The sequence below is a fragment of the Acidimicrobiia bacterium genome (assembly GCA_035948415.1).
In the GTDB taxonomy this organism is placed as follows: domain Bacteria; phylum Actinomycetota; class Acidimicrobiia; order IMCC26256; family PALSA-555; genus PALSA-555.
The window spans coordinates 1-57042 of the sequence record DASZJD010000029.1; the positions used below are offsets into that span (position 1 = coordinate 1).

The 57042-nt window shown below is 73.4% G+C and carries 57 protein-coding genes (1 of these 57 only partly in view); 25 read left to right on the forward strand and 32 right to left on the reverse strand.

The window, feature by feature from the left end:
• The 4 genes from VG869_03935 to VG869_03950 all read right to left on the reverse strand — a co-directional run.
• The coding region (locus VG869_03935; GenBank protein ID HEV3450334.1) for a hypothetical protein at positions 1-367 on the reverse strand (367 nt) is incomplete at its 3' end.
• Positions 364-1152 (reverse strand): class II aldolase/adducin family protein, encoded by a 789-nt coding sequence (locus VG869_03940; protein ID HEV3450335.1) that lies wholly within the window; start codon positions 1150-1152, stop codon positions 364-366. The genes VG869_03940 and VG869_03935, both read right to left, overlap by 4 nt.
• A gap of 53 nt (positions 1153-1205) precedes the next feature.
• Positions 1206-1490 carry a hypothetical protein gene (locus VG869_03945; GenBank protein HEV3450336.1) on the reverse strand — a complete coding sequence of 95 codons (285 nt, stop codon included), beginning with the start codon at positions 1488-1490 and terminating at the stop codon, positions 1206-1208.
• Between the two features lie 4 nt (positions 1491-1494).
• Positions 1495-2970 carry an aldehyde dehydrogenase family protein gene (locus VG869_03950; protein ID HEV3450337.1) on the reverse strand — a complete coding sequence of 492 codons (1476 nt, stop codon included), beginning with the start codon at positions 2968-2970 and terminating at the stop codon, positions 1495-1497.
• 56 nt (positions 2971-3026) lie between these two features.
• Between VG869_03950 and VG869_03955 the strand changes: the two genes are divergently transcribed.
• Positions 3027-4598, forward strand: a complete 1572-nt coding sequence (locus VG869_03955) for a Ppx/GppA phosphatase family protein (GenBank protein HEV3450338.1) — start codon at positions 3027-3029, stop codon at positions 4596-4598.
• Here VG869_03955 and VG869_03960 read toward each other — a convergent pair.
• The 3 genes from VG869_03960 to VG869_03970 are packed head-to-tail and all read right to left on the reverse strand — an operon-like array spanning position 4574 to position 7150.
• Positions 4574-5197, reverse strand: coding sequence for a TetR family transcriptional regulator (locus tag VG869_03960; GenBank protein ID HEV3450339.1), 624 nt, complete (start codon positions 5195-5197; stop codon positions 4574-4576). The two genes, VG869_03955 and VG869_03960, sit on opposite strands and share 25 nt — an antisense overlap.
• Positions 5198-5213: 16 nt before the next feature.
• Positions 5214-6449: a CoA transferase gene (locus VG869_03965; protein ID HEV3450340.1), complete on the reverse strand. Its 1236-nt coding sequence runs from the start codon at positions 6447-6449 to the stop codon at positions 5214-5216.
• Entirely contained in the window at positions 6446-7150 is a 705-nt protein-coding gene (locus tag VG869_03970; GenBank protein ID HEV3450341.1) for a hypothetical protein, read from the reverse strand. Before VG869_03970 ends, VG869_03965 begins: the two co-directional genes overlap by 4 nt.
• 111 nt (positions 7151-7261) lie before the next feature.
• Here VG869_03970 and VG869_03975 point away from each other — a divergent pair, with 111 nt between their 5' ends.
• Genes VG869_03975 through VG869_04000 form a run of 6 tightly spaced genes read left to right on the forward strand, consistent with a single transcriptional unit; the run spans position 7262 to position 13464 of the window.
• Positions 7262-8167: a hypothetical protein gene (locus VG869_03975; protein HEV3450342.1), complete on the forward strand. Its 906-nt coding sequence runs from the start codon at positions 7262-7264 to the stop codon at positions 8165-8167.
• Positions 8168-8171: 4 nt separating this feature from the next.
• On the forward strand, positions 8172-8984 hold the full coding sequence (locus VG869_03980) for an SDR family oxidoreductase (GenBank protein ID HEV3450343.1): 813 nt from the start codon (positions 8172-8174) through the stop codon (positions 8982-8984).
• A gap of 50 nt (positions 8985-9034) precedes the next feature.
• The gene (locus tag VG869_03985) at positions 9035-10168 is read left to right on the forward strand and encodes an amidohydrolase family protein (protein HEV3450344.1); all 1134 of its coding nucleotides are present in this window, start codon (positions 9035-9037) and stop codon (positions 10166-10168) included.
• An 8-nt stretch (positions 10169-10176) separates the two neighbouring features.
• Positions 10177-11874: an amidohydrolase family protein gene (locus VG869_03990; GenBank protein HEV3450345.1), complete on the forward strand. Its 1698-nt coding sequence runs from the start codon at positions 10177-10179 to the stop codon at positions 11872-11874.
• A gap of 58 nt (positions 11875-11932) precedes the next feature.
• Positions 11933-13213, forward strand: a complete 1281-nt coding sequence (locus VG869_03995; protein ID HEV3450346.1) for an amidohydrolase family protein — start codon at positions 11933-11935, stop codon at positions 13211-13213.
• On the forward strand, positions 13210-13464 hold the full coding sequence (locus tag VG869_04000; protein ID HEV3450347.1) for a hypothetical protein: 255 nt from the start codon (positions 13210-13212) through the stop codon (positions 13462-13464). Before VG869_03995 ends, VG869_04000 begins: the two co-directional genes overlap by 4 nt.
• A gap of 13 nt (positions 13465-13477) precedes the next feature.
• Here VG869_04000 and VG869_04005 read toward each other — a convergent pair whose 3' ends face one another.
• On the reverse strand, positions 13478-14683 hold the full coding sequence (locus VG869_04005; GenBank protein HEV3450348.1) for an amidohydrolase family protein: 1206 nt from the start codon (positions 14681-14683) through the stop codon (positions 13478-13480).
• Positions 14684-14718: 35 nt separating this feature from the next.
• Here VG869_04005 and VG869_04010 point away from each other — a divergent pair, with 35 nt between their 5' ends.
• Genes VG869_04010 through VG869_04020 form a run of 3 tightly spaced genes read left to right on the forward strand, consistent with a single transcriptional unit; the run spans position 14719 to position 16587 of the window.
• Complete coding sequence (locus VG869_04010; protein ID HEV3450349.1) at positions 14719-15432, forward strand: alpha/beta hydrolase; 714 nt, start codon at positions 14719-14721, stop codon at positions 15430-15432.
• Between the two features lie 10 nt (positions 15433-15442).
• The gene (locus VG869_04015; protein ID HEV3450350.1) at positions 15443-15835 is read left to right on the forward strand and encodes a hypothetical protein; all 393 of its coding nucleotides are present in this window, start codon (positions 15443-15445) and stop codon (positions 15833-15835) included.
• Positions 15832-16587 carry a class I SAM-dependent methyltransferase gene (locus VG869_04020; GenBank protein HEV3450351.1) on the forward strand — a complete coding sequence of 252 codons (756 nt, stop codon included), beginning with the start codon at positions 15832-15834 and terminating at the stop codon, positions 16585-16587. The genes VG869_04015 and VG869_04020 overlap by 4 nt, the downstream gene beginning before the upstream one ends.
• A 3-nt stretch (positions 16588-16590) precedes the next feature.
• Here VG869_04020 and VG869_04025 read toward each other — a convergent pair whose 3' ends face one another.
• The 4 genes from VG869_04025 to VG869_04040 all read right to left on the reverse strand — a co-directional run bounded on the left by VG869_04025 (position 16591) and on the right by VG869_04040 (position 19887).
• The gene (locus VG869_04025; GenBank protein ID HEV3450352.1) at positions 16591-17397 is read right to left on the reverse strand and encodes a family 1 encapsulin nanocompartment shell protein; all 807 of its coding nucleotides are present in this window, start codon (positions 17395-17397) and stop codon (positions 16591-16593) included.
• Entirely contained in the window at positions 17394-17753 is a 360-nt protein-coding gene (locus tag VG869_04030) for a ferritin-like domain-containing protein (protein ID HEV3450353.1), read from the reverse strand. The genes VG869_04025 and VG869_04030 overlap by 4 nt, the downstream gene beginning before the upstream one ends.
• Positions 17754-17822: 69 nt before the next feature.
• Entirely contained in the window at positions 17823-19421 is a 1599-nt protein-coding gene (locus VG869_04035; protein HEV3450354.1) for an AMP-binding protein, read from the reverse strand.
• A gap of 10 nt (positions 19422-19431) precedes the next feature.
• Positions 19432-19887, reverse strand: a complete 456-nt coding sequence (locus VG869_04040; protein ID HEV3450355.1) for a VOC family protein — start codon at positions 19885-19887, stop codon at positions 19432-19434.
• Between the two features lie 37 nt (positions 19888-19924).
• Here VG869_04040 and VG869_04045 point away from each other — a divergent pair, with 37 nt between their 5' ends.
• A complete protein-coding gene (locus tag VG869_04045) occupies positions 19925-20389 on the forward strand; it encodes an OsmC family protein (GenBank protein HEV3450356.1) in 465 nt (154 codons plus the stop codon).
• A gap of 1 nt (position 20390) precedes the next feature.
• On the opposite strand, the gene VG869_04050 is transcribed toward VG869_04045, so the two are convergent.
• The 6 genes from VG869_04050 to VG869_04075 all read right to left on the reverse strand — a co-directional run bounded on the left by VG869_04050 (position 20391) and on the right by VG869_04075 (position 28112).
• Positions 20391-21905 carry a carboxyl transferase domain-containing protein gene (locus tag VG869_04050; protein ID HEV3450357.1) on the reverse strand — a complete coding sequence of 505 codons (1515 nt, stop codon included), beginning with the start codon at positions 21903-21905 and terminating at the stop codon, positions 20391-20393.
• Positions 21902-22816 carry an acyl-CoA dehydrogenase family protein gene (locus VG869_04055; protein ID HEV3450358.1) on the reverse strand — a complete coding sequence of 305 codons (915 nt, stop codon included), beginning with the start codon at positions 22814-22816 and terminating at the stop codon, positions 21902-21904. The genes VG869_04050 and VG869_04055 overlap by 4 nt, the downstream gene beginning before the upstream one ends.
• A 37-nt stretch (positions 22817-22853) precedes the next feature.
• Positions 22854-23990, reverse strand: a complete 1137-nt coding sequence (locus VG869_04060) for an acyl-CoA dehydrogenase family protein (GenBank protein HEV3450359.1) — start codon at positions 23988-23990, stop codon at positions 22854-22856.
• Between the two features lie 238 nt (positions 23991-24228).
• Positions 24229-24678 carry a hypothetical protein gene (locus tag VG869_04065; protein HEV3450360.1) on the reverse strand — a complete coding sequence of 150 codons (450 nt, stop codon included), beginning with the start codon at positions 24676-24678 and terminating at the stop codon, positions 24229-24231.
• A 1044-nt stretch (positions 24679-25722) separates the two neighbouring features.
• Positions 25723-27180, reverse strand: a complete 1458-nt coding sequence (locus tag VG869_04070) for an alpha/beta hydrolase (protein ID HEV3450361.1) — start codon at positions 27178-27180, stop codon at positions 25723-25725.
• 23 nt (positions 27181-27203) lie between these two features.
• Positions 27204-28112 carry a TIGR03619 family F420-dependent LLM class oxidoreductase gene (locus tag VG869_04075; protein ID HEV3450362.1) on the reverse strand — a complete coding sequence of 303 codons (909 nt, stop codon included), beginning with the start codon at positions 28110-28112 and terminating at the stop codon, positions 27204-27206.
• Between the two features lie 86 nt (positions 28113-28198).
• On the opposite strand from VG869_04075, the gene VG869_04080 reads away from it, so the two are divergent.
• Genes VG869_04080 through VG869_04090 form a run of 3 tightly spaced genes read left to right on the forward strand, consistent with a single transcriptional unit; the run spans position 28199 to position 32543 of the window.
• Entirely contained in the window at positions 28199-28987 is a 789-nt protein-coding gene (locus VG869_04080) for a glucose 1-dehydrogenase (GenBank protein HEV3450363.1), read from the forward strand.
• A gap of 54 nt (positions 28988-29041) precedes the next feature.
• On the forward strand, positions 29042-30415 hold the full coding sequence (locus VG869_04085) for a glutamine synthetase family protein (GenBank protein HEV3450364.1): 1374 nt from the start codon (positions 29042-29044) through the stop codon (positions 30413-30415).
• Position 30416: 1 nt separating this feature from the next.
• Positions 30417-32543, forward strand: coding sequence for an alpha-L-rhamnosidase C-terminal domain-containing protein (locus VG869_04090; protein ID HEV3450365.1), 2127 nt, complete (start codon positions 30417-30419; stop codon positions 32541-32543).
• Between the two features lie 19 nt (positions 32544-32562).
• On the opposite strand, the gene VG869_04095 is transcribed toward VG869_04090, so the two are convergent.
• The 4 genes from VG869_04095 to VG869_04110 all read right to left on the reverse strand — a co-directional run bounded on the left by VG869_04095 (position 32563) and on the right by VG869_04110 (position 37790).
• On the reverse strand, positions 32563-33207 hold the full coding sequence (locus VG869_04095; GenBank protein ID HEV3450366.1) for a class I SAM-dependent methyltransferase: 645 nt from the start codon (positions 33205-33207) through the stop codon (positions 32563-32565).
• Between the two features lie 85 nt (positions 33208-33292).
• A complete protein-coding gene (locus tag VG869_04100) occupies positions 33293-34834 on the reverse strand; it encodes an AMP-binding protein (protein ID HEV3450367.1) in 1542 nt (513 codons plus the stop codon).
• A gap of 24 nt (positions 34835-34858) precedes the next feature.
• Positions 34859-35611: an SDR family oxidoreductase gene (locus VG869_04105; protein ID HEV3450368.1), complete on the reverse strand. Its 753-nt coding sequence runs from the start codon at positions 35609-35611 to the stop codon at positions 34859-34861.
• A gap of 196 nt (positions 35612-35807) precedes the next feature.
• On the reverse strand, positions 35808-37790 hold the full coding sequence (locus tag VG869_04110; GenBank protein HEV3450369.1) for a spermidine synthase: 1983 nt from the start codon (positions 37788-37790) through the stop codon (positions 35808-35810).
• Positions 37791-38356: 566 nt separating this feature from the next.
• Here VG869_04110 and VG869_04115 point away from each other — a divergent pair.
• Together VG869_04115 and VG869_04120 are read left to right on the forward strand one after the other, a co-directional pair.
• Positions 38357-39874 (forward strand): AMP-binding protein, encoded by a 1518-nt coding sequence (locus tag VG869_04115; GenBank protein ID HEV3450370.1) that lies wholly within the window; start codon positions 38357-38359, stop codon positions 39872-39874.
• Positions 39861-40667, forward strand: coding sequence for a hypothetical protein (locus VG869_04120; GenBank protein HEV3450371.1), 807 nt, complete (start codon positions 39861-39863; stop codon positions 40665-40667). The genes VG869_04115 and VG869_04120 overlap by 14 nt, the downstream gene beginning before the upstream one ends.
• Positions 40668-40670: 3 nt before the next feature.
• Here the strand turns inward: VG869_04120 and VG869_04125 are convergent, their stop codons facing one another.
• A complete protein-coding gene (locus VG869_04125) occupies positions 40671-41051 on the reverse strand; it encodes an OB-fold domain-containing protein (protein ID HEV3450372.1) in 381 nt (126 codons plus the stop codon).
• 32 nt (positions 41052-41083) lie between these two features.
• On the reverse strand, positions 41084-42259 hold the full coding sequence (locus VG869_04130) for a transporter (GenBank protein ID HEV3450373.1): 1176 nt from the start codon (positions 42257-42259) through the stop codon (positions 41084-41086).
• A gap of 31 nt (positions 42260-42290) precedes the next feature.
• On the opposite strand from VG869_04130, the gene VG869_04135 reads away from it, so the two are divergent.
• Entirely contained in the window at positions 42291-43310 is a 1020-nt protein-coding gene (locus VG869_04135) for a TIGR03617 family F420-dependent LLM class oxidoreductase (protein ID HEV3450374.1), read from the forward strand.
• A 5-nt stretch (positions 43311-43315) separates the two neighbouring features.
• Entirely contained in the window at positions 43316-44062 is a 747-nt protein-coding gene (locus tag VG869_04140) for an SDR family NAD(P)-dependent oxidoreductase (GenBank protein HEV3450375.1), read from the forward strand.
• 39 nt (positions 44063-44101) lie between these two features.
• Here VG869_04140 and VG869_04145 read toward each other — a convergent pair whose 3' ends face one another.
• Genes VG869_04145 through VG869_04155 form a run of 3 tightly spaced genes read right to left on the reverse strand, consistent with a single transcriptional unit; the run spans position 44102 to position 46345 of the window.
• Positions 44102-44572, reverse strand: coding sequence for a cupin domain-containing protein (locus VG869_04145; GenBank protein ID HEV3450376.1), 471 nt, complete (start codon positions 44570-44572; stop codon positions 44102-44104).
• A gap of 25 nt (positions 44573-44597) precedes the next feature.
• Complete coding sequence (locus tag VG869_04150) at positions 44598-45518, reverse strand: TIGR03619 family F420-dependent LLM class oxidoreductase (GenBank protein HEV3450377.1); 921 nt, start codon at positions 45516-45518, stop codon at positions 44598-44600.
• On the reverse strand, positions 45515-46345 hold the full coding sequence (locus VG869_04155) for an NAD(P)-dependent oxidoreductase (GenBank protein HEV3450378.1): 831 nt from the start codon (positions 46343-46345) through the stop codon (positions 45515-45517). The genes VG869_04150 and VG869_04155 overlap by 4 nt, the downstream gene beginning before the upstream one ends.
• A 170-nt stretch (positions 46346-46515) precedes the next feature.
• On the opposite strand from VG869_04155, the gene VG869_04160 reads away from it, so the two are divergent.
• The 3 genes from VG869_04160 (at position 46516) to VG869_04170 (ending at position 49084) form a co-directional block, all read left to right on the forward strand.
• On the forward strand, positions 46516-46980 hold the full coding sequence (locus VG869_04160; protein ID HEV3450379.1) for a nuclear transport factor 2 family protein: 465 nt from the start codon (positions 46516-46518) through the stop codon (positions 46978-46980).
• Between the two features lie 68 nt (positions 46981-47048).
• Positions 47049-48239: an LLM class flavin-dependent oxidoreductase gene (locus VG869_04165; GenBank protein HEV3450380.1), complete on the forward strand. Its 1191-nt coding sequence runs from the start codon at positions 47049-47051 to the stop codon at positions 48237-48239.
• Positions 48240-48244: 5 nt separating this feature from the next.
• Positions 48245-49084: an SDR family NAD(P)-dependent oxidoreductase gene (locus VG869_04170; GenBank protein HEV3450381.1), complete on the forward strand. Its 840-nt coding sequence runs from the start codon at positions 48245-48247 to the stop codon at positions 49082-49084.
• A 15-nt stretch (positions 49085-49099) separates the two neighbouring features.
• Here VG869_04170 and VG869_04175 read toward each other — a convergent pair whose 3' ends face one another.
• The 3 genes from VG869_04175 to VG869_04185 form a co-directional block, all read right to left on the reverse strand.
• Positions 49100-49768, reverse strand: coding sequence for a hypothetical protein (locus VG869_04175; GenBank protein HEV3450382.1), 669 nt, complete (start codon positions 49766-49768; stop codon positions 49100-49102).
• 149 nt (positions 49769-49917) lie between these two features.
• On the reverse strand, positions 49918-50622 hold the full coding sequence (locus VG869_04180; protein HEV3450383.1) for an NUDIX domain-containing protein: 705 nt from the start codon (positions 50620-50622) through the stop codon (positions 49918-49920).
• Positions 50622-51629: a Gfo/Idh/MocA family oxidoreductase gene (locus VG869_04185; protein HEV3450384.1), complete on the reverse strand. Its 1008-nt coding sequence runs from the start codon at positions 51627-51629 to the stop codon at positions 50622-50624. Before VG869_04185 ends, VG869_04180 begins: the two co-directional genes overlap by 1 nt.
• Before the next feature lie 76 nt (positions 51630-51705).
• Here VG869_04185 and VG869_04190 point away from each other — a divergent pair, with 76 nt between their 5' ends.
• From VG869_04190 to VG869_04205, 4 genes are read left to right on the forward strand one after another with little or no spacing between them, the layout of a single operon-like run.
• Entirely contained in the window at positions 51706-54036 is a 2331-nt protein-coding gene (locus tag VG869_04190; protein ID HEV3450385.1) for a CoA transferase, read from the forward strand.
• Entirely contained in the window at positions 54036-55238 is a 1203-nt protein-coding gene (locus VG869_04195; GenBank protein ID HEV3450386.1) for a thiolase family protein, read from the forward strand. Before VG869_04190 ends, VG869_04195 begins: the two co-directional genes overlap by 1 nt.
• Positions 55239-55240: 2 nt before the next feature.
• Complete coding sequence (locus VG869_04200; protein ID HEV3450387.1) at positions 55241-55669, forward strand: OB-fold domain-containing protein; 429 nt, start codon at positions 55241-55243, stop codon at positions 55667-55669.
• A complete protein-coding gene (locus VG869_04205; GenBank protein ID HEV3450388.1) occupies positions 55666-55962 on the forward strand; it encodes a DUF4499 domain-containing protein in 297 nt (98 codons plus the stop codon). Before VG869_04200 ends, VG869_04205 begins: the two co-directional genes overlap by 4 nt.
• Here the strand turns inward: VG869_04205 and VG869_04210 are convergent.
• Together VG869_04210 and VG869_04215 are read right to left on the reverse strand one after the other, a co-directional pair.
• The gene (locus VG869_04210; protein HEV3450389.1) at positions 55956-56885 is read right to left on the reverse strand and encodes an NAD(P)-dependent oxidoreductase; all 930 of its coding nucleotides are present in this window, start codon (positions 56883-56885) and stop codon (positions 55956-55958) included. The genes VG869_04205 and VG869_04210 overlap by 7 nt on opposite strands.
• Positions 56882-57042: the final stretch of an amidohydrolase family protein gene (locus tag VG869_04215; GenBank protein ID HEV3450390.1), read on the reverse strand. It continues 652 nt past the right edge of the window; 161 of the gene's 813 nt are visible here — the last part of the coding sequence; its start codon lies off the right edge, out of view — the gene reads right to left on this strand; its stop codon occupies positions 56882-56884. Before VG869_04215 ends, VG869_04210 begins: the two co-directional genes overlap by 4 nt.

Sequence of the window (57042 nt, forward strand, 5' to 3'; positions counted from 1 at the left end):
CGAGCGTCGCAGGCGGCGTGCCCTTGAGCGTGCGCGTGACGGCGAGGCGCACGACCTGACAGCGCGCCGGCGGGATCGGCCCGGCGAAGCCCGCCGGTCGGTGCGGTGTCGCGGGGCGTGGCCCCTGGTACAGCACGGCGACGACGCGAGCGACGACCGCGGTCTGCGTGGCCGGGAGCAGGTCGGGCAGTGGCGTCGGCGGGAGTGCCGTGAGCGCTGTGTCAGGGCGTCCGAGCTGCTGGGCGGTGACGGTCGCGGCGCCCCGGCACGCCGCGGCATACGGCGCCCGGGATCCGGCACCGGCCGGCGCGGCGAGCAGCAAGGAGGCGGCGGCCGCGCCGCCCAGCGCGGCGAGCCGGCGCGTCACTCGAGCAGGTCGGGCTGCTCGCGCACAATCGAGTCGTAGAGCGGCGAGAAGCTGAACCAGCCGGCGACGTGCGAGCCGACCTGGGACGCGGTCAGCCGTGCGGCGTCGGGGCTGATGTGCACCGGCGTGCCGGCGGCCTCGGCGAGCAGCTGGGCCTGACACGACCGCTCCATCGTGATGAACCACCAGACGGCCTCGTCGACCGTGTGACCGACGGTGAGCAGCCCGTGGTTGCGGAGGATGAGCGCCTTGGCGTCGCCGAGGGCGTGGGCGAGCCGCTTCCCCTCCTCCAGGTCGAGCACGACCCCGGTGTAGTCGTCGAACAGGGCGTGGTCCTGGTAGAACGCGCAGGCGTCCTGGGTCAGCGGGTCGAGCAGCCGGCCCAGCGAGGACCAGGCCTTGCCGTGCAGCGAGTGGGCGTGCGCCGCCGCGACCACGTCGGGCCGCGCCTCGTGCACCTGGGAGTGGATGGCGAAGGCGGCCGCGTTCACGGGTCGTGAGCCCTCGACGACCTCGCCGTCCCGGTTGACGAGGAGCAGGTCCGACACCCGGATGTGCTTGAAGTTCATCCCGAACGGGTTCACCCAGAAGTGGTCCCGGTGCTCCGGGTCGCGGGCGGTGATGTGACCGGCCACGCCCTCGTCGAAGCCGAGCTTCCCGAACAGGCGGAAGCCGGCGGCGAGGCGCTCCTTGCGGTGCTGGCGCTCGGCCTCGACGGTGGCGAACTTCGGGAGGTAGTCCGCGTACGGCGCGAGCTGGTCCAGGTCGTTCTGCGTGGTCGCCATGGCGGTCCTCCTCGTCGGCCGACCCGACGACCCGATGGTACCCGCGGCCCGTTTCAGGCCCGATGGCCGGCCAGGTCCGCGGTGTCGCCCCCCAGGATGCGTCGCACGTCCCGCAGCAGGGCGCGCCGCCCGTCGGCGCGGTCCACGTCGTGGCGCAGCCAGTCGCCGCCGGCCTTCACGTCGGTGGCGAGGCCGGTCGAGAGGGCGTGGAAGTGGAGGAAGGCGCCGCCACCCCGGGTGAACGTGCCGGGGCTGCGCTCCCGCAGCGACGGGAGGCTCCGCAGCTCGGCCAGCAGCGGCGCCAGCCGCTCGAGGTCGCGAGGCCCGAGCCGGGCCACCGGGCTACGCGGCGTCGGCGGGCAGGCCGACCGTCTTCAGCTCGAGGTACTCCTCGAAGCCGGCGATCCCGTGCTCCCGGCCGATCCCGCTCTCCTTGTAGCCGCCGAACGGGGAGTCGGCGCCGAACCACTGCCCGCCGTTCACCGCGACGGTCCCCGTCCGGAGGCGCGACGCCACCGCCAGCGCCCGGTCGAGCGAGCCGCCGTTGACGGCGCCCGAGAGCCCGTACCGGGAGTTGTTGGCGATCCGAACCGCGTCGTCGTCGTCCTGGTATCGCAGCACCACGAGGACCGGCCCGAAGATCTCTTCCTGCGCGATCGCGGCGTCGGGGTCGACGTCGACGAAGAGCGTCGGCTCCACGAAGTATCCCTTCGGCAGCCGCTCCGGGACGCCGCCGCCGACGACGAGCCGGGCCCCCTCGGCCTTCCCCCGCTCGATGAAGCCGAGGACGCGGTCGCGCTGGCGGGCGTTGATGAGCGGGCCCATCAGGTTGGCCGGATCGGTCGGGTCCCCGTACGGGAAGCCCTCGAACGCGGCTTGGAGCAGCTCGACGCCCTCGTCGTACCGCGAGGCCGGGAGCAACATCCGGGTCGTGATCGCGCAGCCCTGGCCGGCGTGCATGCACGTCATCGAGCCGGCGGGGACGACCGCCGCGAAGTCGGCGTCGTCGAGGACGATGTTCGCCGACTTGCCGCCGAGCTCGAGGAAGACCCGCTTCAGGCTCTCCGAACCCCGGGCCATGATGTGCTTCCCCGTGGCCGACGATCCCGTGAAGCTGATCATGTCCACGCGAGGGTCGCCCGTCAGCACCTCACCGACCGCAGCCTTGTCGCCGGACGTCACGACGTTGACGACCCCCGGGGGCAGGTCGGTCTGCTCGGCCGCCAGCCGGCCGAGGAAGGTCGCGCTCCACGGCGTGTCCGGCGCCGGCTTCAGCACGACGGTGTTGCCGGCCGCGAGCGCCGGACCGAGCTTCGAGAGGTTGAGCATCAGGGGAAAGTTCCACGGCGTGATCGCGCCGACCACGCCGACCGGCTCCTTGTAGACGCGTCGTCCGCTGCGCATGCCCATGAACTCGCGGACGGGAAGGTCCTCCTGCCACGAGTAGGAGTCGACGACGTCGATGTCCCACTGCAGGTCGTCGATGCACGAGTCGAGCTGCACCGCGTAGGTGAGCATGATCGGGGTCCCGACCTCGGCGACGATCTGAGCTCGGAGCGTCTCGCGCTCGCGGTCCAGCGCGTCCTTGAGCTGCCGGAGGCAGCGTCGGCGCAGGGCCCGGTTCGTCGACCAGTCGCCGTCGTCGAAGGCGCGTCGCGCCGCCGCGATCGCCCGGTCCATGTCTTCGGGGCCGGCGTCGGCGACCTGCCCGATGACCTCCTCGGTGGCCGGGTTCACGTTGGGGAACGTCGCGCCCGACGTGGCATCGACGAGCTTCCCGTCGATGAGCATCCGCGGCTCGGCCTCGTACTCGACCATCAGCCCTCGCTTCGTCGATGACCCTGCGTCCGGGACTGTACCGCTACATTCGGCGCGTGCGGATCGCCGCGCTCGACCTCGGCACCAACTCGTTCCATCTCCTCGTCGCCGACGTCCACTCCGACGGGGAGTTCGAGGCGCTGACGCGCGAGAAGGCCATGATCCGCCTCGGGGACGTCGTCGCTCGCCGGGGCGCCATCTCGGACGGTGCCGCCGACGTCGCGGTCGAGACCGTGCGCCGGTTCAAGCTCCTCGCCGACGCCGCCGGCGCGACGGAGACGCACGCGTGTGCCACGAGCGCGATCCGCCAGGCGACGAACGGCGACGCGCTCGTCGACCGAATCGAGGCCGAGACCGGTGTGGCGGTCGAGGTGATCAGCGGCCGCCGGGAGGCCGAGCTGATCTTCGGGGCCATCCGGGCCAGCGTGATGCTCGACCCGGCGCCGGCGCTGTGCTTCGACCTGGGCGGCGGGAGCCTCGAGGTCATGGTCGGCGATGCCGCCGGGCTGCGATGGTCCGCCAGCGAGAACCTGGGGGTCGGGCGCCTCACCGCCGAGCTCGTGCACAGCGACCCGCTCTCAAAGGAGGACCGGCGGGCCTTGCAGGCGCGCACCACCGACGCGCTGGCGCCGCTGGCCGAGGAGGCGGCCGCGTACACGCCTCGGCTCGTGGTCGGCAGCAGCGGGACGCTCCTCGACCTCGCGCACATGGTCGCAGCCCGCCGCGCCGTCGACGTGCCGGTGTCCCTGAACCAGCTGCGGTTCACCCGCGACGAGTTCCTCGTCCTCCACAAGGAGATCCTGAGCTCGAAGGCGGGCGACCGCGTTCGGATGGAGGGGCTCGAGGCCCGCCGGGTCGACCTCATCCCCGCGGGGTCGATCGTGCTCGCCACGGCCATGGATCTGTTCGGCTTCGACGCCATGACCGTCAGCGAGTGGGCCCTGCGCGAGGGCATCGTGCTCGACGTGATCGGCCGCCACGACCCGAGCGACTGGTCCGACGACCCGCGGGCGATCCGCCGCGCCTCGGTGCAGGGCTTCGCTCGCCGCTGCGACGGATCCGAGCAGCACGCCCGTCAGGTCGCGCGGCTCGCGCTCGAGCTCTTCGACCAGACCGGCGACGTGCACCACCTCGCTCCGGAGGACCGCGAGCTGCTCGAGTACGCCGCGCGGCTGCACGACGTCGGGGAGCACGTCTCGACGAGCGGGCACCACAAGCACGGCGCCTACCTGATCCGGCACGCCCAGCTCCGGGGGTTCACCCCCGAGGAGGTGCAGCTGCTCGCGGCGCTGGCCCGCTGGCACCGACGGGGGGAGCCCAAGCTCGGCGACGAGTTCGGCATGGTCGAACGCGGGCGGCTCCGCCGTCTCGCCGCGATCCTGCGGCTCGCCGACGGCCTCGACCGGGGGCGCAGCCGGGCCGTGGACCACGTGGACGTGACGATCGGCCCGTCGCTCGTCGTGCTGCGGCTGCGGTCCACGCGCGACGTCGAACTCGAGCTGTGGGGCGCTCGAAGGAAGCGAGAGCTGTTCGAGAAGGTCTTCGGACGCGACGTCGAGCTCATCGCCCACGTCACCCACCCGACGCGGGCCGATCGGCAGCCTCAGGAGGGCCCGGTCACGGTCTGATCGATGATCCGAGCGGTGGTCGCCAGCAGGGCCTCGGGCCCGACGCCGAGCTCCTCGATCTCGCGGTGGAAGGCGGCCACCCGCTCGGTCATCGCCACCATCGCCGACGCGGCGGCGATCGGCGACACGTCCGAGCCGATCCGGCCGGCGCGCTGCGAATCGGCGACCCGCGCCGCGAGCGCCTCGGTGATCGGTCGCAGCGAGGCGTTCCGCACGGCGCGGAAGCGCTGGTCTCCCTCCTGAGCGGCGAGGTTCCGGACCCGCAGCACCGCCCGGTGCTCGTCCCACGAGACCACGAACGCCTCCACGATGCGACGCGCCGAGCGCTCGGTCCACGGCTCGGCGAGCAGGCGCGAGACCGCGCCGAGGTCCTCGGCCGCCTCCCCCGCCAGCGCGAGGACGGCGTCCTCCACGTCCCGGAAGTACTGGTAGAAGGTGGCCGGCGACGTCCCGACCGCGCGCGCGATGTCGACGACGCGCAGGTCGCGCAAGCCACCGGTCTCGAGCAGCCGCGCGGTCGCTTCCAGGAGCCGAGCGCGGGTCTGCTGGCCGCGGCGTCCGAGGGCGCGGCCGTCGAGGGCGACGGACTCGGAGCTCATGGCGCGGCGCGGCTCGTCATCCGAGCGCTCCGGCCTCACGCAGCGCGTCGGCGTGGCGATCGTCGTAGCCGAGCACGTCGCGGAGCACCTCGTCGGTGTGCTCCCCCACCTTCGGCGCCCGCGTCGGGGTCGGCAGCTCCTCACCCTCGAGCTTCACCGGCAGCGGGATCTCGTCGGCGCCGAGCCGGGCCGCGGGGATCCACGGGAAGCGGTCCTGGAACTGCGGGTCGTCGGCGATCGTCTTCGACGTGTTGACGGGCGCGATCGGGGTGTTCACCTGGTTGCCGAACTCGATCCACGCCTTCGACGTCCGGGTGCGGAAGATGTCACGCAGCTCGCGCTGCAGCTCGCGGTTGTGGCGCGCGTGGTCGGCGTACTCCTCGCCCGGCCAGCGCTCGAAGAGGTCCGGGCGGCCGACGCCCTCGCAGAAGTTCTTCCAGAAGGCGCGCTCGGACGCCATGAACAGCACCTGGCCGTCGGCGGAGTCGTACATCTGGTACCGGACGCCCTCTCGCATCCCCGCGGTGCCGGGAGCGCGGCGCTCGTAGTTGTCGCTGGCGTTGCCGGTGACCTCCGACTCGGGCCGCTCGTACGCGCGCCAGGTCTCGATCCGGTACCAGTCCATGTACGCGGCGGTGTCCGACTGCGCCAGCTCCATGGCGGAGCCCTCCCCGGTGGCCCGAGCCCGGGTGATGCCGGCGAGCACGGCGAGCGCGCCGAGCAGCGGGCCGGCGTGGATGCCCATCGAGGGGTGCTCGGGGAGGTAGCAGAAGCCGTCCTCGTCGTAGGCGGCCGGGACGAGCCCGGCCCAGGTGTCGAAGGCGATCCCGTGGGCGGGGAGGTCCCGGTAGGGGCCGGTGGCCCCGTACCCGGACAGCGAGCAGAACACGATGCGAGGGTTGACGAGGCGGAGCTGCTCGTACCCGAGGCCCCGCTTGGCGAGCGCGCCCGGCCGCATCGCCTCGACGACGGCGTCCGCCCGACGCACGAGGTCCAGGTACACCTCGACCGCCTCCGGGCGCCGGAGGTCCAGGACGACGCTGCGCTTGCCGCGGTGGATGTGCAGGTGCAGGAGCGATTCGCCCTCGACGATCGGCCACGTCATCCGTCGGATGTAGTCGCCCTGGGGCGGCTCGACCTTGATGACGTCGGCGCCGAGGTCGGCGAGGAACGACGTGAGCTCGCCCGGGCCGAGCAGCGAGCTCTCGATCACCCGCACGCCGCGGAGCGGGCCGCGGTCGGGCGCGCTCACAGCGAATCGCCGGCCGACAGCACGGTCCGGGGATGGGGGGTCATGAGCTCCTCACGCCAATCGGTGAGGAACTCCCGGGCGCGGGCCCGCCAGCGCGCGATCCGCTCGTCGTCGTGCTGCGCGCTCGCCCGTTGGAGCTCGCAGTGCCGGGCGGGGTCGGTCGCCCAGATCGTGAGCACCTCCCGGTCGGTCAGCAGCACCTCGTAGAGCCCGACGAGGGTGTGGCCGTAGTCGGCCAGGACGGGGCGCCACTCGTCGCGCACGACTGCGAGGTAGTCGAGGGCGGCGCCGGCCCGGCACCGGGACAGCTCGTGGACGAACACCGGCGCCCGGACATCGGCGGCGCGGAGCTCCGCGAGCGACGGGCACCCGGGCGCTCCCGCCATCAGCCGATCGACCCCGCCGGTTCGCACCTCGAGCGCCCGTCGCCACCACTCCTCGAGCTCGGGGGTGCGCGTGCGGCGCAGGTTGGTCCGCTCCATCAGGCGCCGCCACCCGTCCCACCCGTCGACGCACTCCCAGAGGTTGATGACCTGGGGCCAACGGCCGGTGGACCCCATCGTGTACCACGTGCCGACGAGCTCGAGCGTGCCGCCCGACGCGTCGCCGGCGCCTCGCGCCGCCGTGTGCTCCATGTACGGCATCGCGCCCTCACCCACGATGTCGATGTACTCATGGAGGTACACGTTCCGATCCGACACCGGCCGGATCGTATCGGCCGACGCCGACACTCGAGACCAAACGCGCACCCGGGCCGCGCGGTGCGGCCGCGAGGCCCGCCGGTCACGCGGATGGCGCGCGACGATGACCGCGTGGGGACACCGGGGGTGGCCGAGCGCAGGGGTCGCCTCGTGGTCCTGGCCGGGCCGGGCGTGATCGACCAGGGCGCGGTCGAAGGGCTGCGGGCGTTCGCGGCCGCCGGCGAGCTCGGCGTCGCAAACACCTGGGGCGCGAAGGGCGTGCTCGCGTGGGACAGCCCCTTCCACCTCGGGACGTGCGGCCTGCAGGACCGCGACTTCGAGCTCCTCGGCTTCGGGTCGGCGGACGCGATCGTCACCGTCGGCGCCGACCCGGTCGAGTCACCGTGGTCGCGCCTCGGGCCGGCGCCGCTCGTCGACGTGCGGCCGGCCGACCTCGCGGCCGCCGCCGGCCGCGTCGTGAACACCGGTCCCCCGCTGCCGAACGAGCTGTACCCCCGCCTCGCCGCCGTCGCCCAGCCCGGGTACGTCGACGACCGGGTGCCGCTCCACCCCGCCCGGGCCGTGGCTGACGTCGGCGCCGCGCTCCCGTCGGACGGCTTCGTCGCCGCCGAGCCCGGCCTCGCGGGCCTGTGGGTCGCGCGCACGTTCCCGACCCCCGCCCTGGTGCCCGGGGCGTCGCGGCGCGTCCAGGTGCCGGCGAGCAGGGACCCGGGTGTCGCGGTGCGGCTGGCGGCCGCGCAGGCGCGCGCGGGGCGGCCGGCGGTCGCGGTCACGACCGCGCCGCTCGACGCCGCCAGCGCCGACGCGGTCGACGACCTGCTCGGCACCGCGCTCCCCGTCGTCGTCGAGCTCTGGGGCGAGCGGGGAGACCTCGACCGCGCCGGCCAGCACGCCGAGCGGCTCGCCGACGCGCTCGCGGTACGTTCCCCTCGCGTGCTCGAGGTGCCCGTCGCCTTCGAGGCCACCGCCCTGCTCGTCGCCGCGGCCGGACCGGTGGTGGCGTGGGGAGGTCTCTAGCGTCGTGGCCGGGGAGGAGCGGACGATCGAGCGTCGCACGGCCGTCGTCACCGGGGCCTCCTCCGGCATCGGGCGCGCCATCGCCGTCCAGTTCGGCCGGGTGGGCTGGCGCGTCGCGCTCGGCGCCCGTCGGGCCGACCGGCTCGAGGCAACCGCCGACGAGGTTCGGGCGGCCGGCGGCCAGCCGCTCGCGCACCACCTCGACGTGACCGACCCCGATTCGATCGAGCGGTTCTTCGGTGCCGCCGAATCCGCCCTCGGGCCACTCGACGTGCTCGTGAACAACGCCGGGGTGGCGACGCCGGGCTGGCTCCACGAGCTCCCTGCCGACGCCCTGGCCCGCGAGGTCGCCACGAACCTCTTGGGTCCGCTGCTGACCACGCGGCTCGCCGTCGCGTCGATGCGCCGCCGCCAGCGCGGCGACATCGTGTTCATCACGTCCGACGCGACGCGGCACGCCCGGCCGCGGATGGCCGCCTACACCGCGACGAAGGCCGGGCTCGAGGCGCTGGCGCACGCGCTGGCGATGGAGCTCGAAGGCTCGGGGGTCCGGGCCACCACGGTGCGGGTCGGGCCGACCCTCAGCGAGTTCGGGTTCGGCTGGCCGCCGAACGAGCTCGAGGACCTGATGGGCTACTGGCCCCGGTTCGGCCTCCAGCGGCACGCCGGCGTGCTCGACGCCGCGGCCGTCGCCGCGGCGGTGCTCACCGTCGTCACCGCCCCCGCGGGCGTGCACTTCGACACCATCGAGGTCCAGCCCGAGGCCCCCGTGGGCGACACCGGTCCCGCCCCGCCCTTCGAGCACCCGCCCGAGTGAGCGCGACGCCCGCCGTTGACCGCCGGGCCCGAGCCCGCGATCCTGACCCCGTGCCCGAGCCCGACGAGTGCGTCCTCGACGCCGACGGCCACGTCTGCGAGCCGCCCGACCTCTGGACCCACGGCCTCCCGGCCCGCCTGCGGGACCGCGGGATCCGGCTGCGATGGAACGAGGCCACCGGCTACGACGAGTGCCTCGTCGAGGACCAGATCGCCACCGACCGCGGCCTCGTGGGCCTCGGCAACGCCGGCGAGTCGTTCGAGGACTTCGGCCGCGGCCGCCACTACGAGGACCTGAACCCGGCCGGCTTCGACGCCACCGAGCGCGTGAAGGTGCTCGACTCGGAGGGGATCGACCTCGCGGTCATCTACCCCGGCCTCGGCCTGAAGCTCGGCGGCATCCGGGACCCGGAGCTCGCGGTGTGGTCCTGTCGCGTCTACAACGACTGGCTGGCCGAGTGGACCGCGGCGGCGCCGACCCGGCTCCGCGGCGTCGGCGCGCTGCCCATGCAGGATCCAAACGCCGCCGCCGAGGAGGCCCACCGCATCCGCGAGCTGGGCCTCGTCGGCGGGTTCGCCCGGCCGAACGCGTACCTCGACCGGCCGTTCCACCACCCCGCCTACACCCCCGTGTGGGAGGCGCTCGAGGAGACCGGGCTGCCGCTCGCGCTGCACCCCGCCGGCCTGCCCGACATGCCCGGCGCCTCACGCTCGCTGCTCACGCTCATGGCGCCCGGCACCCACCACGCCCTGATCCTCCTGTTCGACCAGCAGATGACGCTCTCGAACCTCACCTACGGCGGCGTCCTCGAGCGTCATCCCGACCTGCGGGTCATCGTGCTCGAGTGCGGCGGCGGGTGGATCGCCCACTGGATGGACCGGCTGAACGAGTTCGAGGAGAGCTACGGCTGGGCCACCGCGGCCCTGTCGCTGACCCCCGAGGAGTACTTCCGGCGTCAGTGCTGGATCAGCTTCGACCCCGGCGAGCGGACACCGGCCGCGCTGGCACCGCTGGTCGGCGCCGACCGGTTCATCTGGGCGTCCGACTTCCCGCACAGCGACGCCAAGTTCCCCGGGGTCGTCGACGAGCTCCGGGAGCACAACGCCGGTCTCGAGCCGGCGGCGCGGGCCGGGCTCTTCGGCGGCAACGCCCTGGACCTGTACGGCCTCGCGCCGACCGTCTGACCGTCGCCGTGCCCGACGTCGACCTGCTGGTGCGAGGCGGCCGCGTCGTCGACGGGACCGGCGCCCCGGGCCGGGCCGCCGACGTCGCCGTGCGCGCCGGTCGGGTCGCCGACGTCGGCGAGCGGCTCGACGCCACGGCCGCGCGCGTCGTCGAGGCCGACGACCTCCTGGTGACGCCCGGCTTCGTCGACGTGCACACCCACTACGACGCCCAGCTGCACTGGGATCCCACCGCTTCACCCGCGTCCTGGCACGGCGTCACCACGGTCCTGACCGGCAACTGCGGCTTCACGCTCGCGCCCTCCCGGCTCGACGACCGGGACTGGCTGCTGCGCATGCTGAGCCGGGTCGAGGGGATGTCCTCCGACGCGCTCACCGCCGGCGTCGACTTCGCGGGCGGCTCGGTCGCCGACTTCCTCGACAACCTCGAGGGCCGGATCGGCGTCAACGTCGGCGTCAACGTCGGCCACTGCGCGCTCCGTCGACACGTCATGGGTGACGACGCCTCGGAGCGGGCGGCGACGGGCGACGAGGTCACGGCCATGCGGGACCTCCTCCGCGCCGCGATGGACGACGGCGCCGTCGGCTTCACCTCGTCACAGCTCGAGATCCACCAGGCCCACGACGGCCGGGGCGTGCCGTCGAACTACGCGGCCCCCGACGAGCTCGTCGCGCTGGCGTCGGTCCTCGGCGAGCTCGGGCGGGGCTCGATCGAGTTCATCCCGCGATCGTTCCTCGTGGGCTACGACGACGACGACCGAGCCCTGATCCGAGGCATGGCGGTGGCCTCGCGTCGGCCGATCCACCTCAACACGCTGACGATGATGCCGCACGCCCCCGACGGCTGGCGGCGCAGCCTCGAGTTCGCCCGCCAGCTCTCCGACGAAGGGCTCGCCCTCCACCCCATGTTCGCCAGCAACCGCCAGGGCGCCCACTTCCAGCTCGGCTCCACCTTCCTGTTCGACGAGATGCCCACGTTCCGGACCACCCTGACGCTCCCGGAGCCGGCGCGGGCCCGGCGGCTGCGCGAGGCGACGGTGCGCGAGCAGATGCGACGGGAGCTCGCCGACCCGACGGGGCGGTCGTTCGTCGTCCCGTGGTCGGTGCTGCGGGTGGAGAGCGTCCGCCGCGACGCCAACCGCCGGTGGCTCGACCGCAGCGTGAGCGAGATCGCGACCGAGCTCGGCGTGGACCCGCTCGACGCCTTCCTCGACCTCTCCCTCGAGGAGGACCTGGCGACCCAGTTCGTGCTCGCCGCGCCTCCCGACCCGAAACGGCGGGCCGCCACCGAGGCGATGATCCGCGAGCCCTTCGTGATGGCGGGCAGCAGCGACGGCGGCGCCCACCTCCTCTCGTTCTGCGGCGCCGACTACACCACCCGGCTCCTCACCGAGTGGGTGCCGGACGTGCTGAGCCTCGAGGCCGCCGTCGCTCGCCTCACCTCCATCCCCGCGGCCGCGGTCGGGGTCGGCGACCGGGGCCGCCTCGTCCCGGGGGCGCCGGCCGACCTGCTCCTCATCGACGAGGCGGCGCTCCGGACCCCCGACGCGCCGCGTTACGTCGAGGACTTCCCCGCGGGGAGCGGCCGCTTCGTGTGCGACGCCGACGGGTACCGCGCCGTCATCGTCAACGGTGAGGTCGTGCTCGACAACGGCGAGTGGACGGGCGCCACGCCCGGGCGGGTCCTGCGGGGCACCGGCCCCTGACGACGAGCCGGCCCGGCGGTACCCTGAGCGCCGGGAATCGAACGTGGAGGGCCGCCGCATGCGGGTCGACGATCTGATCCTGGTGAGCGTCGACGACCATATCGTCGAGCCGCCCGACCTCTTCGAGCGGCAGCTGCCGGCGAGGTATCGGGACCTGGCGCCGCGTGTGGTCCACCAGGACGACGGGACCGACGTGTGGGAGTTCCACGGCCTGCACGTGCCGAACGTCGGTCTCAACGCGGTCGCGGGCCGCCCGCCCGAGGAGTACGGGATCGACCCCACGTCGTTCGACGAGCTGCGCGAGGGCTGCTTCGACGTCGAGAAGCGGGTGCTCGACATGAGCGCCAACGGCGTCCTCGGGTCGATGAACTTCCCGTCGCTGCCCGGCTTCGCGGGCCGCCTGTTCGGGGCCCTCGACGACAAGGACGCGGCCCGGATCCTCACCGAGGCGTACAACGACTGGCACATCGACGAGTGGTGCGGGTACGCGCCCGAGCGCTTCATCCCGTTGGCCGTGCCGGCCATCTGGGACCCCGAGGTCACCGCGGCCGAGATCCGCCGCGTGGCCGCGAAGGGCTGTCACGCGATGACGTTCCCGGAGAACCCGACGCCGCTCGGGCTCCCGAGCCTGCACACCGACCACTGGGACCCCGTGTGGCGGGCCGCCTCCGACACCGGGACGGTCATCTGCATGCACATCGGATCCTCGTCGAGGCTCGTGGTGACGTCGACCGACGCGCCGATGGACGTGATGATCGTGCTGCAGCCGATGAACATCGTGCAGTGCGCCGCCGACCTCGTGTACTCGCCCATCTGGAAGCGGTTCCCCGACGTGAAGATGGCCCTCTCCGAGGGCGGGATCGGATGGGTGCCCTACTTCCTCGAGCGCCTCGACCACTCCTACCGGACCCACCGGGCGTGGACCGGTGCCGACTTCGGTGACCAGACCGCGAGCGAGTTCTTCCTCGACCACGTCATCCTGTGCTTCATCACCGACCCGGTGGGGCTCAAGCTGGTCCGCGACCACATCGGGGTCGAGCGCGTGACGGTCGAGATCGACTACCCGCACTCCGACACGACGTGGCCGAACGCCCCCGAGCGGCTCATGGCCGAGTTCGGTGAGACCGACCTCACCGACGCCGAGATCGACGCCATCACGCACGGGAACGCGATGCGGGACTTCCGCTACGACCCGTTCTCGGTCCGGCCTCGCGAGCGCTGCACGGTGGGCGCCCTCCGAGCCGAGGCCATCGGCGTCGACACCCGCCCGGTCTCGCGGGGCCGCCGGTTCCCCGAGCAGCACGGGATCACGATCGACAAGCTCACGCCGACGGCGTGACGGAGACGCCGGACCCGGTCGACGGCAGCGGGGGCGGGCCTCGCCGGCCGCTGCGGACGGAGCCCCGACCGCTCGTCGTGCACTGGGTCGTCGACACCGCGGTCGTGTTCCTCGCCACCATCATCGTGGGCCTGTTCCTCGGCGCGTCGTGGTGGGCCGTGCTCGTCGCCGCCGCCGTGATCGGCTCGATCGCGGCGCCGGTCACCCGGCGCGCCGACGAGCGCGCGATGGCCGCTCGACGGGCCTCCTGAGCCGCCCGTCGACTCAGGCCGGCGCGGGGAGCCGGTAAAGGCGGCGCGCGTTCTCGGAGGCGATGGCCTGCTGGTCGGGCAGGTCCATGCCGCCGATGTTCTCCAGGAGCTCGGCGACGGTCCCCGGGAACTTGGCGTCGGGATGCGGATAGTCCGACGCCCAGATGATGCGGTCCGCCCCGACGTAGCGGGACTGCGCCGCCAGCGGCAGCGTCTCCTCGTCGGCGTCGAACGACACGTAGCACTGCCGCCGGAAGTACTCGGAGGGAGCCATGCGCAGGTCCGGCACGTCGAACGGGAAGATCTTGTAGTGGTGGTCGAGGCGCTCCATCCACGGCGTGATCCACCCGCCGTTCGTCTCCAGCACGATGAGCGTCAGGTCCGGGAACCGCTCGCAAACGCCGCCGGCGAGGATGAAGGCCAGGCTCGTCATCATGTCGACCGGGTTCCCGATGCACTGGGTGTAGAAGATGTTGTCCATGTTCAGGCCGCCCTCGATCCGCATGCCGGTGCGGGCCCTGATCGTGTTGAGCCGGAGGCCGACCACGGCTCCCGGCACGTCGCCGGCGAGGAACGGGTGCAGCCCGAGGGGCCACCCGGTCTCGGACGCGGCCCGCCAGATGGGGTCCCACACCGGGTCGAGGAAGTGGCGCCACTCGACGACCGGGTTGGGGCGGATGAACGTCCCGACCAGGTTGGGCCGGCCGGCGGCCCGGCGGAGCTCGGCCGCCGCCGCCTCGGGGTCCTGCTGCGGGATGATGGCCACCCCGAACAGCCGGTCGGGCGCGGAGGCGCAGAAGTCGCTGAGCCAGTCGTTGTAGGCGCGGCACTGCGCGGTGGCGAAGTCGAGGTCCTGCACCCCGGCGATCCCGAGCAGCGTCGTCGGGTACAGGACGGTCTGGTCGATCCGCTCGGCGTCGAGGTCGGCGAGGCGCGGGCCCGGCTCGAAGGCCCCGGGGCGGATGTCGGCGTAGCGGATCTCGCCGGCGGCGGCGCGGGCCTGCTCGGCGGGTGTCAGGCCACCGGACCCGGCGTAGGCGAACACGTTGGCGGGGTTGCGCGAGCCATCGAAGACCACCCAGTCGTGCCCCTCCTCGTCGGTCTCGACGTGCCAGATGCGCTCCTGGTAGCGGCGCGGCGCGTAGTCGAGCATCGCGTTCGGGTGCTCGAGCACGTGCCCGTCGGCGTCGACGAACGTCTCGGGTGCGGTGACGGGCATGGCGCCTCCTCGGATGCGGTTCGTAGTCTGACGCAGTGGCGGCGACCGTGGTCCTGGTGCACGGGGCGTGGCACGGCGCCTGGTGCTGGGAGAAGGTCGTCGGTCGGCTGCGCGACGACGGGGTGCCGGTGCTGGCGGTCGACCTGCCCGGGCACGGCGACAGCCGCGAGGCGCTCGGCGACCTGGCGGTCGACGCCGCCGCGCTCCGGTCGACCCTCGACGGGCTCGACGAGGCCGTGGTCTGTGGCCACTCCTACGGCGGGGCCGTGGTCGGAGAGGCCGGCGTCCATCCGGCTGTCCGCCACCTCGTCTTCGTCAGCGCGATCGTGCTCGCCCCCGGCGAGTCGTGCCAAGGCTCGGTCACGCCCGCCGAGCCGGTGGAGCCGTCCCTGCTGGCCGACGGCCTGCGCGTCGGCGACGACGGCACCGTGACCGTGGACCCCGTGGTGGCGGTCCCGGCCTTCTACCACGACTGCTCGCCGGCAGACGTCGAGCGGGCGCTGCCGCGACTCGGCCCGCAACGCGTTGACTCGCTGCACACCCCGGCCCGGGGGGCGGCCTGGCGGGAGCGGCCCAGCACGTACGCGGTCTGCCGCGACGACCGCGCCCTCCCGCCGGGGCTCCAACGGGCCTTCGCGCGGCGCGCCACCGAGGTGGTCGAGTGGCCGACCAGCCACTCCCCCTTCCTCTCTCGCCCCGAGCTCGTCACGGCGCTGCTGGCCGCCCGAGCCCGGGCGGTCGAGTCCTAAGATCAGCCTCGTGGCCACCGTCGACGAGTACGTCGCGAAGGCGCGGGCCGCGCTCGACCAGCTCCGGCCCCAGCTCGACGAGCTGCGGGTCCAAGCCGACCTGGCCCAGGCCGAGGCCCGGGACCGGCTCCGCGCCGGCGTCGACGCGGTCCAGCACGCGCAGGCACGAGCCAAGGCGCAGCTCGACCAGGCCGCGCATGCGGGTCAGGACTCGTGGCAGACGACGGCGCGCCAGGCCGAGCAGACCGTGAACGACGTCGCCACCCAGCTGCAGTCCCTCGCGGACCAGGTCCAGAGCGCGGTCGGCGCCGCCGCCCCGGCGGCCCGGAAGGCCTGGACCACGTTCCTCGACGAGTGGAACCGGGGGCGCGGCGACCGCGAGCGCATCCTCGACGAGGGTTGACCGCCGCCGAGCGACGCAACCGGGAGTTCTGGGACGCCGACGCCGACGACTACCAGGCCGCCCACGCGCCCGACCTCGGCGGCGAGCAGGCCCGGGCGTGGGGGGTGTGGCGGATCCGCGAGTCGGACCTCCGCGTCCTCGGCGACGTCGCCGGGCTCGACGTCCTCGAGCTCGGGTGCGGGGCGGCGCAGTGGTCGCTCGCGCTCACCAGCGACGGGGCGGCGCCGATCGGTCTCGACCAGTCCCGGGCCCAGCTTCGGCACGCAAAGCGGCTCCAGGTCGAGCTGGGCGTCGAGTTTCCGCTCGTCGCCGCCAGCGCGACCGCGGCGCCGTTCCCGGCCGCCAGCTTCGACGTGGTGTTCTGCGACCACGGGGCCATGTCGTTCTGCGACCCGGCGGTCACCGTCCCCGAGGCGGCCCGGCTGCTCCGCCCCGGCGGGCGATTCGCGTTCTGCAAGACGGCGCCGCTGCTCTACCTGACCTACGACTGGGCCAAGGACCGGCAGGACCGCCGCCTCCACGCCGACTACTTCGGGATGCGGACCTTCGCGTCCGGCGAGGGGACCGTCGACTACCAGGTGCCGTACGGCGAGTGGGTGCGGACCTTCCGGCAGCACGGCCTGATCGTCGAGGACCTGGTCGAGCTGCGACCCCCCGAGGACGCGACGACGACCTTCGTGGACTTCGCGCCGCTCGACTGGGCGCGCCGGTGGCCCGCCGAGGAGATCTGGGTCCTGCGCCGAGAGGGCTGAGCGTCAGGGGTACCGGAGCGCCACCGCGGCCTCCGGGCTGTGAGCCTGGAAGGTCAGGCTCTCCTCCAGGTACAGCCGCACCTCGTCGGCGTCGGCGCGCTCGTAGCCGATCGAGAGGTCCTGGCCGCACGACAGCTCGTAGTCGTCGCCGCGCCGGCTGAGGACCACAGCGCCGTCGACCGCCGGCGCATACACGACCGGACCGTCGAGGATGAGCCGGAGCCGCTCGAGCACCGGGTATCCCCCGTCCTCGGTGGTCTCGAGGATCCCCGCGTAGCACCGGGGGCCGAGCGCGACGCCGTACGGGCCCTCCACGCCGGCGCCGCGCAGCCGCGCTACCGCCATCGCCACCCAGCGCGGGTACTCGCCGAACCGGTCACCGAGCTCCACCGCGTCGTGGGGGGACGCCTCGACGATGCCGGTCAGGCCGGCCTCGGCGTAGCCGTGGAAGACGGCCCGGTCCTCGGCCTCGGCGATGCGGCCGGCGGCGGCGACCACCGGAGCCAGGTCGGGGGACTTGCTGCCGCGGTCGACGGCGTCGAGCTCGGCGCGCCGCAGCCCGAAGCGGGCCCGGAGCTCCACGTACGGCTGCACCTGCCGCCGCGCGCCCTCGACGCCGTCGACGGGACCGCGCGGCAGGGCGTCGGTGGTTCCGAGCGTGACCGCGGCGGCGTCCCAGCCGTGCGGGCCGCTGAAGTCGACGAGGCGTCGCGCCCCGAGGAAGTTCTCGAGGGCGCGCTTCGCCTGCTCCTCGATCTGGCCCCACGCTTCATCCGAGATCGGAGCGAGCTCACGGAAGAGGTGGTTCACGGCGTCGCGTCCCCGAGCCCGCCCACCCCGAGGGAGCCGTTCCCGCGCCCACCCGCCTCCGCCGCCGGCTCCTCGGCGACGATGGACCCCTCGGTGAAGAGATAGAGGCGCAGCTGCGCGTCGAGCGCGGGGTCGTGGCGGCGCAGCCACTCCAGGGTCATCGCGGCGTGCTCCTTCTCGTCGTCACGGTTGTGAGCCAGGACCGCCGCCAGGTCGCCGTCGTCGGTGGCCGCGACCCGCTGGTCGTACCAGTCGATGGCCTCGAGCTCCTCGACCAGCGAGGTCGTCGCTCGGTGCCGGTCGATGGTCTCGGGGCCGAGCAGCTCGGCGGGTTCGTGAAGTCCTTCGCTGCCCATGGGCCCTCCCTCGACGTCGGACGGATGCTACGCGCCGTCCCCGTCACGCCGGGCACGGAGCGACGGGCGTCATCGCCGCTCGAAGGTGACGCCGGCGGCCTCACGGTCCCAGGTCGCGGCCGTGACCGCCTCGTCGCGCAGCTGGTACTTCAGGACCCGGCCCACGGGGTTGCGGGGCAGGTCGGCCCGGAACTCGACGTATCGGGGCACGGCGAAGTACGGCAGCCGGTCGACCGCCCACCGGCAGAGCTCCTCCTCGGTGAGCGTCGCGCCCTCGACGAGCACGGCGGTCACCTTCACCTCGTCCTCGGCGGCCTCGCTCGGCACCGAGTGCACGGCGACGTCCTGGATGGCGTCGTGGGCGTGAAAGGTCCGCTCGAGCTCGAAGCTCGAGATGTTCTCGCCCCGGCGCCGGAGGTAGTCCTTCTTGCGGTCCACGAAGTAGAGGAAGCCGTCGTCGTCGAGGCGACCGAGGTCCCCGGTGTGGAACCACAGGTTGCGGAACGCGGCGAGGGTCTCCTCGGCCCGTCGCCAGTAGCCGGCGAACATGACGTTCGGCCGGCGCGGCCGGCACACGATCTCCCCGATCGAGCCGACCGGCACCTCGGCGTCGCCGTCGTCGACGAGGGCCACGTCGAACTCGTCGTGGTTCGGCTGGCCGGCGGCGCCGGGCTTGTTCGCAGCCCCGGCGGGCAGCATCGAGATGAGCGACGCCTCGGTGAGCCCGTAGCCGGCGCTGAACGTGGCGCAGCCGAAGCGCTCCCGCCAGATGCGGTCGATGTCGGGCGGCATCGGCGCCGCCGCGCAGAGGCGGAGCCGGTGACCGACCTGGTCCGGGTGGTCGGGGGCGTCGGCGACGAGGATGGCCAGCGAGCCGAGCAGCGAGACCATCGTCGCCCCGGTGCGCCGCACCTCGGGCCAGAAGCGCGACACCGAGAAGCGCCGGGCGATGCTGGCGCCGCCCCCGGTGAGGAGCGTCCCGACCACGCACACCGAGATGGCGTTGAAGTGGAAGAGGGGCAGGGGTGTGAGGACGACGTCGTCGGGCCGGCGCTGCCACGCCCGGGCGATCTGGTCGGCGAGGGACACGATGTAGTGCTGCGGGAGCATGCAGCCCTTCGAGGGACCCGTCGTCCCCGCGGTGTAGATGAAGCACGCCAGGTCGTCCGGGCCCACGGCGGCGATCGGGGCGGCACCGTCGGGCGCCGCGTCGAGGAGCGCGGCCCAGTCGTGGACCGGGAGGCCCGTCACCGGCACGTCCGGCGGGCCGGCCACGACCACCGCCTCGAGCTCGGGCAGGGCGCCGGTCACCGCCGCCACCCGCCCCGCGAAGTCGCCCTGGACGACGACGACGCGCGCGCCGGAGTCGGCCAGCTGGTGCCGGAGGAACTCGCCCTTGTACGCGGTGTTGATCGGGACCTGGATGGCGCCGAGCTTCGAGGCCGCGAAGAACGACAGGACCTGCTCCGGGCCGTTCTCGAGCAAGGTCGCGACCCGGTCCCCGGGCCCCACCCCGAGCGCGGCCAGCGCGCCGGCGGCGCGGCCGCTGGCGTCGTCGGCCGCCCGCGCCGACAGCGTCGTGCCCTCGAAGTCGAGGTACAAGCCGTCCGGGTCCCGCTCGAGGCGCAGCGCCAGGGCGTCGAGCACCGTCGTGTTCGGGTCCGTCATCGGGCGGAGACTACCGGCGAGTTCCGTCCGTCCTCCCGGGCGCGTCGTGACTCGCCACCGTGAACGCGACCTCCTGGCCGTGGGACAGCTCCAGGTTGTGCCCGTCCGGGTCGGCCACGATCGCCCAGTACCCGACCGGCGGCCCGTCGTCGAAGGGGCCCAGCACCTCGTGGCCGGCCGCGGCGGCGGCGGCGCAGCGAGCGTCGACGTCCGCACGGCTCTCGCAGCCGACGCCGAGATGGGCGTAGCCACCGAGGCGGTGCGACACCGTGGTCTCGATGAGCACGATCACGAACGGGCGGGTCAGGTCGCTGAGCCACACCACCGCGGCACCGGTGGACGGGTCGACCCGACGGTGCACGACGATCATGTCGGCGAACCGCTCGTAGAAGCCGGCGCTGCGGACGGTGTCGGCCACCGGGAGCGCGACGTGGGTGAGCCCGCGGTCCGGTGGTGCTGCTGGCACGATGGCAGCGTACCGACGCCGACGCGAGGAGCCCGCCGTGGACCGGGACGTCGTCCATCGCTACCGGAGCGTCACGACGTGGCGAGGCTCGACCGCGGTCGGCTACGAGGGCTACGACCGGGCCCACGAGGTGCGGACCGCGGCCGACGCCGCGCTCGCGCTCTCGGCCGACCCCGCCTTCCGGGGCGACGCCCGCCGGCTGAACCCGGAGGCCTTGCTCGTCGCGTCGGCCTCGTCGTGCCAGCTGCTCTCGTTCCTGGCCGTGGCGGCCCGGGCCCGCGTCGACGTGGTCGAGTACGACGACGAGGCCGAGGGCGTGATGCCCGAGTCGGAGCGGCCGATGTGGATCACGCGCATCGTGCTGCGACCGCGGATCACGGTTCGCGGCGACGTCGAACCGTCGCGGCTGGCGCACCTCGTCGACGTCGCCCACCGCGAGTGCTTCATCGCCAACAGCCTCCGCACCGAGGTCGCCGTCGAGCCGACGTTCGTCGCGCGGTGATTCAGGGCAGCGCGCCGGGATGCCGGTCGGGCTCGACCGGCAGCCGGCGCCGGGGGGCGGTGAGCCGCAGCGCCGCCAGCAGCGCCTCGCGCAGCTCGGCGGGCGCGACGACCTCGTCGTAGCTCATGGTGTCCGCTGACGAGTAGGCGCCGCCGACCTCGGCGTGCTCGAGCAGCGCCTTGGTGTCCCCGTCGACCCCGGCCGCCTCGGCGCCGGCGGCGGCGGGCATGGCCCCGAGGCGGGCGCCCGGGAGCGCGAGGCTCACCGTCTGGTCGTCGAACGGGTTCATGGCCATGAGCGAGCTGCCGAACCCGTAGGCCTTGCGCAGCGTGACGTGCAGCTTCGGGGATCGCACCCGCGCCTGCGCCGCGAACATCCGGGCCGCGTGCCGCAGGATCCCCGACCGCTCGGCGGCCGTGCCCGCGAGGACGCCGGGGTTGTCGGCGAGGAACACGACCGGAAGGTGGAACGCCCCCACCACGCCGAGGAAGTGGGCGGCCTTGTCGCCGGCGTCGGCGTCGATCGAGCCGGCCTTCACCGCGGGCTGGTTGGCGACGACGGCGACGGCGACGCCGCCGAGGCTGGCCAGCGCGGTGACGACGGCGCGACCGTACGCGGGCTGGATCTCCAGCACCGACCCGCGGTCGCAGAGCACCTCGACCACCGGCCGCACGTCGTACCCGCGGCGCGGGTCGGCCGGGATCAGGCCGACAAGCTCGTCGACGGCGCGTGGACCCGCGTCCTCGTTCGGCATCGCGGGCGGGTGCTCCCACGCGCTCGACGGGAAGTAGCGGAGGTAGCGCCGGGCCAGCGCGAGCGCGTCGCGGTCGTCGGCGGCGGCGTTGTGCGCGACGCCGCTGGTGGCGGTGTGGATCCCCGTGCCGCCGAGCTCTTCCTTCGTCACCGTCTCGCCGATGGCGGCCTGGACGAGCGGCGGGCCGGCCGAGAACAGGGCGGCCCCCTCGACCATCACCACGAGGTCCATGAGCGGCGCCGTGAGCGCGCCGTGACCGGCCGACGCGCCCATGACGAGGCACACCGTGGGCACGAGCCCGCTCAGCCGGGCGAGGGTCTGGAGGTCGTTCGGGGCCCGGCCGCGTCGCTCGAACGCGTTCTGGGCCCGCGCCCCCGCGCCTTCGAGGCACATCACCAGGGGGACCCGCTCCTGGCCGGCCAGCTCGGCCAGGCGCTGGCGCTTCGCCGCGGTGCCGTGGCCGATCGACCCGCCCATGACGGTGAAGTCCTCGGCGCCGGCGACCACGGGCCGCCCGTCGATCAAGCCGTGGCCAGCCACCAGCCCGTCGGCGGGGACGGGTGGGATCACGCCTCGGTGCACCGACCCGACCAGGGTGCCGAGCTCGACGAAGGTGCCGGGGTCGAAGAGCGCGTCGAGGCGGGCGCGAGCGTCGAGCCGGCCGCCGCGACGGTGCGCGGCCAGGCGCTCGGCGCCCCCCATCGCCCGCGCCGCGGCGCGGCGGGCCTCGAGGTCGTCGAGCAGCGGCTGCCAGTCGCTCATGACGCCAGCGCCTCGGCGTGCGCGGCGGGGCTTCCGAAGCTCGTGTTCAGCAGCCACGCCCGCTTCAGGTAGAGGTGGACGTCGAGCTCCCACGTGAAGCCCATGCCGCCGTGGACCTGCAGCGAGCCCTTCGCGTTCTCGAGCGCGGCGTCCCCGGCGAGCACCTTGGCCCCGCTCACCGCCCGCGCCGCGTCGCCGGTCTCGGGGTCGTCGAGCACGCACGCCGCGGCGTCGACGCCGGCGCGGGCGACCTCGGCCCGCACCGCCATGTCGGCGAGCAGGTGCTTCACGGCTTGGAACGATCCGACCGGCCGTCCGAACTGGCGGCGATCGAGGCTGTAGGCGGTGGCCTGGTCGGCGCAGGCTTGGGCCATGCCGACCTGGTACGCGGCGGTGAGCAGGGCGCCGCCGAGGCGCCACGCCCGGGCCGCGCCGGCGTCACCGACCCGCTCCCCCGTCGGGAGCGTCGCGGCGCGGTGGACCGGTGTCAGCGGGTCCAGCGGCCAGTCGAGCGCCTCGGCGTCGGCGAGCGAGTCCCGCGCCACGGCCTCGAGCCCGTCGTCGTCGAGGATCACGACGATGTCGACCGCGTCGCGGTGCTCGAGGAACACCGGCTGATCGGGAGCCGGGCGGTCGACGCCCCCGACGATGCCGTCGACGACGCCGTGGGCCAGATGCGACCAGGTCAGCGGCCCGGGCACGAGGGCGCGGCCCAGCTCCTGGAACATGATCGACACGTCGGCCCACCCGAAGCCGTCGGCGCGGGCCGAGAACACGCCGGTCTCGGCGAGCTCGCTCCACACGCCGCGGTCGAAGCCGGCACGGACGCGCGCCCGGCCGAAGCGGCCGGCACAGAGGCTGCGGATGCCGTCGCGCAGCGCCACCTGGTCCTCGGACAGGTCGAAGTTCACGACGGCATGCGGACGGTCGCCGCCGAGGCGCCGCCCGTCACTCCCACGACTGCTCCCGAGGGAGGCCGAGCAGCCGCTCACCGATGATGTTGCGTTGGATCTGCGAGGTGCCGGCGGCGATCGGGATGGAGAGCGTGCGCAGCCGCTCCTCGACGCGGTAGTCGTGCACGTCGAAAGCGCCGCGCCCGAGCACCCGCATCGTGAGCTCGCCGAGCCGGTCGCGGGCCTCCGAGTACGCGAGCTTGAACATCAGCGCACCCGATCCGATCGTGCCGCGGCTGGCCTGGGTCACGTTGCGCATGGTGAGGGCCCAGAGGGCGTCGAGCGCCGCCAGCACCCGCCCGAGCTCGCGGCGCTCGCCGCGTGCCGCGACGAGCGGCCGGAGCTCCTCGGCCAGGCGGCGCGCGTCGACCATCTCGCTGACGAACGCGGTGCCCCGCTCGAACGACAACGTGACGTTGGTGACCCGCCAGCCGTCGTTCTCGGCGCCCACGCGATTCGCGACCGGCACCCGCACCTCGTCGAGAAAGACCTCGCAGAACTCGGAGGACCCGAGCAGCGTCTCGATCGGGCGGACCTCGATGCCGGCCTGCTCCATCGGCAGGATGAGCCACGAGATGCCGCGGTGCTTCGGCGCATCCGGGTCCGTGCGCACGAGGAGCTCGCCGAACTCACCGACCTGTCCGAACGAGCACCAGATCTTCTGGCCGGTCACGACGTAGTCCGAGCCGTCGCGCACCGCCCGCGTGCGCAGGCCGGCCAGGTCTGAGCCGGCCCCCGGCTCCGAGAAGCACTGGCACCAGACTTCCTCGCCGCGCAGGATGCGCGGCAGGTGGGCCTTCTGGACGTCGGTGCCCTCGGCGATCAGCGTCGGACCGGCGTGCAGGGTCCCGACGAAGTTCACGCCGACGTACGGGGCCTCGGCCCGGGTGGTCTCCTCGAGGAACAGCAGCTGCTCGGTTGGAGAGGCGTCGCGCCCGCCGTACTCCTTCGGCCAGCTCATCCCGGCGTAGCCGGCGTCGAACAGGCGTCGTTGCCAGTCCGTGTCGTAGCGGACACGCGCCGGCCAGTCGTCACGCGCCGGCCGCGCCGGGAGTTTGGGAAGGGTGACCGCCAGCCAGTCGCGGAGCTGCGCGCGGAATGCTTCGTCCGACTCCGAGAGCCGAAGGTCCATGGGCGGCGGAGCGTAGGCCGGCTCCTGATAGCGCGTGCGGGCCGCCCACGCTGGACCATCCGGGCCGCTCCCGAAACCGCAGGTCAGCGGTGGATCAGGCCGGGCCGAGCAGCACGGGAACGGAGGGCAAGATCGGAACCGGCCGGAACCCGTTGACAACGCGCGGCCAAGCTCACGCGGCGGAGCGCCAACGCGGCGCCGGCGCCGCCGGAAGCGCCCGACGGCCCGCCGCGACGAACTACGCCCCGGCCACGGTGCGCCGCGCCAGGTCGATCAACTGCTGAGGCGTGGCCGCGCTGGAGTACAGGCTGAATACGATTCGACGCCGAGTATCAAGGACAACGACGCTGGTCGTGCTGCGGAAGGTGGAAGAGAAGGCCCCCCCACCGAGCCCAGGAAGGTCGGCCGTCGGCGCGTCGCGCCTGAAGGTCCCCTCTGTCATCTGGAAGTCCGCGGGGCTTGCCCCCTCCTTGAGGATCTCGACGCTCACGATCTGATTTCCTGCGCCGTAGCCGAAGATGCACGAGCTGGTCACGTCGAAGGGAGTCGGCGCTCCGCGCGGCGGTCCGATCGCGGCTTGGAAGTCGCTCGGGCTGATCAGGCCACAGGCCTTCCGCGCAAGCGCGAGCTTCGGGTTGCCGGACCCGCCCCCACCGCCACCGCCGCTCAGAACCAGGACGGCGACCACCGCGACGATGATGACCGCGACTCCCCCGAGTACCCAGGCGCGGGGCACTCGGGCTCTGGGGCCTCGAGGCGGTGCCGGCGGGGCTTCGGCAGTGGGCGGGCGGTGGGGCGCCCCTGGCGGCGGGCCGACGGGCGGAGCGACCGGATCGGGTTGGGGAACGTCGGGTTCGGGTGGCCGCTGGGGCGGCGCCTGAGATGGGCCCGGCCCACCGAGCGGCGTCGAGCGGGGCGCGTCCCGGGGGACGAGGCGGCGACCATCCACCCAGGCCGTCCAGCCGTTCGAGCACGCGACCTGGGCCCAGCCATCGTCACGCGGTTCGAGGAGCCGCACCTCGAGATCGGCATCCACGGTCGCGACCGGCGCCTCGGCCGGATCGGGCTCGCGCCACGCCGGCAGTCCCCCGGCCGGCACCAGATGGGTCGGCGCCCACACCGGCCCTGCTGCGGCAGCGTCGGGCTGGGGTGGCCCACTCGGCGCCGCGAGTGCCGCGTCGGCTCGAGATGGCTCCGCGGGAGTCGAATGCTCACCCAGGCGCCGACCGTCGACCCAGGCCGACCAGCCGTTCGAGCACACCACGTGGGCCCAGCCGTCGTCGCGCTGCTCCAGGCGCTGCACCTCCAGCCCCGCGTCCAAGGTCGCGACCGGGGCCTGGGCTCCGTCGGGGGCGCTCCACGCCGGCAACCCGGTCGCGGGAACCACGTGCGTCGGCGCGAACGACTCCGCCATCAGTTCAAAGAACGCGGTCCGCCCACGCCCGGTCGCGTGATTCGACGACCATCCCCGCCCCCCCGCATCCGACTGCGCCGCGCCGCGCACGCTAGACGCTCCGTGCAGACACTTCCAACCGTCCGACGTTCGGCGACGCCGCGCCACCGACATGCTCGCTCACGGAGGGACCGCTCGGGGAACCCCCACGTGTGCGACGGGATCGACCGAACCCAATCCCCCCCGAGGAAGCGCCTCAAGCGGCCGAGTGGCCGCGAGGCGTCCTCAACCCTGAAGGCGTGAGACGGATCGTCGGGCGGCGGGGGCTGGCCTGACGACTCAGCAGCGGATACCGCCGGGCGGCGGCACGCGCTGGAGCAGGTAGCGGTCGACGGCGTTGTCGACGCACGAGTTCCCGGATGCGTACGCGGTGTGTTGGGCGCTGCGCACCGTCACCAGCACGCCGGACTGGAGCTCGCGAGCGAGGCCCTCGGCCCAGGCCAGCGGGGTCGCCGGGTCGTCGGTGTTCCCGATGACGACGATCGGAGGTGAGCCCACCGCGTGCGGGACAGGCGGGCTCTGGGTCGGCACCGGCCAGACCGCGCACGCGAGGCTGTTGTTCACCACCGAGCGCCCGAGGCGGGGGGCCACGAGCGCGGCCTGGTCCTCGATCGCACGCAGGCCGGTGAGGCCGCCGACGTCCGGCCCGTCCAGGCAGCCGATGGCCAGGAAGGCGGCGAGGCTCTGGTCGTAGGTGCCGTCGGGGTTCCGGCCCGTGTACTGGTCGGACGACTGGAGCAGCAGCGTGCCGTTGCCCTTGTCGGCGTTGTCGAGCGCCTGGGCCAGGTCCGGGAAGGCGGCCCGCCCCGCGTAGAGGAACTGGGTCACCGCGATGTCGAACTCGGTCGCGTGGAGCGTGCGACCGCGGCCGGCGCCGTCGGCGGCGATCGGGCTGGTCTCGACCCGCGCCCGCAGCGCGTCGTACGCCGACGCGCTGTCGCCGCTCCGGTGGAAGGTGCACGACGGGTCGGTCGAGCACGACTGGAGGAAGAGGTCGAGGTCGTGCTCGAACCCCTGCGCCTGCTCGATCTGCTGTGCGGCCGCGCCGAGCGCGGGGTCGACGGAGCCGTCGAGGACCATCGCCCGCACCCGGGTCGGGTACTGGTCGGCGTAGAGCGAGCCGAGAAAGGTGCCGTACGAGTAGCCGAGGTAGGTGAGGCGGGGGTCGCCGAGCGCGGCGCGGAGCCGATCCATGTCGCGCGCGGCGCGCTGGGTCGAGAGGTACGGGAGCTCCGACGCGGCCCGGGCCTTGCACTGGGCAACGAACGACTCGACGCCGGCCACGAGGGCCTGCCGAGCGGTGTCGTCCGGCGGCGCGAAGTCGAGCCGGTAGATCGGATCGAGATTCGACTGGCATTGCACGGGGGCGCTGCCGCCGACACCTCGGGGGTCGAAGCTGACGATGTCGAACCGGGATCGAATGGCGGCGGGCAGCATCTTGGCGCTCGCCTCGAGGTACTGGACCCCGGAGGCCCCGGGCCCGCCCGGGTTGACGACGAGCGACCCGATCCGGTGCTGACGGTCCGACGCCGGCAGTCGGGCGAGGGCCAGGCTGATCGTGGGCCCCGCGGCGACGGTGTCGTCGAGCGGCACGCGCAGTCGGGAGCACTCGAACCCGTGGCTGCACGACGTCCAGTGGAGCCCGTTGGCCCGGGGCGGCGCGGCACCGGCCGTGGTGGCCGGGAGGGCCAGCGCCGCGACGCTCGCGACGAGCGTCGCGGCGCGTCGCCAGGCCATCGGGTCAGCGTACGCGCCGAGGTTCAGGAGAACGCCGCGCCCACGTCGCGCAGGAAGGGCGCGACATCGGCGCGGTCGCGCAAGAACCGTCCGAGCGCGACCGAGATCAGCGTGACGCCGAGCGCCGCGAGCTCGTCGACCGACGCGAACGTCCGGTCGAGGTCGGGCTGCCCGCGCTCGTCGGTGAGGACCGGGACGCCGGCCCGCACGCCGAGCGTCTCGGGGTCGCGTCCGGCGTCCCGGTAGGCGGCGCGGATCCGCTCGATCCCGTCCTGCAGGTCCTCCATCGGGCGCACGCCGACCGGGAGCCAGCCCTGCCCGAGCGCGGCGATGCGCCGAGCGGTGCGGTCGGTGTTCCCGCCGCCGAACCACACCGGGATGCCGCCCCTCTGGTCCGGCCGGGGCTCGCACCAGAGGTCGCGGAAGCTGACCGTCGGCGACGAGAACGACACCGGCGGCGCCTCGTTCCAGAGGGCTTGGCAGGCGCGGACGGTGTCCTCGAGGCGCGCGGTGCGGCCTCGGAAGGGCTGACCGGGGTCGGTGAACTCCTCGGGCTGCCAGCCCACGCCGACGCCGAGGTCGAGGCGCCCGCCCGACAGCACGTCCAGCGTGGCGGCGGTCTTGGCGAGGACGAGCGCCGGGCGCAGCGGCGCGATCAGCACGCCGGTCGCCAGCCGGACCCGTGTCGTCGCGCCCCCGATCGCGGCCAGGGTCGTCAGCGGCTCGAGCCAGGGCTCGTCGGGCGGGTACGGGAAGGTGCCGAACGGATACCGGTCGGTGCGCGGCCCGATGGCCAGGTGGTCGGGCAGCACGAGCTGGTGGACGCCGGCTTCGTCGGCGGCGCGCGCCGCGTCGAGGACCGCCGGGAGGTCGCCGCCGAACAGTCGCGCCAGCCCCGAGATCGTGACCGAGACGCGGGGCCGCGAGCTCATCCCGCCGGCACGCCGGCGTTCGGCCGCTCCGATGCGCCCACCGTCGACGGATGGCCGAGATGTCCCACCGCGGGCAGCATACGGGGATGGCGAACGGATCCGGCCGGCTCGCGGGCAAGATCGCGATCATCACCGGGGCCGGCAACGGCATGGGCCGAGCCGCCGCCCTGCTCTTCGCGTCCGAGGGGGCTCGCGTCGTGGTCGCCGACGCCGTCGAGGCGGCGGGGCGGGCGACGGTCGAGGCGGTGGTGGCCGCGGGCGGCCACGCCACGTTCGCGCCCGTCGACGTCTCCGACGCGGCGATGGTCGAGGCGATGGTCGACACCGCGACGACGACCTACGGCGCTCTGCACGTCCTCTACAACAACGCCGGGATCCTTCCGCCCGAGGACGCCGGCGTCACCGACACGCCCGAGGGCACGTGGGACCGCGTGATGGCAGTGAACCTCAAGGGCGTGTGGCTGGGCTGCCGGTACGGCGTGCCCGCGCTCTTGGCCTCGGGCGGCGGATCGATCGTGAACGTCTCGTCACTGGTCGCGCTGATGGGGTCGGCGACGCCGCAGATCGCGTACACCGCGAGCAAGGGTGGGGTGCTGTCGCTCACCCGAGAGCTCGCGGTCGAGTACGCGCGACAGGGCATCCGGGTCAACGCCCTGTGCCCCGGTCCGATCGAGACGCCGCTGCTCGCCGAGCTGCTCGGCGATCCGGAGTGGGCACGCCGCCGGCTCGTGCACATCCCGATGGGCCGCCCCGGTCGGCCCGACGAGGTGGCTCGCGCCGCGCTGTTCCTGGCGTCCGACGACTCGTCGTTCATGACCGGCGCGACCCTCGTCGTCGACGGGGGCATCAGCGCCGCGTTCGTGACGCCCGAGTGAGGCTCGTCGGCCCTGGCGCGTCGGGGTGAGAGGATGACGTCGGGAGGAGCAGCCATGGACCGCGGGCGCCTCGACGCCGCCGCCCTGGAGCGCCAGATCGCCGCCGACGAGATCGACACCGTCGTCGTCGCCTTCACGGACCTGCAGGGGCGGCTGGTCGGCAAGCGCGTCACCGGCCGCTTCTTCTCGGACTCCGTGCTCGCCGGTGGCGTCGAGGCCTGCAACTACCTGCTGGCCGTCGACGTCGACATGGCGCCGCTGCCGGGCTATCGCTTCGCCAGCTGGGAGCAGGGGTACGGAGACCTCGAGTGCCGACCCGACCTGGCCACGCTGCGACGGATCCCGTGGCTCGACAAGACCGCCCTCGTCCTCTGCGACGTCTTCGGCGCCAGCGGACAGCCGGTCGAGGTCTCGCCCCGGCAGATCCTGCGACGCCAGGTCGAGCGCGCCGCCGCCCTCGGCTTCACCGTGATGTGCGGCTCCGAGCTCGAGTTCTACCTCTTCCGCGACTCGTACGAGGAGGCGCGTGCGAAGGGCTACGCCGATCTCACCTACCACGCGCCGTACGTGCAGGACTACCACGTCCTGCAGACGACCCGAGACGAGTACGTCATCCGCGTCATCCGCAACGGCATGGAGGCCGCCGGCGTGCCGGTCGAGTTCTCGAAGGGCGAGGCCGGCCCGGGCCAGCACGAGATCAACCTGCAGTACGCGGACGCGCTCGAGATGGCTGACCGCCACGTGATCTACAAGAACGGGGCGAAGGAGATCGCGGGCCTCGCCGGCCGCGCGATCACCTTCATGGCGAAGTACGCGATCGACCAATCCGGGTCCTCCTGCCACATTCACTCGAGCCTGTGGGACCGCACCGGCGGGCAGCCGCAGTTCTGGGGCGAGTCCGAGGTCGATCACTGGTCGCCGGTGTTCCGGAACTGGCTCGGCGGCCTCGTGCTCCACACCGGCGAGCTGACGTGGCTCTTCGCGCCGACGGTCAACTCCTACAAGCGGTACCAGCCGGCGTCTTGGGCGCCCACCGCGCTGGTCTGGGGACTCGACAACCGCACCTGCGGCTTCCGCGTGGTCGGCGACGGCCCGACCAGCCTCCGGGTCGAGTCGCGCGTCCCTGGCGCCGACTGCAACCCGTATCTCGCCTTCGCGGCCACGATCGCGGCGGGGCTCCACGGCCTCGCCCACGAGGAGGACCCCGGGGCCCGCTTCGACGGCAACGCGTACGAGGCCGGCGACGTGGCGCGGGTCCCGTCGACGGTCGTCGACGCGATCGCCGCGCTCGAGCAGAGCACGCTCGCCGCCGACGCCTTCGGAGCGGAGGTCCATCAGCACCTCGTGAACACCGCGCAGCAGGAGTGGGCGAGCTTCGGCGCGGTCGTGACCGACTGGGAGCGTCGTCGCTGCTTCGAGCAGCTGTGAGGTGAGCGGACGCCGGTCGGCCGGCCGGCCGTCCCGTCCGACGACGCGGCCTCGAGCCGGCCTCGTCGCGGTGGCCGCGGTGGCGGCCCTGGTCCTCGGGTCGGCTGGGCGGGCGGTCCAGCCGTCGCCACCGATGTGGCCCGCCCGCCCCCGCTGGCAGTCGTACCTGCCCGCCGCCGCTCCGGGCCGGATCGAGCCGGTGCGGGTCGTGACAGTGTCGGGCGTGGTCGCCGACGCGGCCGCGCTCGCCGGCGGACACGGCGCGGCCGTCCTGACCCTCACGCCCGGCGGTGCGCCGCCGCGGGTCGTCCTCGACTTCGGCCGCGATGTCGGGGGTCGACCGCGCGTGGACGTGGCCGGGGCGTCCGGCACGCCGCGACTGCGCATCGCGTACAGCGAGACCCTCGCCGGGCTGTCGATCAATGGGGACGGCCCGCAGACCACGAGCGACTTCGATTCGGGCGACCCGCACCGCTTCGACGACTACGAGGTCGCGTCCCGGGGCACGCTCATCGGCGCCTACCTGCAGGGCGGTGAGCGCTACGAGCTCGTGACGCTCCTCACGCCCGGGCGGGTGTCGCTGCGCTCGGTCGGCCTTCAGGACGGCAGCACGCCGGTCACCGCGGGCTCCATGCGCGGCTGGTTCCTCTCGAGCTCCGACCGGCTGAACCGCATCTGGTACGCCGGCGTCGTCACGGCCGGGCTCGTCGACGAGCCGGCTGGGACGCGCGGCAACCAAGCCTCAGCGGTCAACGACCGACCGCTGCTCCTCGACGGGGCGAAGCGCGATCGGGCCGTCTGGGCCGGCGACCTCGACCTCACCGACCGGACCGTGCTCGACGCGCTGGATCCGACCGCGGTCAAGCGCTCGTTGGCCCTGCTGTTCGCCCACCCGAGTCGCGCCGCGGTTCTCCTGGCGCCGGCCGCACCCGACGGGCGCGGCACCGGCCCGTTGCCCGGGGTGTGCTCGCCGTTCACGAACGCCGCCCAGTGCTACTTCTACTCGGCGACCTACTCGATGCTCGACGTCGTCGACCTCGCCGGATACCTGCTGGCGACCGGCGACGTCGGGTTCGTCCGGCACCTGTGGCCGGCCGTGACCCGCCAGATGGCCTGGGACGCGAGCCAGGTCGACGCCCGCAGCCTCTTCGCCACCAGCAGCGCCGACGGCTGGGACTGGAACGTCGAGGTCCACCCGGGCGAGCTGACGTACGTGAACGCCGTGTACGTGCTCACGCTGCGCGACGCCGCCGCCCTGGCCGACGCCCTCCGGGACCGGTCGGACGCGGCGGCCTACCGGCAGCAGGCCACCGCCGTGGCCGCGGCCGTGAACCGCCAGCTCCTCGACCCCGTCACCGGGCTCTACGACCCCGCCGTCGGCCAGACCGGCGTGGTCCAGGACGCCAACGTCCTCGCCATCTTGAGCGGCATCGCGTCCCCCGACGCCGCGCGCACGATCCTGGCCGCCCTCGACGCGGCGCTCGCGAGCCCGTACGGACCCGTCGACGTCGGATCGCCCGGCCCGCCCGGGTACGTGCCCGTGATCTCGCCCTACATCGGCGGGTACCAGCTCGACGCCGAGTTCCAGGCCGGCCGGACCGCCGCCGGCATCGACCTCCTCGAGCGCGAGTGGGGCCGGATGGTCGACGGCGACCCCGGGGGCACGGACTGGGAGCGCATGAGCGTCGCCGGGACGCCGCCGGCCCCGGCCACGAGCATGGCCCACGGCTGGTCCACCGCGGCGACGTCCGCGCTCACCCGGTACGTCCTCGGGGTGTCCCCCACCGCCCCCGGCTACGCGACGTTCGAGGTGGCGCCGCAACCGGGCTCGCTCGGCTGGGCCGAGGGCTCGGTCCCGACCCCGCGGGGCTCCGTCGTCGTGCGGTGGGCCCAGCGCGGCGCTTCCGCCTTCCGGCTCCAGGTGTCCGTCCCCGAGCGGACGGCGGCGTCGATCGCGGTCCCGGTGTCCGGCTCGGGGTCGACGATCACCCTGGACGGCCGGCCGGTCTGGGACCGGCGCGGCTTCCATCCCCGAACCGGTGCGACCGGGGCGCAGGCGACGCCGACCGCGGTCGTGCTCACCGGCGTCGCGCCCGGCTCCCACGTCGTGGACTCGCACGTGGGGTGATGTGCGGCCGGGGGCGAAGTCACGCCCCGCCCACTCGCCGGTCCGCGTCCTCGGTTGCGGTCGCACGGGCGTAGAGCCGTCGGGTCGGGTGCTCGAAGGGGTACGGGCGGCGCAGCGTCACCGCCTCGACCGAGAATCCGCTGCCGCGGAGCAGCGCCACCAGCTCGTCGGCGCCGAACAGCGTCGCCTCCACCGAGACGCCCTGGCCGAACCAGTCGTCGGCGTGGACCGTCCCGACGCCGGCGTGCACGGCCAGGAGGAGCGAGCCGCGGGGCTCGAGCACCCGCCGCAGCTCGTGCAGCGCGGCGGGCACCGCCGGTCGGGACAGGTGGATGAGCGAGTAGAACGCGACGACCGCCGCCACGCGGTGCGTCGGCAGGGCGAGGGCGGAGAGGTCCCCGACGTGCACCCGGAGACCTGGGGTTCGCTCCATCGCCAGAGCGGCCATCTCCGGTGACAGGTCGAGGCCCTGGACGGCGACGCCCCGCTCCCGGAGGTACCGAGCCGCGTGGCCCGGGCCGCAGCCCACGTCGAGGACCGTCCCGCCGCGGCGGCAGCGCCGCGCGAGGTCGTCGAGCAGGCGTCGGTCGAGCGGCTTGCGATCGAGCTCGTCGAAGAACGCCGCCGCGTAGGGCTCGGCGACCCGCCCGTACACGGCGCGCACCGCGTCAGCGTCCAGGGCCGCAGTCTCCCAGCCGCCCAGTCCTCGCGGCGGCATTCTCGGCCGGCGCCGACCGCGCCGGCGACGCTCAGCGTCGAGCGACGAGCGCGGTTCGGAGCTCGTGCTTCAGCACCTTCCCGGTGGGGTTGCGGGGCAGCTCGTCGACGACCTCGAGCTGCTCGGGGATCTTCTGGGTGGTGAGGCCCACGCCCTTCAGGAACTCGAAGAGCTCGGGGAGCGTCGGCGCCGCGGCACCCTCGGCGGGGACGACGACGGCGCACGCCCGCTCGCCCAGCGCCGGGTCCGGGAGACCGACGACCGCGACGTCGGCGATGCGCGGGTGGGTGAAGAGGAGGTCCTCGACCTCTTTGGCCGAGATGGTCTCGCCCTTGCGGAGGATCACGTCCTTGAGCCGGCCCGTGATCACGACGTGGCCGTCGGCTCGGATGACTCCCAGGTCCCCGGTGCGGAACCAGCCGTCGTCGTCGAAGGCGTCGGCTTCGAGTGAGCGGTCGAGGTAGCCGCGGCAGATCTGCGGGCCCCTGGCGCGCAGCTCGCCCTCCTCGCCGCCGGGGACCGGCTTGCCGTCGAGGCCGACGGTCCGGAGCTCGACCCCCGGGGTCGGCGGCCCCTCGGTCTCGGCGAGCTGCTCGTCGGTGCCGCGCACGGTGTTCATGGTGAGGATGGGCGCCTCGGTCAGGCCCCAGCCCGACACGATGCCCACGCCACCGCACTCGTGCTTGAGGTCGTAGTGCAGCTGCGGCGGCTTCGGCGCCGCGCCGCCGGGGAAGGCCCGCACCGCGGGGAAGATCGGGGTCCCGGGCTGCTGGCGCTGGGCGGCGAGGTAGGCGAGGTGGAAGGTCGTCCCGGCACCGGCGAGGGTGACGCCGTGGTCGCGGAGCCGCGGGATCGTGGTATCGGGGGCGAACGCCTCGACGAAGATCAGCCTCGACGCCGTGATGAGCACGGTGAAGAGCTGGACGATGCCACCGATGTGCGTGAGCGGGAAGACGAGCGCGGTCCGGTCGGCCGGCGCGACCTCGAGCGCCTCGAGCATGCCGACCGCCGCGGCCTTCACGGTGTGGTCGGTGTGCCGCGCGCCCTTCGGGTCGGCGGTCGTGCCGGACGTGTAGAAGACCCACCGGACCGGCGCCGCGTCGGCGGTCGCCGGCGGCGGTAGCGGCGGCAAGGTCGCAGGGTCGCCGTCGGGCAGCCGACGATCGGCGACGAGGACCGTCGGGCTCGCGCCGCCGCCGAGCTCCTGCGCCTCGTCGGCGTACGCGCGTCCTCGCCAGGTGGACGGGACCACGAGGAGCTCGGCCCCGGTCTGGCCGGTGATGAAGCCCATCTCGCGTGGGCCGAGGATGGGCAGCATCGGGTTCTGCACCGCGCCCAGGCGGGCCAGGGCGGCGACGAGGACCGCGGCCTCGAGCCAGTTCGGGAGCATCCACGACACGGGGGTGTCGGCCTCGACGCCGAGCGCGTGGAGCCCGGCGGCGGCGCGCAACGCGGCGGCGCGGAGCTCCTCGGCGGTGAGCCGTCGACCGTCCTCGTCGACGGCCAGCGTGACCGTCGGCGTCGTGGCGGCGCGGGCCTCGACCAGCTCCCAGAGGCCGTGGTGGTCAGCCATCGGCGTCACTCTCCGCCGTGGTCGTCAGCCGCAGGTGATGCCGCCGTCCATGGACACGATCTGGCCCACCATGTAGCGGCCCTCGTCGGAGGCGATGAAAGCGATGAGGCCGGCCTGCTCCTCGGGCTCGGCGTAGCCCAGCGGCGACGTGATGGCGGCGAAGTCCTCGGCGGTCGCCCCCTCGGGGAACCCGAAGGTCTCGATCATCGGCGTGTTCATGCCACCGGGCGCGATGGCGTTGACCCGCACGCCCCGGGCCCGGTACTCGACGCCGAGGGCCCGGGTGAGGTTCACGACGCCGCCCTTGGACGCGCAGTACGCGGCCGAGTACGGCTGCCCCATCAGTCCCGCGTTCGAGGCCACGTTCACGATCACCCCGCCCCCGCCGAGCAGATGCGGCAGCACAGCTCGGCACATCAGGAACGTGCCCGTGAGGTTCACGCCGATGATGCGCGACCAGCCCTCCGCCGTCTCCTGCTCGGTGCGCACGAACTTGCCGATCCCGGCGCAGTTCACGAGGAGCTGGGGCCGGCCCAGGTCGTTCGCGACCCTGGCCACCGCTGGCTCCACCGAGGCCCAGTCGCTCACGTCGCACCGGTACGCGCGCGCCGTGTGGCCGTCGGTCTCGATCTGCGTCGCCGTCTCCTTCGCTGCACCTTCGTCGAGGTCCAACGCGGCGACCAGCGCCTGCTCGGAGGCCAGCCGACGGGCCGTGGCCCGTCCGAGCCCCGACCCTGCGCCCGTGATGATGGTGACTCGGTCGGTGAAGCGGGCCATTCGGGACTCCCCTCGCTCGTGCCTCGGGCGCGACGCTAACGCGGCGGCCGGTCATCGAGGCCTGCCCCGTCGGTCCCGTGCCAGTCTCAGGACCGTTTGTCACCGGCAAACTGGACTCGCGAGGAAGCACCCGGACCGACTCGCGGGCCCTGAGCAGACTCACTGACGACACCGAGGTCTCCGCTACGGAGCGATCTCAAGCCCGCGAGGCGATGGCACCAGCACCCGGGAAATGCGAACGGCCGAAGAAGAATGCCGCGCCGTAGGCTCCCGCGACGACGATCAGGAGGGCGCGGTAGCCGACGAGTAACGCGCTGTACTCCAACAGCCCGCCAACCATCGCTCCCAGGAGGTTCGCCCCGAACGCGGTCGTCGACGAGCCTACGTCTCTGAATCGCTGAGTAAACACGAGGTTCGCGATAAAGATCGGCGCGAACGCCAGTGCTGTCGCGGCGAGGAAGCGAGCGACGAGCGGCAGCCCGAGGACCGAGCTCTGCGGCACCGCCCAAGCCACGGCGATCGAACCGAGCAGCGCCAGGTACAACCACGCTGGCTTCCGGAACGCAACCAGGCGCGATATCTCCACGGCGAGGAGCACGGTGAGGAGGATGCCAAGGAACACCAAGGCGTTCACGAACCAGGTCGTACCGAAGAGCAACGCGAACTGGACCACGTTCTTCGTCTCGAGAAGGAGGAAGGCGACACCCATGAAGAACAGGTCGGTGTAGCTCCTCATCCCTCTCAGCGATCCCCCGAAGACCCTGACGAACAGCAGCGAGGCGGCCAGAACGAGCGCGATGGTCACTACGTAGAGCGAGGGAAGGCTGGGTGTTCGAAGGTATGGAAACGGGTGGTCATCCGTGGCCGGCGCGGGCGCTCGACCGGTATGGGAATGCCACAGCGACGTTGTGCTGAGGAACAAGGGGTGCTGCGGTAGCGTGCAACTGAGGTCGCTCGAAGATTGGGCAGCGACAAAGAGCGCGAATTTGTGCACGGCGGTTCTATCGATGCACGGACGCGACCGAAATACCTCATCGAGGGTCCGACCAAGGCGGTCGACGAGCCAGTCTTCGCGGTAGTAGTTGTACATCGAGAAGAAGCCGTGAGGCGAGAGATGTGCCTTCGCGGCCTCGATGGCCTGCTTCGTGAACAGATAGCTCTCGAGCCGCACCGTTGACTGCCCAGGCACAAGGACCAGCGAGTCGGGAAGCGCGAAGAGGATGAGATCCCAGCGACGACTGGTCTGCTCGAGGAAGGCACGACCATCGTTGATGTGAACCCGGACCCTCGGGTCTTGATACGGGTGGTCCGGGTGGGACTCTGCACCGATCTCTTGGAGCCGCGGATCTATCTCGACGGCGTCTACCTCCGTCGCCCCTCTCGCGAGCGCGACGGCTACGTCGTTTCCGCCGCCCGCACCGATCACAAGCACCCGACCAGGACCTGACGTCGGAAGGTGGTCATAGAGGGCGCTGTAGGTCGGGTTGGTGCTCGACGGCACGTTGGTCTGGTGGAACACGCCGTTGACATAGATCACGCCGCCGTGCCGCTCGATCTTGTAGTACGGCGACCAGCTCAGCCCAGCCGTGAAGGTCTCCGTCGCGAGCAAGACGATGATCGAGACGAGGGCTGCGAGCTGGAGCAGTCGCACCGCTGCGCCGCGTGACTGCGCGACATCGAGACCAAGCAGGAGCACGACCGCGACGGCACCCCATGCGAGTGACGGCGCGCGCAGGAACGCGAGTGCCGAGAAGGCAAGAATGCCAGCGACGCTGCCCACGAGGTCGAGGCGATAGGCCTCGAGGGGCTCAAACTTCGCAAAGGCTCGCGCCAATCCCTCGGCGACGAGCGCCATCACCACGGCCACCGCGACGAAGATGACCGTGAGCGTCAGCTCGCGGGGCGGCCCGGTCTCACGGGCGAAGTTGGAGAAGAAGATCAGATTGCCACCGGAACCCTCGATCTTCACGGGGAAGAAGCGAATGAAGGCCACGAGGACCGCAAGTGCAACCGGCGCGAATTTGAAAAGGCTCCGAGGCCGGTGAGCACGAAGGAACCCAATGCCAATTCCGAGGAAGCTGCCGAGTAGTACAAAGTTTGAAAAGAAGGACAAGTGGAAAACGTTGTCCCCGGTCCACTTGATGAGCGCGAGCTCAAGGAAGAGGACCAAGAACGACAACGACATGAGCCGTACGCGGTCCCGGCGCGTCGGACGCGGACTGACACCGGCGCGCATCTCCGAACCCTGCGCTGCGGCTTCGCGGCTACGAGTTGTCATAGGCCGGAGGGACTATACGATGCGAGCCACCGCCGAATGCGGGTAGCCGGTTGGCACTGCGCGCGGCTGCGCGACCAGAGCGCTCAGTTAGCGCCGTGCCGCGGACCAGCGTTTCGCAGTCCGGCGCAGCGAGGCTTGTCGCCGCTCAACGAGGCCTCGACCGTCGCTCCGTCGCACCGTCGTCGTGGGATCAGACGCCGCGACACGTCCCATCGAGGGTTGGCGGTACCCCACGCGACGGCGTCCAATCGCCCGGAGCCGAAAGGAACACGAACGTTGGCGAATGCGTGCCCCTTTGGCGGCGTCGACGGCCGAATGGACCCTTGGTCAGTGCTCGGTGGTGAGCGACGCTCGGGTTGTCAGCAGAGGGTCCGACAGCCTCGCCGGACGGCCCTGCCGGCAGTCCCGAGATTGGACGGTGCCGACCGCCGTCCGTTCCGACACCCGCAGCGGCGTACAGTCCCGCCGTGACGAACGCGGACCTGGTGGGCGAGCTGCTCCGGGACGCAGCGACCGCCCACCCCCAGCGCGAGGCGTATGTCCACGGCGCCAAGCGCGTCACCTACCAGTGGCTCGACCGCGTCGCCGACGGCTTCGCCGCCACGCTGCTCGACTCAGGCGTGACACCAGGCGACGTGGTGGTGCTCCTCGTCCCTTCGTCGATCAAGTTCGCGGCCTGCTACCTGGGTGCCGCCCGCGTCGGGGCGATCACATCGGCCGTGAACCTGCGGTTCGGACCTGTGGAGCAGGCCAGCATCCTCGCTCGCACTGAGCCCCGCGTCACCGTGGTCGGCGACGAGGCCCGTCTGCCCGACGGCATCGACGCCGGTCGCGTGATCCGGGTAGCTGACCTCAAGCCTGCGTTCGACGCCGACCCTCCCCCTCGATGGCCGCACCTGACGTCGACGGACCCGACCTGCATCGTGTGGACGAGCGGCACGACCGGCGCACCGAAGGGCGCGGTGTACGACCACGAGGCCCAGGCCGCGATCTCGCGCAACGTCGGGGAGCTCACCGCTCCCGGTGATCGTCGTCTCGTCGTCCTGCCCTTCGCGCACGTCGGGTACATGACGCGGATGTGGGACGAGCTCGCGAACGCGACCACCATCGTGCTGACCGGTGAGCCGTGGTCGGCGGCCGAGACCGTGCACCTCTTGCGCGAGGAGCGGATCACGATGGCCACCGGGGTGCCGACCCAGTGGTCGCGGGTGCTCGACCATCCCGACCTCGCCGACGTCGACTGCTCGACGCTTCGGGTCGCGGGCATCGGTGGCGCGTCGATACCAGCGGACCTTGTTCGTCGCATGCGCGCCGTGCTCCAATGCCCGGTGATCACCCGCTACACAAGCACCGAGGCGGGGGTGACGACGTCGACGCTCGCCACCGATCCCGACGAGGTGATCGCGACGACAGTCGGCCGTCCCACACCTGAGGTCGAGCTGCGGGTCGTCGTCCCTGAGACCGGGGCGGCACAGCCCTGCGGCGAGGTCGGTGAGGTGCTGTCCCGCTCCCCCGCCATGATGCGCGGGTACTGGCGGGACCCAGAGCTGACGGCCACCGTGATCGATGAGGACGGTTGGCTCCACACCGGGGACCTCGGGTTCCTCGGCGAGGACGGCAACCTGCGGCTGGTCGGCCGCCTGAAGGACATGTACATCCGCGGCGGGTACAACGTGTACCCGGCCGAGGTCGAGTCGGTGCTCACCGACCACCCCGCGGTCGGGCGCGCCGCGGTCGTCGGGGCCCCGGATGCCGGGCTCGGCGAGGTCGGCGTGGCGTTCGTCGTGCCCGCGCCGGGCGCCGACCCGGGCGCGCTGACGCGCGACGCCCTCCGAGCCTGGTGCCGGGCGCGGATCGCCGACTACAAGGCCCCAGACCGCGTGGTGCTGGTCGAGGACCTGCCGGCGACCTCGATGCTGAAGATCGACAAGCGTGCGCTGTCCGCCCGAGCCGCGGAGCAAGGAGCCCTGCATGAACGCCTCTGAGCGTCGATACCAACGTCCGGACGTCCCCCGCAGCGATCGTCCGATCCGGGTCGGCTCGCTGCTGTTCACGATGGTGGAGCCTCACCGCGGCCACGAGGTGGCGTACAACCGCTGGTACGAGCGCGATCACTTCTACGCCGGGTGCATGGTCGGCAAGTGGCAGTTCGCGGGGGCCCGGTACGTCGCCACGCGGGACTGCAAGGCGAGGCGCTACCCCTCCGATTCGCCGATCACACCCGACCTGATGGTGGGCTCGTACCTCGCGGTCTACTGGGTGCTCGACGGCCACCACGACGAGTGGAACGAGTGGGGGGTCGAGCAGGTGAACTGGCTGCACGCCAACGAGCGGATGTTCCTCGACCGGGATCACATCCACACCGCGCTCTACGAGTACGCCGACGAGCTGAACGCGCCGGGGAGCACGACGCCGGTCGAGCTGGCGCTCGACCGCGGCTACCCGGGGATCGTGGCCATGATCGGCGAGGCCAGCCTCTCCGGCGTCGGGGCCGTGACCGAGTGGATGCGCGACTGCGGCTGCCCGTCGGACGTGATGCTCGTCGGCACCCCCCTGCCGCTCCGGGGCGACCGGCCGGCCGACGTGCCCGACCAGCCCACCGGCAACCGGTTCTTGCACCTCCACTTCACGCTCGAGGACCCGCTGGCGGTCTGGGACGAGCAGTACGCGTCGATCGGCCCGGACCTGATGGCGGACGGAGCCGGTCGGATCCTGTTCGCGTCGCCGTTCCTCGCCACCGTGCCCGGGACCGACGCCTACACCGACCAGCTGTGGTGACCCTCAGGCGGGGCGGAACGCCGGGAGCGTGAGCGCGTCGTCGACGCGCTCGAACGCCACCGTCACCGGCAGGGCGAGTCGAACCGCCTCCGGGCCGACCCCGCTGAGGTTCGAGACGATCCGGACGCCCTCGTCGGTCTCCACCACGACCACCGCGTAGGGGACTAGGGCCGCGAAAGCGGGGTGCATCGCCTGGTGCACGACCGTCCACGAGAAGACCCGACCCCGGCCGCTCGAGCGCTCCCAGCTCCAGCGCGGCGAGCCGCAGACGGCGCAGAGGACGCGGGGTGGGTGCCGCCAGGCCCCGCACGTCGAGCACCGCTGGAAGCGCAGCTCGCCGCGGGCGCAGTGGGCGTAGAACTCGCCGGTGGTGCCGTCGAGCACCGGTCGCGGCCTCGGGGGCGCCGGGTCGGGGCTCACCGGTCGCGGGCGAGCACGGCGAGGCTCCCGTCCCCGAAGTCGCCCCAGCCGGTGACGACGCCGAGCTCGGCGTCGGTCACCTGGGCTGGACCCGCCTCCCACCGCAGCTGGCGCGTCGCCTCGACCACGTGGTTCAGCCCCCACACGTGGCCCTGCGAGAGCAGGCCGCCGTGGGTGTTGAGCGGATAGCGGCCGCCGAGCTCGATCGTCCCGCCGCGCACGAAGTCGGCGGCCTCACCCGGGCCGCAGAGCCCGAGCGCCTCGAGCTCCAGGAGCACGATGTACGTGAAGCAGTCGTAGACCTCGAGGAAGTCGGCGTCGCGGGGCCGTACCCCGGCCGCGGCGAAGGCCTCGGGCGCCGCGTACGAGAGCCCGATGCGGAGCGGGTCGGCCCGGTTCGGGATGTCGTCGGCCGGGTACGGGTGCCCCTCGGCCGCGGCGAGCACAACCGCCGGCGGGTGGACGAGGTCCCGGGCCCGTTCGAGGCTCGTGACCACGTAGGCGGCCGCGGCGTCGGTCTCGAGGCAGCAATCGAAGAGCCGGAAGGGCTCCGAGATGAGCCGCGACCCGAGGTACTCGTCCATCGTGAGCTCGCGTCCCCGCATGAGCGCCCGCTCGTTGAGCTGGGCGTGCCGGCGACAGGTCAGCGCCACCGTTCCGGCGGCCTCGTCGGGCACGCCGAACTGCTGCTTGTAGCGCATCGCGATCCAGGCGTAGAGCTGCACCGGCGACATCGCGCCGTACGGCCGGTAGTAGTCGACCGCGGTGTCGGCGACCGAGGTCGCCAGCCACGTGTGCCGGGGGCGTCGACCGCCGGGTCTGGGCCGGAAGATGGAGAACCCGTTCCAGCCCACGGTGACGAGCACCGCGGTGGCGATGCCGCGGGTGACGGCCCCGACCGCGTGCTGGAGCGCCGCCACCGGGCTCGCGCCGCCCATCATCACGGTCGTGGCGAGCCGCAGGTTCTCGATGCCGAGGTTGGCGGCGAGCTCCTCGGCGGTGGTGAAGCCGGCCGGCGGGAGGATGCCGTCGATGTCGGCACGCTCGAGCCCGGCGTCGTCGATCGCGGCCAGCGAGGCGTCGAGCATGAGCTCGAACGGCAGCCGGTCCGAGCCTCGCACGTAGTCCGTCTCGGCGACGCCGACGATCGCCGCCTGATCACGAAGCGCCACGAGCCGGGCAGGCTACCGTGCGGTCGCCGCGATGCTGCTCGACCACTACCTGCGCGCCGACCTCGGCGACGTGCCGCGGGTCGCCGCCGACCTCGAGCGGATGGGCTTCGACGGCCTGTACAGCGCCGAGGGGCCGCACGAGCCGTTCCTGCCGCTCCTGCTGGCGGCCGAGCACACGACCCGGGCGACGGTCTTCACGAACATCGCCGTCGGGTTCGCCCGCAGCCCGATGGACCTCGCCCAGCTCGCGAACGACCTGCAGCGGGTGTCGCGGGGTCGGTTCGTGCTGGGCCTCGGCTCGCAGATCCGTCCCCACATCGAGCACCGCTTCTCCATGCCCTGGGAAGCGCCGGTCGGGCGCATGCGCGAGCTGGTGCTGGCCGTGAAGGCGATCCATCGGTCGTGGAACGAGCGGACACCACTCGACTTCCGCGGCGAGGTCTACACGCACACCTTGACGACCCCGTTCTTCGACCCGGGACCGAACCCGTACGGCGCCCCGCCGATCTGGGTCGCGGGGCTCGGCCCGCGCATGACCCGGGCCGCGGCCGAGGTCGGTGACGGCCTGCTCGTCCACCCGTTCCACACCGGGGAGCTCGTGCGCGACCACGTGGCGCCGGCGGTGGCTGCCGGCCTGACCGTCGCCCACCGCGAACGCGACACGTTCACGATCTCGGCCGTCCCGATCGTGTGCACGGGCGCGACCGACGCCGAGCGGGAGGCCGCGACCGACGGCGTCCGGCGGCTCCTCGCCTTCTACGGCTCGACCCCCGCCTACCGGGTGGCGCTCGAGCCGCACGGCTGGGGCGAGCTCCAGACCGAGCTCAATCGGCTCACGAAGGCGGGGCGCTGGGACGAGCTGGCCGGGCTCGTCGACGACGAGGTGCTCACGACGCTGGCCGTCTGCGGCCCCCCGGCCGAGATCGGCGCGCTCGTCGAGGCTCGGTACCGCGGCGTCGTGGACCGGGTCGGGCTCTCGATGCCCTACCGCGCGTCGCGGGACACGCTCGCCGCGGTGGTGGCGGGCTTCGCCGGCGCGGAGCGAGGATGACGGCCGTGCCGGCGCCCGACCCCCGCCTCGACGGGCACGTCGCGCTCGTGACCGGCGCCGGCCGGGGCGTGGGGGCCGGGGTCGCCGACGCGCTGGCCGCGGTCGGTGCGGCCGTGGCCGTGAACGACGTCGACCGGGGCCGCGCCGAGCGCGTCGCCGCCGACCTCGCCGAGACCGGGGCGCGCGCCGCCGCGTTCGTCGCCGACGTCACCGACTTCGCCGCCGTGCAGGGCATGGTGGCCGAGGTGGCGCGGACGCTCGGACCCGTGGACGTGCTGGTGAACAACGCCGGGATCCCGCCCGGCTTCGCGCTCCAGCGCTTCCGTGACCTGCCCGTCGAGGCGTGGGACCCCTTCGTGCGGCTCAACCTCTACGGCGTCCTGCACTGCACGAAGGCGACGGTCGACGGCATGTGCGAGCGGCGCTGGGGCCGCGTCGTCACGGTGTCGTCCGAGGCGGGACGAACGGGCCTGCCCATCGGCGTGTCGCTATACGGGGCGAGCAAGGCCGCGGCCATCGGCTTCTCGCGCCATCTCGCAGTCGAGCTGCTCGGCACCGGCGTCACCGTGAACTGCGTGGCCCTCGGCCTCATCGCCACCGGGCCCGACGACCGCCGCCCGCCGCCGGCGCCGACGGCCCGCCTCGGCCGTCCCGAGGACGTCGCCGCCGCGGTGTGCTTCCTGGCCTCGCCCGGCGCCGACTGGGTCACCGGCCAGGTGCTCGGCGTGAACGGCGGCGCCCTCACCACGTGACCCACCGGCCCGGGCGCTGGGGCTCGGGGAGCGAGGCGGCTACGCCGGTCGGGTGCTGAGCATGACGGCGGCCATACGGACGGGCCGGTCGCCGCGGTTCCGCCACGCGTGCCGGGTCCCGCGCTGCACGACGCAGTCGCCGGGCCGCAGGGTGACCTCCCCGGTGTCGAGCTCGAGGCCGATCTCGCCCTCGAGGACGAGGACGTAGTCGATCGTGTCCGTGGCGTGGAACCCGTCCGGCTCCATCCCGGGGATGGCCGCCGCGGTGCGGGCCAGGCGCTCGCGCAGCACCGCGTCCGGTGGGACCGCGAACACGCGCCACGCGGTGCCGCCGGCGGGCGGCTCCAGCACCATCGGGCCGTCCCGAGGATCGACGACGGCGTCGAGGCCGCGGCCGGGGTCGCTCACCCACACCTCGGCCCACGTGTCCCCTCCGAACGCCTCACCGTCAGCGATCACGGTCGAGCGCCCGCGGTCGTCCACCCCGGTCACCACGCGGCGCACGCCCACGACGCGACGGTACGCCCCGTGGGCGTCAGCGCGCCGTGACGGCCCGGAGGACGCGGTCGGCGAACTGGTCGAGGTGCTCGCGGAAGTCGCGCCGGGTGTCGCCAGGGAGGGTGACGGTCAGGTACGTGACCCCGAGGTCCCCCAGCGCCTCGATGCTGTCGATGGCCCGGCTGGCGTCGACCCCCGCGTTCGAGAACATGTCGAGCCCGTCGGGCATGAACACGACCTCGAGCGGCTCGGTGCGCTCGACGGCGCGGGCGTGGTCGCGCGCGTAGCCGAGGCGGGCGGCGAGGTCGGCCCGCGACGTGATCGGTGGCGTGTGGAGGCGCCGGGCGGACCCGGCCGGGCTCGGCATCGGCATCCAGCCGTCGGCGAGCTCGACGGCGCGACGGATGGCGCGCCGGCTGTTCCCGCCGACCCAGAGCGGCGGACCGCCGTCGCGCGCGGGCCGGGGGAGCATGGTGTTGCCGGGGGCGCGCCAGTGCCGCCCGGCCGCCGCGACGGTGTCGCCGCGCCACGCGGCGCGCATGGCGACGATCGCCTCGTCGGTGAGCTCGTTGCGCTCGCTGAAGTCGACCCCGAGGGCCTCGAACTCGGGCTCGAGGTACCCGGCGCCGATCCCCACGATCACGCGTCCGCCGGACAGCGCGTCCAGCGACGCGATGGCCTTCGCCGAGTGGAACGGGTTCCGGTAGGCGAGCACCAGGAGGTTCGTGTGGAGTCGCAGCCGCGTCGTCGCGGCAGCGGCGAAGCTCAGGGCGACGAACGGGTCGAGGGCGTGGTGACCGCCGGTAGCGAGCCAGCGGTCGGCCGGGAACGGGTGGTCGGTCACGAACACGGCGTCGTAACCCGCGCTCTCGGCGGCGGCGGCCAGCTCGGCGATCGCGGCCGCCGAGCACAGCTCCCCGTCGACGCGGTGGGTCGGGAGGCCGAGCGACGCCTTCACGCGGGGTCGTGCCCCCCGAGCGCGAACGCGACGTGCTCGAGCGTCAGCGTGGCCGCCGGAAGGTCGACGCCGACGTCGTCGCCGAGGTCGAGCGCGGCCCGGAGGTCCTTGGCCGCGAGCTCCACCAGCGGCGCGAGGTCGCGGCTGTACACGGGGTCACCGCCGCGGACGGTCAGCAGGTCCCGCATCATCGGGCTCAGCGCGCCGGTGTGCTCGAGGACCGCGGCGAGCTGCGTGAGGTCGGTCCCCGCGGCGACGGCGAGGGCTCGCCCCTCTTGGGCTCCGAGCATGCTGACGTAGCCGACCAGGTTGCGGGCCAGCTTCGCCGCCAGCCCGGCGCCGCGTTCGCCGAGGTGGAGCACCAGGTCGCCGACGGCGTCGAGCACCGGTCGGGCCCGGTCAAAGCCGTCCGTCGGCCCGCCGACCATCACGCAGAGGGTCCCGGCCCGGGCGCCCTGCACCCCGCCGCTGATCGGCGCGTCGAGCACGACGACGTCGCCCGGCGCTCGGGCGGCGGCGGCGTGGACGGTCCGCGGGTGGACGGTGCTGTGGATCGCCACGACCGTCCCGTCGCCGGCGGCTTCGTACACGCCGGCGGGACCGCTGGTGGCCGCCTCGACCTGCGACGCGTCGAGGACCGCCACGCTGACGACCTCGGCGTCGGCGGCGGCCTGCGCGGCCGAGGCGGCGCCGCGCCCGCCGAGCTCGACGAGCGCCGCGACGGCGTCGGGACGCACGTCGAAGCCGGCCACGTCGTGGCCGGCGGCGAGCACGTTGGCAGCCATGGGCAGGCCGATGTTCCCCAGTCCGATCCAGGCGACTCGCATGGCCTCCTCACCGACGACCCGGCGGTCCGACCGTCAGCCTGCCGAGGCGCCGCGCTGCCCGCCAGTCCGCCGCCCCGACCGGCGCGCCTCGAGGAGCGCGCCGTCGCCACCATCTACGATCACGGGCCCCGCGACGGAATGGACGCGGGCCGGATCGAGAGGAGCAGCCCGTGGGTCGGTTTCCACGCGACGAGATCGAAGGCGCGTTCCGGCACTTCCAGGAGGCGGCCGACCGGTCGGCGAAGAGCGGGGACTGGCGCGAGTGGTCGGAGTGCTTCACCGAGGACGCCGACTACTACGAGCACCACTACGGGAAGATGCACGGCCGTGAGGCCATCTACCAGTGGATCCAGTCGACGATGGCCGACCCGAACGTCGCCGACATGCGCAACTTCCCGATCGACTGGTACGTGATCGACGAGGACCGGGGCTGGGTCCTCTGCTCGGTGTGGAACGAGATGGACGACCCCGGCGACGGGTCGCTCCACCGTGAGTACAACTGGACGATGCTCCACTACGCCGGCGACGGGCGGTTCTCCTACGAGGAGGACATGTACAACCCGGTGGAGTTCGGGCGCATGGTCCAGGGCTGGCACGAGGCCAAGGACCGGCTGGCGGGCTCCCCCAAAAAATAGAACGTGTTGCATTTCTGGGCGGGGGTCGGTACGATCCTCCTCGGCCCGCACCCGCACCAGGGGGAGCAATGGAGTTCGGGATCTTCAACAGCCTCTACACGCCGCACCAGGCGTTCGAGGCCGAGGCCGACCAGTGGGCCGTCGAGGCCCAGCGGCTCCGCAACGAGGTCGCCTGGACCCGGGCCGCCGACCGGGCCGGCTTCAAGTACACGTGGGCGACCGAGCACCACTTCCTCACCGAGTACTCGCACCTGTCGTCGAACGAGGGCTTCCTCGGCTACATGGCGGGGGTGACCGAGCGCATCCACCTCGGCAGCGGCATCTTCAACATCACCCCGCCGGTCTGCCACCCGGCGCGCGTGGCCGAGAAGGTGGCGATGCTCGACCACCTCTCGGGCGGCCGCTTCGAGTTCGGAGTCGGCCGCGGGTCCTCGTCGACCGAGCAGCGGGGCTTCGGGATCCTCGACCCCGAGGAGACGAAGGCGATGGTCGACGAGGTCCTCCCGGAGTTCAAGCGGATGTGGCGGGAGAACGAGTACAGCTTCTCGGGCCGCTACTTCTCGATGCCGCCGCGCAACGTGCTGCCGAAGCCGCTGAGCGACCCGCACCCGCCGATGTGGATCGCCGCCGGCAACCCGGGCACGTTCGAGAAGGCGGCCCGCATGGGCCTCGGGGTCCTGTGCTTCACGACCGGCTCACCGGAGACCCTGAAGCCGCTCATCGAGATCTACAAGACCACGATCGAGGACGCCGAGCCGGTCGGCGAGTACGTCAACAACAACGTGATGGTCACGAGTCAGATGCTCTGCCTCGAGGACGGGCAGCGGGCGCGGGACATCGCCTGCTCGATGCACGGCAGCTACCAGAACAGCCTCGTGTTCCACTACCTCGACACGTTCCCGAAGCCGCCGGGGCTCCCGGCCTGGCCCGACCTGATCCCCGAGCCCACGCCCGACCTGCTCGAGCAGAGCATCGCCAACCACCTCGTGATGATCGGGACCCCGGACGAGGTCCGCAAGTCGGTGCAGGACTACGAGGGCACCGGCGCCGACCAGGTCGTGTTCGGGATGCTCTCGACCACGATGCCGATCGAGGTCGCGCTGGAGGCGGTCGAGACGTTCGGGAAGCACATCGTCCCGGAGTTCGACCGCGACCCGGTCCACTCCACCACCCGCCAGCGCGAGGCTTACGTGGCCGAGCGGGGTCCGCACGACAAGCGGTCGCTCGGGCGCGCGCCCGACCAGGTCCCGGTCACGTAGACCCGGTGGGCGAGCTCGACGGCCGCGTCGCGCTCGTGACCGGCGCCAGCCGCGGCATCGGCGCCGGCATCGCCCGCCGCTTCGCCGCCGAGGGCGCCCGCGTGGCGCTGACGGCGCGGACCCTCGACCCCGAGCCTGGCGCGCCGCTCGCGGGGTCGCTGCGCGAGACAGCGGCGGCCATCCAGGACGCGGGCGGCGAGGCGCTGGCGGTGCAGGCCGACCTCGCCGATCGCGAGGACCGCGTCCGCGTCGTCCCCGAGGTCGAGGCCGCGATTGGCCCCGTCGACGTGCTCGTCAACAACGCCGCCGCCGCCTTCTACCTCCCGAACGCCGACATCTCGCTGAAGCGTCGGCTCCTGACCTTCGAGCTCAACGTGCAGGCACCGGTCGACCTGGCCCAGGCCGTGCTCCCGGCGATGCGGGCGCACCGTCGAGGCTGGATCGTGAACATCTCGAGCGCCACGTCGAGGCACCCGGCCGGCCCGCCCTTCGACCCCGGCTTCAAGCTCGGGTTCACCAGCACGACGTACGGCGCCTCGAAGGCCGCGCTCGAGCGCTGCACCACGGGGCTGGCGGCCGAGGTCTACGGCGACGGGATCGCGGTGAACAGCCTCGCCCCCGTCGCCGCCGTCCGCACGCCCGGCGCCGAGGCCCTCGTCGGCGACGTGCTGGACGCCAACCCGCGGATCGTCGAGCCCCTCGAGCTCTTCGTCGAGGCCGCGCTCGTCCTCGCCACCGCCGACCCGACCCGGCTCACCGGTCGGATCTGCTACTCGCGCCCGCTGCTCGAGGAGCTCGGCCGTGACTACCGGGGCCTCGACGGCCGCCCGCGCCTCGCGTCGTGAGCGTGCCGCCCCGGCTCACGGCTCGGTCGTGACCGCCGGGACCGGACGGGCGAGGAGCAGCACGACGAGGACCAGGATCCAGACGGCCCAGATCAGGAAGGCGATGAAGCCGACGGTGAAGATGGCGGTGTTGTCGTCGGCGACGCCGACCCCCGCCACGAGCCACAGGAGTGCCAGCGCCTCGCCGGTCCAGCCCAGCCAGGCCTCGACGAAGCGGTGGCGCAGGATCAGCACCGACACCGCGGAGACGAAGACCGCGAGCGCGAACGACGCGAAGGCCAAGAAGATGACGCCGAGCAGGTAGAACGCCTTCGTTCCCGAGGGGCCGAGGTCGCCGACGTAGAGGGCGAGGAAGGCGTTGATCCCGTTGCCGACGAACGCGAGTGCGAGCGCCGCGATCCCACCCACGAGCGCGACGACCGACACCCGGCTGCCGCTGCCCTCGACCCGCCGCAGGCGCGCCCACAGCGCCCCGAGGAACCAGAGGAACGCCACCGCGGCCAGCCCGTTCAGGTAGGAGCCGATCTTCAGCGCGTCCTGGTTGTCGCGGAAGAAGCTGGCGATCTTGGCGATCCCGTCGGACGGCTTCGGCGGGCTCCCGCCGATGAGCGCCGCCACCACGACCAGCACCACGAACAGGATCCCGGCCCCCAGGCCGTATCGCTCCCACGTCGTCTCGTCCATCGCTGCCTCCCAACGGTCGCGCCGCCGCGCCGAGCCCTCGGTTCGAGGCTCCGGTCGCGCACCCTAACCCCGCCGCCCCGCGGACGTCGTGGCTGAGCCGGTGCAACCGATCGCGCGCCGGCGGGCCGTCGGAACGGGTGCGGGCTCCGTTACCGGCTGCGCTCGTCGGGGTCGACGGTTCGCTCCAGCCGCCACGGACCGTCACCGATGCGCAGCCGGTGTCGCGCGCCGGGGAGGTCGGGGTCGCCGGACGCGTAGCCGGCGTCGCCCGCCCACATCGCGATCATCCCCTCGGCGCCCTGGGCGACCCGAGTCTCGTAGAAGGTCGGTGGCCGCTCGCGCGCGTCGGCGAGCAGGCTCTCGACGTCGCCGAACTGGGCGAGGTGCGACAGGGTCATCCAGGTGGGGGGCGCCAGCTCGATCTCCTGGGCGTCGCGCCGGGCCACCGCGTCCGATGGGCGCATCCAGGCCGAGTCGTGGATCTCGCCGTGGTCGATCCGCACCGTGCCCGCCGGCGCCTGCGCCACGAAGAACCAGGTCGAGAACCGCTTCGGCGCCAGGCCCGGCGGCACCCAGTGCGAGAACGACACCAGCGAGGTCAGGTCGCAGACCAGGCCGGCCTCCTCGCGCGCCTCCCGCACCGCGGCCCGGCGGGCCGCCTCCTCCTCGGTCGGGGCGCCGGCGGCGTCCTCGGGGTCGACCCGACCGCCGGGGAACACCCACATGCCGCCGAAGGCGAGCTTCGAGTTGCGGTGGAGCATCAGGGTCTCGACGCCCGGGGCGCGGTCGCGCACGAGCACCACGGTCGCCGCCGGGATCGGCGGCGTGACCGCGGCGTCGCCGGTCGAGACCATCAGGACGTGGGCTGGCGCGGCTCGAGCCCGGCCGCCCGATAGGCGGCGTCGATGACGCGCATGTTCGCCACGGCGTCGGCCGGCGTCGTCGGGTAGGGCGCGCCCTCCCGGACCGCGGCGAGGAAGGCGCGCAGCTGGTAGGTGTAGGTGGCTTCGCCCTTGATCCGCTCGCGACGACGGCGCTCCGCGCCGGTGTCAGGGTCCCGCCGCCGCACGGTCAGGCGGTGGAAGTACTGCGGCGCGGTGAGGTTCGTGACCGCCAGCGTCCCGTGCTCGCCCTCAACGCGCGCGCCGAGGCTGAAGAGCTTCCGCGACAGCAGCGCGCACTCGAACGAGCCCGCGAGCGAATCGGTGAACCGCAGCTCGCCGCGCAGCCACCGGTCGACGCCCGGCCTGATGCACCGCGCCCTCGCCGCGACGACCTCGGGCTCCGAGCCCGCCAGCGTGCGCGCCTGGTGGATGGCGTAGCAGCCGATGTCCATGACGGCGCCGCCGGCGAGGTCGAGCCGGTAGCGGATGTCGTGGCGGAGCGGGAGGGCGATGCACGCGCGCGTGTCGATCCGTCGTAGGGCCCCGAGCTCGCCGCTCCGGAGGATCTCCACGACCCGCGCCACGAGCGGGTGGTAGCGGTAGTGGAACGCCTCCATGACCACGAGGCCGGACTCGGCCGCCGCCGCCGCCACCCGTTCCGCCTCGCTCGCGTTCGCGGTCAGGGGCTTCTCGCACAGCACCGGCTTGCCGGCCTCGAGGGCGGCGAGGGTCCAACGGCCGTGCAAGCCGTTCGGGAGCGGGTTGTACACCGCGTCCACGCCGGGGTCGCCCAGCAGCTCCTCGTAGGAGGAGTGGACGGTCGGGATGCCGTGCTTCCTCGCGAACCGGTCGGCGCGGTCGCGGTCGCGGGCCGCCACGGCGACGACCTCCACGTCCGGGACGAGGCGGGCCGGCTTGATGAGCGCGGCCGGCGTGATCCGAGCTGCGCCGAGGGTGCCGATGCGGAGCGGTTCCATGCCGCGGAGCCTATGGCGGACCTGGCGACGCGTGCGCGAGCATGCGTCGCCCCCGTCAGCGGAGGAACCTCCACGCGTGCTCGAGGACATCCGGGTCGTCGACTGCTCGACCGACATCGCCGGGCCGTACTGCACGAAGCTCCTCGCCGACGCCGGCGCTGATGTCGTGAAGGTGGAGCCCCGCGCCGGCGGCGATCCGCTGCGCTCGTGGGGCTCCGGCGCGCTCTTCGAGTTCCTGAACACCTCGAAGCGCTCGGTCACGCTGCCGACCGACGATCCCGCCTTCGCCGAGCTGTGCCGCGCCGCCGACGTGCTCGTGGAGCCGCCGCCCACCGGCCCCCTCGACGTCCGGCGCCTCCGCGACGGCCACCCCGCCCTTGTCGTGGCCTCGATCACGCCCTTCGGGCTCGACGGCCCCTGGGCGGGCTGGGCGGCCACGGAGTTCACGCTCCAGGCCTGGTGCGGTTCGACCGGCTCCCGAGGCCTCCCCGAGACGCCGCCGGTGGCGGCCGGGGGCCGCATCGGCGAGTGGATGGCGGGCACCTACGCCGCGGTCGCCGTCGCCGCCGCGGTGCGGCGCGCCCGTCGCACCGGCCGCGGCGAGCACATCGACGTGGCGACCCTCGACGCCATGGCGGTCTCGATGAACACCTACACGTCGGTGTTCGCCGAGTTCCTGGGCTGGCCGCCCCTCCGGCGCCCGACGCGCACGATCGAGATCCCGTCGATCGAGCCCGCCGCCGACGGCTACGTGGCCTTCACGACCAACAGCGCCCAGCAGTTCGCCGACTTCATGGTGCTGATCGAGCGGCCCGACCTGGTCGAGGACCGGGAGCTCGCCAAGCACCTCGGCCGCTTCAAGCGCCGCCGCGAGGTCCTCGCCATGATCCACGACTTCACCACCCGGCACACGACCGCCGACCTGCTCGAGCGGGCGGCGCTGCTGCGGATCCCGAGCGGGCCGGTCGGCAACGGCGAGACGGTGACGACCTTCGACCACTTCGTGGAACGGAAGGTGTTCGTCGAGAACCCGGGCCGGCGGTTCGTGCAGCCGCGGATCCCCTACCGCGTCGGCGGCGTGGAGGCGCGCCCGTTCACGCCCGCGCCGGCGCTCGGGGCCCACGACGGCAGCGTCCCGTGGCCGCCCCGCGCGCGCGTGCCGGCGAGCGACGAGGACGAGCTGCCGCTGGACGGGATCCGGATCGTCGACTGCACGGCGTGGTGGGCGGGACCGGCCGCGACGCACGCGCTGGGCTGCCTCGGCGCCGACGTCATCAAGGTCGAGTCGGTGGGGCGCCCGGACCTCATGCGGTACACGAGCACCCGGCGCCCGTCGGAGGATCAGTGGTGGGAGTGGGGACCGCTGTTCCACGGGGCCAACAACAGCAAGCGCGCGATCACGCTCGACCTCACGACGCCCGAAGGCGTCGAGCTCTTCGAGCACCTGCTCCGGACCGCCGACGTCCTGCTCGAGAACTTCACCCCGAGGGTCATGGAGCAGTTCGGCCTCACGTGGGAGCGGGTGCACGCGCTGAACGAGACGCTCACGATGGTGCGGCTGCCGGCCTACGGCCTCGACGGCCCGTGGCGAGACCGCACCGGCTTTGCCCAGACGATGGAGGGGATTACCGGGATGGCGTGGGTCACCGGCCGTCCGGAGGACCCGCCGCTGCTCCCCCGCGGCGCGTGCGACCCGCTGGCGGCGATGCACGCCGTGTTCGCGACGCTCCTCGCGCTCGACGAGCGGGACCGCAGCGGCGAGGGGCGCCTCGTCGAGGCCCCCATGATCGAGGCGGCCCTGAACATGGCCGCCGAGCAGGTCGTCGAGTTCTCGGCCTCCGGCCGCCGCCTCGAGCGCACCGGCAACCGAGGCCCCGGCGCCGCGCCCCAGGGCGTCTACCCCGCCGCCGGCGACGAGGAGTGGCTGGCGCTGGCGGTCGCCACCGACGAGCAGTGGGAGCGGCTGCGGACCGAGCTCGACGACCCCGCCTGGGCCCGCGATCCCGCCCTCGCCACCGCCGCCGGTCGGCGAGCCGCGCACGACGCGCTCGACACGCAGCTGACGGCGTGGTGCGCGACCCAGGACGCCCGGGCCGTCGCCGAGCGCCTCGCCGCCGCCGGGGTGCCGGCCGGGTACGTGATCGACGCCCGCGACATCGCCCACAACCCGCAGATGCTCCACCGCGGCCTCTTCGAGGTGGAGGAGCACCCCGTGACGGGCTCCCACCCGATCCCGACGCTGCCGTTCCGGTTCCGAGACCGGGCCCGCGGGTGGCTGCGCCGACCGGCGCCGACGCTCGGCCAGCACAACGACGACGTGCTCGGCGGGCTGCTCGGCCTCGGACCGGACGACCTGGCGGCGCTGCGCGCGGCGGGCGTCATCGGCGAGCGGCCTCGGGGCATGTGATGGCGGCGTCGGACACGGACTGGGGCTGGGCCACCGAGTACGAGGACGTCCGCGGCGCGGTCGCGCTGTGCGGGGTCGGCGAGTCCGAGCACACGAAGGCGTCGGGGCGCACGCCGACCCAGATCCTCGCCCAGGCGGTTGAGCGCGCGCTCGACGACGCCGGGCTGTCGCCCGCCGACATCGACGGCCTCATGTACGTGCCGTTCGGCGAGCAGTTCGACGTGGCGGCGTACCACCGGCACTTCGGCACCAGCCACGACATGTGGGAGTCCGCCGCCGGCGGCGGCATGCGGCAGGCCGCCAGCGCGCCGTACGACGCCGCGCTGGCGCTGCGCGACGGGAAGGCCCGGTACATCCTGAACTCGTTCGGGGTCGCGTGGGCGACGCAGCGGTCCGAGATGGTCGGCGGTCCGGGCCAGTCGCACGCCCAGGAGCAGTTCAAGCAGAACCTCGAGGTGCCGTTCGGCTGGTTCCCCCAGCCGGTCTACTTCGCCACCGTGGCCCGCCGTCACATGCACGAGTTCGGCACCACCCAGGAGCAGCTGGGCGCGGTGGCGGTGGCGTGTCGGCGGCACGCCAACCTCACGCCCGGTGCGGTCATGCACGACCGCCCGTTGACGATGGAGCAGTACCTCGCCTCGCGTCCGATCGTGGCGCCGTTCCGACGCGAGGACTGCTGCCTCATCTCCGACGGCGGTGGCGCGTACATCATGACGACGCCCGAGCGGGCTCGCGACCTGCGGACACCGCTGGTGGAGCTCGCCGGCGTGGGCCTCGGGAACTCGGTGACCGGCACGCACTGGGCCGAGCAGCCCGCGTTCACGTCGACGCCGCAGGTGTTCGCCGCCCCGGTGGCGTTCCGGATGGCGGGCCTGGCGCCGGCCGACGTCGACGTCTACACGTGCTACGACCCGTTCACGATCCACACGGTCATGCAGATCGAGGACAGCGGCTTCTGCGAGAAGGGCGGCGGGGGCGAGTTCGTGGCCGGCGACGCCCTGCACTTCGACGCCGGCCGGCTCCCGACCAACACCCACGGGGGGCTGCTCTCCCACGCCTACGTGCTCGGCATCGCCCACGTCGTCGAGGTGGTCCGCCAGCTGCGGGGCGAGGCGGCGGCGCAGGTCCCCGACGCGACCGTCGGCGTCTACGGCGGGTACACCGGGCCGCAGGCGGCGACGCTGATCCTGCGGCGAGGCTGAGGATGCGACCCGAGTTCCCGCTGCCCGACACGACCTGGGCGCCGACGGCCGAGTTCTGGGCCGGCGCGGCGCGCCACGAGCTCCGCATCCCGCACTGCGGGCGGTGCGGCCGGGCCTGCTGGTACCCGCGGGAGCGGTGCCGCGACTGCGGCGGCTCGAGCTTCACGTGGCGCACCATGAGCGGTCGCGGGACCCTGTTCTCGTGGGTGGTGGTCACGCACGCGTTCCTGCCGCACTTCGGCGACCTGGTGCCGTTCGTGCCCGGGCTCGTCGCGCTCGACGAGGACCCGGCGGTGCGCGTCGCCACCCGGGTCGTGGACGTCGACCCCGACGCCCTCGCCTTCGACCTGCCCGTGCAGGTCACGTTCCGCCCGATCAGCTTCGCCGGGGTCGAGGGCTCGGTCACCGCCCCGCTGTTCGTGCCGGCATGAGCGACCGCCGACCCGACACCTTCGTCCCGGTCGACGGGTTCTGGTGGGTGACGAACGCGGGCGGGATCGCGCTCACCGGCGTCCTCGCGGCGGCGACCGGGCGGCGGGGGCTCCGGTGGCTGTTCTGGGGCGCGGTCGCCACCCACGCCGTCGAGGCCGCGTACACGTACCGGGCGGCGCGGCGAGCCGGCTTCGGCCGGCGCGCCCCGCGGTGGGCGCTCCAGACGCTCGGCGTCGGGTTGCCGTCGCTGCGGGCGCTGCGGGCCGCCCGGCTGGAGGCCGAGGCTCAGTAGCCGGCGTCGACGTCGACGACGCCCTCGAGCGGCTCCCCGGCGCGATACCGCCGCAGGTTGTCGATGAACGTCGCCACCAGCAGCTCGCTGGCGCCGGGCATGCTCCAGGAGATGTGCGGGCTCAATCGGACCTGGGGGTGCGAGTACATCCAGTGGCCGTCGGGCAGGGGCTCGGGCGACACCGCGTCGAGCGAGGCCATCGCCACCTGGCCTCGATCGAGCGCGGCGCGCAGCGCGTCCTGGTCGACGAGCGAGCCCCGGGCGATGTTCACGAGGTGCACCCCGGGCTTCACCGCCGCGAACGCGGCCTCGTCGAGCAGGTGATGGGTCTCCGGCGTCGCCGGCGCGGTGAGGACCAGGTGGTCGGCGACGGCCAGGACCTCGGCGAGCGATCCGGCCGCCTCGACGCCGGGTACCGGCGACCGACGGTCGGTGCGACGCCGGGCCACGATCCGCATCTCGAAGGGCCGGGCTCGCGCCGCGACCGCGGCGCCGATGCCTCCGAGCCCGACGAGGCCGAGCGTCCGGCCGGCGAGGCCGCCGAGCTCGGCGGCGTGCCACTGGGCCGGGCCCTCGGTGATCCAGGCCTCGGGGAGGCGCTTCTCGAAGGCGAGCAGCTGGGCCAGCACCCACTCGGCGATCGGCACCGCGCTGGCGCCGCGCGAGCAGGTCAGGGTCCGCTCCCCCACCAGCGCCAGCGGGAAGCGGTCGACGCCGGTGCCCATGGTGTGGATCCAGCGGACACCGCGGCTGAGCACGTGCTCGAGGTTCGGCAGGTCCCACGGGATCGTGAAGAGCACCTCGCCGTCGACGCCCGGCTCGAGCTCGCCGTCGCCGGGGATCTCGAGGACCTCGACCCCGGGGACGGCCTGTCGCACCTGGTCGGCGACCGGGCCGCGGACGTGGCTCAGGATCCGCGTCACGGCAGCTCCGGCCAGAGCGCGCCGGCGGTGCCCGAGAGGACGCGGGCGCGATCGTCGTCGCCGAGCTTCGACGCCGCGTGCCGCGCGTAGTCGGCCAGCTCGACGTACGGACGGTCGTGGGTCTGGCTGTAGTCCGAGCCCCACATGAGGCGCCGGG

What these genes read in the sequence shown, in the direction of transcription:
- VG869_03940 (HEV3450335.1), bottom strand. Translation starts at nt 1,152, where the DNA reads ATGGCGACCACGCAGAACGACCTGGACCAGCTCGCGCCGTACGCGGAC.
- VG869_03950 (HEV3450337.1), bottom strand. Translation starts at nt 2,970, where the DNA reads ATGGTCGAGTACGAGGCCGAGCCGCGGATGCTCATCGACGGGAAGCTC.
- VG869_03960 (HEV3450339.1), bottom strand. Translation starts at nt 5,197, where the DNA reads ATGAGCTCCGAGTCCGTCGCCCTCGACGGCCGCGCCCTCGGACGCCGC.
- VG869_03995 (HEV3450346.1), top strand. Translation starts at nt 11,933, where the DNA reads ATGCGGGTCGACGATCTGATCCTGGTGAGCGTCGACGACCATATCGTC.
- VG869_04005 (HEV3450348.1), bottom strand. Translation starts at nt 14,683, where the DNA reads ATGCCCGTCACCGCACCCGAGACGTTCGTCGACGCCGACGGGCACGTG.
- VG869_04030 (HEV3450353.1), bottom strand. Translation starts at nt 17,753, where the DNA reads ATGGGCAGCGAAGGACTTCACGAACCCGCCGAGCTGCTCGGCCCCGAG.
- VG869_04035 (HEV3450354.1), bottom strand. Translation starts at nt 19,421, where the DNA reads ATGACGGACCCGAACACGACGGTGCTCGACGCCCTGGCGCTGCGCCTC.
- VG869_04050 (HEV3450357.1), bottom strand. Translation starts at nt 21,905, where the DNA reads ATGAGCGACTGGCAGCCGCTGCTCGACGACCTCGAGGCCCGCCGCGCC.
- VG869_04060 (HEV3450359.1), bottom strand. Translation starts at nt 23,990, where the DNA reads ATGGACCTTCGGCTCTCGGAGTCGGACGAAGCATTCCGCGCGCAGCTC.
- VG869_04070 (HEV3450361.1), bottom strand. Translation starts at nt 27,180, where the DNA reads ATGGCCTGGCGACGCGCCGCGACGCTCGTCGCGAGCGTCGCGGCGCTG.
- VG869_04075 (HEV3450362.1), bottom strand. Translation starts at nt 28,112, where the DNA reads ATGAGCTCGCGGCCCCGCGTCTCGGTCACGATCTCGGGGCTGGCGCGA.
- VG869_04080 (HEV3450363.1), top strand. Translation starts at nt 28,199, where the DNA reads ATGGCGAACGGATCCGGCCGGCTCGCGGGCAAGATCGCGATCATCACC.
- VG869_04085 (HEV3450364.1), top strand. Translation starts at nt 29,042, where the DNA reads ATGGACCGCGGGCGCCTCGACGCCGCCGCCCTGGAGCGCCAGATCGCC.
- VG869_04100 (HEV3450367.1), bottom strand. Translation starts at nt 34,834, where the DNA reads ATGGCTGACCACCACGGCCTCTGGGAGCTGGTCGAGGCCCGCGCCGCC.
- VG869_04105 (HEV3450368.1), bottom strand. Translation starts at nt 35,611, where the DNA reads ATGGCCCGCTTCACCGACCGAGTCACCATCATCACGGGCGCAGGGTCG.
- VG869_04120 (HEV3450371.1), top strand. Translation starts at nt 39,861, where the DNA reads ATGAACGCCTCTGAGCGTCGATACCAACGTCCGGACGTCCCCCGCAGC.
- VG869_04135 (HEV3450374.1), top strand. Translation starts at nt 42,291, where the DNA reads ATGCTGCTCGACCACTACCTGCGCGCCGACCTCGGCGACGTGCCGCGG.
- VG869_04155 (HEV3450378.1), bottom strand. Translation starts at nt 46,345, where the DNA reads ATGCGAGTCGCCTGGATCGGACTGGGGAACATCGGCCTGCCCATGGCT.
- VG869_04165 (HEV3450380.1), top strand. Translation starts at nt 47,049, where the DNA reads ATGGAGTTCGGGATCTTCAACAGCCTCTACACGCCGCACCAGGCGTTC.
- VG869_04175 (HEV3450382.1), bottom strand. Translation starts at nt 49,768, where the DNA reads ATGGACGAGACGACGTGGGAGCGATACGGCCTGGGGGCCGGGATCCTG.
- VG869_04180 (HEV3450383.1), bottom strand. Translation starts at nt 50,622, where the DNA reads ATGGTCTCGACCGGCGACGCCGCGGTCACGCCGCCGATCCCGGCGGCG.
- VG869_04185 (HEV3450384.1), bottom strand. Translation starts at nt 51,629, where the DNA reads ATGGAACCGCTCCGCATCGGCACCCTCGGCGCAGCTCGGATCACGCCG.
- VG869_04195 (HEV3450386.1), top strand. Translation starts at nt 54,036, where the DNA reads ATGGCGGCGTCGGACACGGACTGGGGCTGGGCCACCGAGTACGAGGAC.
- VG869_04200 (HEV3450387.1), top strand. Translation starts at nt 55,241, where the DNA reads ATGCGACCCGAGTTCCCGCTGCCCGACACGACCTGGGCGCCGACGGCC.
- VG869_04205 (HEV3450388.1), top strand. Translation starts at nt 55,666, where the DNA reads ATGAGCGACCGCCGACCCGACACCTTCGTCCCGGTCGACGGGTTCTGG.